This window comes from Pseudomonas japonica, from assembly GCF_013522925.1.
GTDB lineage: Bacteria > Pseudomonadota > Gammaproteobacteria > Pseudomonadales > Pseudomonadaceae > Aquipseudomonas > Aquipseudomonas japonica_A.
The window spans coordinates 57,672-115,342 of sequence record NZ_JAAMQU010000004.1 but is presented as its reverse complement, the minus strand read 5'-3'; the positions used below and the strand labels follow the sequence as shown (position 1 = coordinate 115,342).

Annotated in this window: 50 protein-coding genes and 2 pseudogenes (2 of these 52 cut by a window edge); 30 read left to right on the top strand and 22 right to left on the bottom strand. The window is 62.4% G+C overall.

All coding sequences use genetic code 11. The features are described 5' to 3' along the window. The 18 genes and pseudogenes from G7016_RS07635 to G7016_RS25525 all read left to right on the top strand — a co-directional run. On the top strand, window positions 1-295 hold the 3' end of the coding sequence (locus G7016_RS07635; RefSeq protein WP_181112407.1) for a GMC family oxidoreductase. 1,298 nt of this gene lie to the left of the window's left edge; the window shows 295 of its 1,593 coding nt (coding positions 1,299-1,593); its start codon lies beyond the left edge, outside the window; the stop codon is at window positions 293-295. Between the two features lie 222 nt (window positions 296-517). Next, window positions 518-1,558: a WD40/YVTN/BNR-like repeat-containing protein gene (locus G7016_RS07630; protein WP_181112406.1), complete on the top strand. Its 1,041-nt coding sequence runs from the start codon at window positions 518-520 to the stop codon at window positions 1,556-1,558. A gap of 12 nt (window positions 1,559-1,570) precedes the next feature. After that, complete coding sequence (locus tag G7016_RS07625) at window positions 1,571-2,446, top strand: HpcH/HpaI aldolase family protein (RefSeq protein ID WP_181112404.1); 876 nt, start codon at window positions 1,571-1,573, stop codon at window positions 2,444-2,446. Further along, window positions 2,443-3,402 carry an ABC transporter substrate-binding protein gene (locus G7016_RS07620; protein ID WP_181112402.1) on the top strand — a complete coding sequence of 320 codons (960 nt, stop codon included), beginning with the start codon at window positions 2,443-2,445 and terminating at the stop codon, window positions 3,400-3,402. Before G7016_RS07625 ends, G7016_RS07620 begins: the two co-directional genes overlap by 4 nt. A 21-nt stretch (window positions 3,403-3,423) precedes the next feature. Next, a complete protein-coding gene (locus G7016_RS07615; RefSeq protein ID WP_181112400.1) occupies window positions 3,424-4,308 on the top strand; it encodes a hypothetical protein in 885 nt (294 codons plus the stop codon). Window positions 4,309-4,339: 31 nt separating this feature from the next. Continuing rightward, a complete protein-coding gene (locus tag G7016_RS07610) occupies window positions 4,340-5,302 on the top strand; it encodes a VOC family protein (RefSeq protein WP_181112398.1) in 963 nt (320 codons plus the stop codon). Further along, window positions 5,299-6,327 carry an amidohydrolase family protein gene (locus G7016_RS07605; RefSeq protein ID WP_181112396.1) on the top strand — a complete coding sequence of 343 codons (1,029 nt, stop codon included), beginning with the start codon at window positions 5,299-5,301 and terminating at the stop codon, window positions 6,325-6,327. Before G7016_RS07610 ends, G7016_RS07605 begins: the two co-directional genes overlap by 4 nt. Before the next feature lies 1 nt (window position 6,328). Then, window positions 6,329-7,108, top strand: coding sequence for an SDR family oxidoreductase (locus G7016_RS07600; protein WP_181112394.1), 780 nt, complete (start codon window positions 6,329-6,331; stop codon window positions 7,106-7,108). A gap of 12 nt (window positions 7,109-7,120) precedes the next feature. Next, complete coding sequence (locus G7016_RS07595) at window positions 7,121-7,987, top strand: fumarylacetoacetate hydrolase family protein (RefSeq protein WP_181112392.1); 867 nt, start codon at window positions 7,121-7,123, stop codon at window positions 7,985-7,987. Further along, on the top strand, window positions 7,984-9,261 hold the full coding sequence (locus G7016_RS07590; protein WP_181112390.1) for a LysR family transcriptional regulator: 1,278 nt from the start codon (window positions 7,984-7,986) through the stop codon (window positions 9,259-9,261). Before G7016_RS07595 ends, G7016_RS07590 begins: the two co-directional genes overlap by 4 nt. Window positions 9,262-9,341: 80 nt before the next feature. Continuing rightward, window positions 9,342-10,229: pseudogene (locus G7016_RS25040) on the top strand (MFS transporter). Next, window positions 10,169-10,792 carry an MFS transporter gene (locus G7016_RS07575; RefSeq protein ID WP_181112384.1) on the top strand — a complete coding sequence of 208 codons (624 nt, stop codon included), beginning with the start codon at window positions 10,169-10,171 and terminating at the stop codon, window positions 10,790-10,792. Before G7016_RS25040 ends, G7016_RS07575 begins: the two are co-directional and overlap by 61 nt. A gap of 120 nt (window positions 10,793-10,912) precedes the next feature. After that, window positions 10,913-11,632, top strand: a complete 720-nt coding sequence (locus G7016_RS07570; RefSeq protein WP_181112382.1) for a maleate cis-trans isomerase family protein — start codon at window positions 10,913-10,915, stop codon at window positions 11,630-11,632. A gap of 35 nt (window positions 11,633-11,667) precedes the next feature. Then, entirely contained in the window at window positions 11,668-12,477 is an 810-nt protein-coding gene (locus G7016_RS07565; RefSeq protein ID WP_181112380.1) for an amidohydrolase family protein, read from the top strand. Window positions 12,478-12,588: 111 nt separating this feature from the next. Beyond that, on the top strand, window positions 12,589-13,815 hold the full coding sequence (locus tag G7016_RS07560) for an MFS transporter (RefSeq protein ID WP_181112378.1): 1,227 nt from the start codon (window positions 12,589-12,591) through the stop codon (window positions 13,813-13,815). 107 nt (window positions 13,816-13,922) lie between these two features. After that, complete coding sequence (locus G7016_RS07555) at window positions 13,923-15,314, top strand: carbohydrate porin (protein WP_181112376.1); 1,392 nt, start codon at window positions 13,923-13,925, stop codon at window positions 15,312-15,314. A gap of 284 nt (window positions 15,315-15,598) precedes the next feature. After that, window positions 15,599-16,381: pseudogene (locus tag G7016_RS25530) on the top strand (MCP four helix bundle domain-containing protein); the annotation flags it as partial. Further along, window positions 16,376-17,239, top strand: coding sequence for a methyl-accepting chemotaxis protein (locus G7016_RS25525; protein WP_375139687.1), 864 nt, complete (start codon window positions 16,376-16,378; stop codon window positions 17,237-17,239). The pseudogene G7016_RS25530 and the gene G7016_RS25525, both read left to right, overlap by 6 nt. Window positions 17,240-17,434: 195 nt before the next feature. Here the strand turns inward: G7016_RS25525 and ycaC are convergent, their stop codons facing one another. Next, window positions 17,435-18,055, bottom strand: coding sequence for an isochorismate family cysteine hydrolase YcaC (ycaC, locus tag G7016_RS07545; protein ID WP_181112372.1), 621 nt, complete (start codon window positions 18,053-18,055; stop codon window positions 17,435-17,437). A gap of 165 nt (window positions 18,056-18,220) precedes the next feature. Between ycaC and G7016_RS07540 the strand changes: the two genes are divergently transcribed. Both G7016_RS07540 and G7016_RS07535 read left to right on the top strand, forming a co-directional pair. Next, window positions 18,221-19,249: a Gfo/Idh/MocA family protein gene (locus G7016_RS07540; protein ID WP_181112370.1), complete on the top strand. Its 1,029-nt coding sequence runs from the start codon at window positions 18,221-18,223 to the stop codon at window positions 19,247-19,249. Between the two features lie 80 nt (window positions 19,250-19,329). Then, window positions 19,330-21,318, top strand: coding sequence for a hypothetical protein (locus tag G7016_RS07535; RefSeq protein WP_181112368.1), 1,989 nt, complete (start codon window positions 19,330-19,332; stop codon window positions 21,316-21,318). Between the two features lie 29 nt (window positions 21,319-21,347). Here the strand turns inward: G7016_RS07535 and G7016_RS07530 are convergent, their stop codons facing one another. Together G7016_RS07530 and G7016_RS07525 are read right to left on the bottom strand one after the other, a co-directional pair. Next, on the bottom strand, window positions 21,348-23,579 hold the full coding sequence (locus G7016_RS07530; RefSeq protein WP_181112366.1) for a TonB-dependent siderophore receptor: 2,232 nt from the start codon (window positions 23,577-23,579) through the stop codon (window positions 21,348-21,350). Between the two features lie 261 nt (window positions 23,580-23,840). Continuing rightward, window positions 23,841-24,878: an LLM class flavin-dependent oxidoreductase gene (locus tag G7016_RS07525; RefSeq protein ID WP_181112364.1), complete on the bottom strand. Its 1,038-nt coding sequence runs from the start codon at window positions 24,876-24,878 to the stop codon at window positions 23,841-23,843. A 322-nt stretch (window positions 24,879-25,200) separates the two neighbouring features. Here G7016_RS07525 and G7016_RS07520 point away from each other — a divergent pair, with 322 nt between their 5' ends. From G7016_RS07520 to G7016_RS07510, 3 genes are all read left to right on the top strand, one after another. Then, window positions 25,201-26,646 (top strand): purine-cytosine permease family protein, encoded by a 1,446-nt coding sequence (locus G7016_RS07520; protein ID WP_181112362.1) that lies wholly within the window; start codon window positions 25,201-25,203, stop codon window positions 26,644-26,646. Window positions 26,647-26,710: 64 nt separating this feature from the next. Next, on the top strand, window positions 26,711-28,258 hold the full coding sequence (locus tag G7016_RS25350) for a methyl-accepting chemotaxis protein (protein ID WP_219856230.1): 1,548 nt from the start codon (window positions 26,711-26,713) through the stop codon (window positions 28,256-28,258). A gap of 109 nt (window positions 28,259-28,367) precedes the next feature. Then, window positions 28,368-30,878 (top strand): M10 family metallopeptidase C-terminal domain-containing protein, encoded by a 2,511-nt coding sequence (locus G7016_RS07510; protein WP_181112358.1) that lies wholly within the window; start codon window positions 28,368-28,370, stop codon window positions 30,876-30,878. A gap of 53 nt (window positions 30,879-30,931) precedes the next feature. Here the strand turns inward: G7016_RS07510 and msrA are convergent, their stop codons facing one another. The 4 genes from msrA to G7016_RS07490 all read right to left on the bottom strand — a co-directional run bounded on the left by msrA (window position 30,932) and on the right by G7016_RS07490 (window position 36,306). Next, window positions 30,932-31,438 (bottom strand): peptide-methionine (S)-S-oxide reductase MsrA, encoded by a 507-nt coding sequence (msrA, locus tag G7016_RS07505; protein ID WP_181112356.1) that lies wholly within the window; start codon window positions 31,436-31,438, stop codon window positions 30,932-30,934. Window positions 31,439-31,503: 65 nt separating this feature from the next. Next, window positions 31,504-33,525 (bottom strand): hypothetical protein, encoded by a 2,022-nt coding sequence (locus G7016_RS07500; protein WP_181112354.1) that lies wholly within the window; start codon window positions 33,523-33,525, stop codon window positions 31,504-31,506. 89 nt (window positions 33,526-33,614) lie between these two features. Next, complete coding sequence (locus G7016_RS07495; RefSeq protein WP_181112352.1) at window positions 33,615-35,372, bottom strand: PAS domain-containing hybrid sensor histidine kinase/response regulator; 1,758 nt, start codon at window positions 35,370-35,372, stop codon at window positions 33,615-33,617. 322 nt (window positions 35,373-35,694) lie between these two features. Then, window positions 35,695-36,306: a hypothetical protein gene (locus G7016_RS07490; protein ID WP_181112350.1), complete on the bottom strand. Its 612-nt coding sequence runs from the start codon at window positions 36,304-36,306 to the stop codon at window positions 35,695-35,697. Between the two features lie 516 nt (window positions 36,307-36,822). Here G7016_RS07490 and G7016_RS07485 point away from each other — a divergent pair. The 5 genes from G7016_RS07485 (at window position 36,823) to G7016_RS07465 (ending at window position 41,805) form a co-directional block, all read left to right on the top strand. After that, window positions 36,823-38,223: a serralysin family metalloprotease gene (locus G7016_RS07485; protein WP_181112348.1), complete on the top strand. Its 1,401-nt coding sequence runs from the start codon at window positions 36,823-36,825 to the stop codon at window positions 38,221-38,223. 119 nt (window positions 38,224-38,342) lie between these two features. Then, window positions 38,343-39,125, top strand: coding sequence for an alpha/beta fold hydrolase (locus tag G7016_RS07480; RefSeq protein WP_181112346.1), 783 nt, complete (start codon window positions 38,343-38,345; stop codon window positions 39,123-39,125). Between the two features lie 242 nt (window positions 39,126-39,367). Continuing rightward, window positions 39,368-39,718: a carboxymuconolactone decarboxylase family protein gene (locus tag G7016_RS07475; protein ID WP_181112344.1), complete on the top strand. Its 351-nt coding sequence runs from the start codon at window positions 39,368-39,370 to the stop codon at window positions 39,716-39,718. An 85-nt stretch (window positions 39,719-39,803) separates the two neighbouring features. Then, window positions 39,804-41,375, top strand: coding sequence for a calcium-binding protein (locus tag G7016_RS07470; protein ID WP_181112342.1), 1,572 nt, complete (start codon window positions 39,804-39,806; stop codon window positions 41,373-41,375). A gap of 166 nt (window positions 41,376-41,541) precedes the next feature. After that, on the top strand, window positions 41,542-41,805 hold the full coding sequence (locus G7016_RS07465; protein WP_181112340.1) for a helix-turn-helix transcriptional regulator: 264 nt from the start codon (window positions 41,542-41,544) through the stop codon (window positions 41,803-41,805). A 131-nt stretch (window positions 41,806-41,936) separates the two neighbouring features. On the opposite strand, the gene G7016_RS07460 is transcribed toward G7016_RS07465, so the two are convergent. From G7016_RS07460 to ribBA, 5 genes are all read right to left on the bottom strand, one after another. Next, window positions 41,937-43,070 (bottom strand): ABC transporter ATP-binding protein, encoded by a 1,134-nt coding sequence (locus tag G7016_RS07460; RefSeq protein WP_181112338.1) that lies wholly within the window; start codon window positions 43,068-43,070, stop codon window positions 41,937-41,939. Continuing rightward, window positions 43,067-43,888 (bottom strand): ABC transporter permease, encoded by an 822-nt coding sequence (locus G7016_RS07455; protein WP_181112336.1) that lies wholly within the window; start codon window positions 43,886-43,888, stop codon window positions 43,067-43,069. The genes G7016_RS07460 and G7016_RS07455 overlap by 4 nt, the downstream gene beginning before the upstream one ends. Before the next feature lie 5 nt (window positions 43,889-43,893). Continuing rightward, window positions 43,894-44,814 (bottom strand): ABC transporter permease, encoded by a 921-nt coding sequence (locus G7016_RS07450; protein WP_181112334.1) that lies wholly within the window; start codon window positions 44,812-44,814, stop codon window positions 43,894-43,896. After that, window positions 44,799-45,824: an ABC transporter substrate-binding protein gene (locus G7016_RS07445; RefSeq protein ID WP_181112332.1), complete on the bottom strand. Its 1,026-nt coding sequence runs from the start codon at window positions 45,822-45,824 to the stop codon at window positions 44,799-44,801. Before G7016_RS07445 ends, G7016_RS07450 begins: the two co-directional genes overlap by 16 nt. A 213-nt stretch (window positions 45,825-46,037) precedes the next feature. Continuing rightward, the gene (ribBA, locus tag G7016_RS07440) at window positions 46,038-47,150 is read right to left on the bottom strand and encodes a bifunctional 3,4-dihydroxy-2-butanone-4-phosphate synthase/GTP cyclohydrolase II (RefSeq protein WP_181112330.1); all 1,113 of its coding nucleotides are present in this window, start codon (window positions 47,148-47,150) and stop codon (window positions 46,038-46,040) included. A gap of 72 nt (window positions 47,151-47,222) precedes the next feature. On the opposite strand from ribBA, the gene G7016_RS07435 reads away from it, so the two are divergent. Beyond that, entirely contained in the window at window positions 47,223-47,510 is a 288-nt protein-coding gene (locus G7016_RS07435; RefSeq protein ID WP_181112328.1) for a DUF1330 domain-containing protein, read from the top strand. 45 nt (window positions 47,511-47,555) lie between these two features. Here the strand turns inward: G7016_RS07435 and G7016_RS07430 are convergent, their stop codons facing one another. The 10 genes from G7016_RS07430 to G7016_RS07385 form a co-directional block, all read right to left on the bottom strand. Continuing rightward, a complete protein-coding gene (locus G7016_RS07430; protein WP_181112326.1) occupies window positions 47,556-48,119 on the bottom strand; it encodes an NUDIX hydrolase in 564 nt (187 codons plus the stop codon). Window position 48,120: 1 nt separating this feature from the next. Next, complete coding sequence (locus tag G7016_RS07425) at window positions 48,121-48,873, bottom strand: GntR family transcriptional regulator (protein WP_181112324.1); 753 nt, start codon at window positions 48,871-48,873, stop codon at window positions 48,121-48,123. Window positions 48,874-48,949: 76 nt separating this feature from the next. Then, a complete protein-coding gene (locus G7016_RS07420) occupies window positions 48,950-50,401 on the bottom strand; it encodes an NAD-dependent succinate-semialdehyde dehydrogenase (RefSeq protein WP_181112322.1) in 1,452 nt (483 codons plus the stop codon). 24 nt (window positions 50,402-50,425) lie between these two features. Beyond that, on the bottom strand, window positions 50,426-50,911 hold the full coding sequence (locus G7016_RS07415) for a flavin reductase family protein (protein ID WP_181112320.1): 486 nt from the start codon (window positions 50,909-50,911) through the stop codon (window positions 50,426-50,428). Between the two features lie 14 nt (window positions 50,912-50,925). After that, window positions 50,926-52,407: an aldehyde dehydrogenase gene (locus tag G7016_RS07410; RefSeq protein ID WP_181112318.1), complete on the bottom strand. Its 1,482-nt coding sequence runs from the start codon at window positions 52,405-52,407 to the stop codon at window positions 50,926-50,928. Then, window positions 52,404-53,237 (bottom strand): alpha/beta fold hydrolase, encoded by an 834-nt coding sequence (locus G7016_RS07405; RefSeq protein ID WP_181112316.1) that lies wholly within the window; start codon window positions 53,235-53,237, stop codon window positions 52,404-52,406. The genes G7016_RS07410 and G7016_RS07405 overlap by 4 nt, the downstream gene beginning before the upstream one ends. After that, window positions 53,237-53,827: an amino acid synthesis family protein gene (locus G7016_RS07400; protein WP_181112314.1), complete on the bottom strand. Its 591-nt coding sequence runs from the start codon at window positions 53,825-53,827 to the stop codon at window positions 53,237-53,239. The genes G7016_RS07405 and G7016_RS07400 overlap by 1 nt, the downstream gene beginning before the upstream one ends. Window positions 53,828-53,949: 122 nt before the next feature. Beyond that, window positions 53,950-54,567 carry a trimeric intracellular cation channel family protein gene (locus G7016_RS07395; protein WP_181112312.1) on the bottom strand — a complete coding sequence of 206 codons (618 nt, stop codon included), beginning with the start codon at window positions 54,565-54,567 and terminating at the stop codon, window positions 53,950-53,952. Window positions 54,568-54,678: 111 nt separating this feature from the next. Next, entirely contained in the window at window positions 54,679-55,473 is a 795-nt protein-coding gene (locus tag G7016_RS07390) for a glycosyltransferase family 2 protein (protein ID WP_181112310.1), read from the bottom strand. 463 nt (window positions 55,474-55,936) lie between these two features. Further along, complete coding sequence (locus G7016_RS07385; RefSeq protein WP_181112308.1) at window positions 55,937-56,749, bottom strand: helix-turn-helix transcriptional regulator; 813 nt, start codon at window positions 56,747-56,749, stop codon at window positions 55,937-55,939. Window positions 56,750-56,948: 199 nt separating this feature from the next. Between G7016_RS07385 and G7016_RS07380 the strand changes: the two genes are divergently transcribed. Continuing rightward, a protein-coding gene (locus G7016_RS07380) for an APC family permease (protein WP_181112306.1) crosses the window boundary here: on the top strand, window positions 56,949-57,671 show its 5' portion. The gene runs 642 nt beyond the window's last position; only the first 723 of its 1,365 coding nucleotides appear in the window; it begins with the start codon at window positions 56,949-56,951; the stop codon falls past the right edge of the window.

The following is a 57,671-nucleotide window of genomic DNA, read 5'->3' as shown; positions in this document are numbered from 1 at the left end:
GTTGCAGCATTATATCGAGGCGGAAACGAGCCCTGGCAAGGGCGTGACCAGCGATGAACAGTGGCTCGAATTTGCCCGTGACAATGGCCAGACGATCTACCACCCCATCGGCACCTGCCGAATGGGGGAAGGCCCGCTCGCCGTGGTGGACGCTGCCTTGCGCGTACAGGGCCTGGCGGGATTGCGCGTGGTGGACGCCTCGGTCATCCCGACCATGGTGTCCGGCAATATCCAAGGCGCGGTGATGGCGGTGGCCGAACGGGCGGCGGACCTGATCCTGCAAGAGGCTGTTTAGCCGGTCATTTCGTGGGCCGGCCCCGTAGCAGCGAGGCTTGCCTGCGACCGCTACCGCCGAATCCACGGCCCTGCCGGGCCTACGAACCCAACTCAGCAATAATCTATTACCCCCGCACCTTTCCAATAACCACGCCTAGTTGCTCCTGCATAGACTGGCCTACGTCAGCCGCCAGGCCCTGCCTGCGGCACGAAGAACAACAACAGTTGGCAGGAGTAGCAGATGCGAAACCTGATGTTGGTAGGCACCGCCGTCACCCGCCCGGGGGCTGTTGGTTCGCTGTACCGCCTGAAGCCTGGCGGGGAACTGGAACTGGCCGAGGGCATCCCTCTGGATGCTTGCGTACAGGCGATCACACCTCACCCCACCCGCCCCGAAGTGGTGTATCTGGCGACGCGCAAGGGCTTGTACCGCTCCAGCGATGGCGCGCAGAGCTGGGAGCGCCTGGCGGTCACCCCGGCGCCCGTACCGATCTGGAGCCTGGCCGTGAGCCCGCACAACCCGGACGTGCTGATTGCCGGCACGGCGCCGGTGGGCTTCTGGCGTAGCGAAGACGCCGGGCAAAGCTGGGCGCAGTGCACGGGTGAGTTTCCCGAACGTTTCCAGATTTCCTTTGGCGGCTCCCGCCTGATGCGGGTGGCGTTTCATCCCACCGACCCGAACCTTGCGTATGCCGCCGCCGAAATCAGTGGTTTCTACATCAGCGAAGACGGCGGGCGCCACTGGCGCAGCGAAGCGCAGGGCCTTTCGGCCCTCGCCGCCCTGGCGCACCTGAAAAACACCGAGCTGACCACCGACGACACCGAAGGCATGTTCGACGGCCATGCGGTCACAACCACGCCCGCGAAGCCGGACGCGGTGTATTACATCTGCCGCATGGGCATCTTCGAAAGCCTGGACCGCGGCAAGCACTTCCGTGACTTGGCCGTGCGCAACTTCGCGCCCTTCGACTACACCCGTGAGTGCCGGGTGATCCATGGCCAGCCGACGTCGATGTATGCCTGCTTCAGCATTTCTTCCCGCAGCCATGCGGGGGCCCTTTACCGCACCGATGACCTGGGTGAGCGCTGGTACCGCGCCGACGAGGCAGTGACCGCGCGCAGCACCATGATGGGATTCGGCACCCATGTGAGTGACCCTGCTGGTGTGATCACGGTGACCCGCGGCGGGCAGGTGTTCTACACCCTCGACGGGGGCCGGGAGTGGGTCGAAAAGCAACTGCCCGAGGACGCAGGTGATGCGTTCTGTAGCGCCATTCTCTGACGGGGACCATCCATGACTGAACGACTGAACGGCATCATCCGCGCGTTGGAGAGTGGCCGGGGCGTTGCCTTTACCTCCTTCCTTCAGGCGGAAATCGAAAACGCGGTCGCCTTTGCCCAATCGGCCAATGACGGCGTGGTTTTCGAGCTGGAGCACAACCCGTGGGACATCAAGGCGCTGCGCATGTCCATGCAGTTTTTGATGCTGCGCGAGCGGATCGCCAAGGCCGGCTCGCTGACCAATCCGATGACGCCACTGGTGCGCATTCCTCCTAGCGGCAGCGAGATGAACCTCTGGTTCGCCAAGCAGGCACTGGACCTGGGCGCTTATGGCATCGTGTGGCCCCGCATCAGCACGCCCGAAGAGGCCTACAACGCGGTCGCCGCCTGCCGCTATCCGCGGCTGCCAGCCGCGCCCTTGTATGAGCCCAAGGGTGTGCGCGGCGACGCGCCCATGCCCGCCGCCCGCTACTGGGGCGTGTCTCAGCAGGAGTACTACCGCAAGGCGGACGTATGGCCGCTGGCGCCGGAAGGCGAAGTGCTGGTAGTGCTGATGATCGAAGACGTGGCGGCGGTCAATAACCTTGAAGCCATCCTTCGCCAAGTGCCCGGCATTGGCGTGGTGCTGATCGGCGAAGGGGACCTTACCCAGGAACTGGGCTGCCCGCGCCAGTATGACAATCCCGAATTGCTGCGCCTCATGGCCCATGTACTGGAAGTAGGCAAGGCCCATAACGTACCGGTCGGCCACCCCCATGTGACCGAGGCCAACGTGGCGCAGGTGCTGGAGCAGGGATACCGCTTCCTGATGACCTACCCCAAACGCGACTTCTCGGCATTGGAAAAGGGCCGGGCGCTGACGACTTCTGGCCAGGAAGCCCGACCATGAACGAGCCGCTGAGCATTGTGCTGGGGCCTCATGGCCAGGTCGCCGATCTGCGCGACGGAAAGGTCAAGGTGTTGGGCGTTAACCTGAACTTCATCGACGTCAAACGCATGCCGGATGCCTATCGCGACATGGCCCGCAGCCAGCCGTACGACATCTGCGAAATGGCGCCCACGGCCTACCTTGTGGCCCGGGCCAGCGGGGCGCCCATCACCGCTTTGCCGCTTCCGATGACCCGCCGCTTCCGGCACGAAGGGCTGCTATGTCGGCCGGGCGTGCGCATTTTCGAGCCCCGCGACCTGGAAGGCCGCAGCGTAGGTGTACGGGCGTATGGGGTGACCGCGGCGGTTTGGACCCGAGGCATTCTGGCTGATGATTTCGGGCTGGACAGTTCCCGGGTGCAATGGATCACCGAAGAAGCCGAGAACGTACCCGGCACGCCGCTGCCCTCCAATGTGCGCCTGTTGCCAGAGGGCGAGCGCCTGAGTGCGCGGGTGGAGCGCGGCGAGCTGGACGCCGGTTTCTCCGGCCTGGCTGGGCTAGGCAACGCGCCCATCGAAGGCTGGGTGGATGTGGTCGCCGACGCCCCGGCGCGGGAGCGAGCCTGGTATGCACGTACCGGTGTGTACCCGCTGCATGGGGTGATCGTGGTGCGCGATGAGGTGTTGCGCCGACACCCGGGCCTTGCATTGGCGCTGTTCGAAGCCTTTGTGCAGGCCCGTGACAACTACCTGGCGCGTATTGCCCAAGGCAGTGCCACGCAACCCGAGGACCTTCGCTACAAGCGCCTGGGCGAGTGGCTGGGCAACCCATTGCCTTATGGCCTGGCGGAAAACGCCGCCTCGTTCGCCGCGCTTGTCCGTTACGTTCACGAGCAAGGGCTGATCACCGACCCGCCGGCGCTGGAACAGGCCTTCCCTGACCCTAGGCACGCCCCTGCCACCCCTGCCGTGGCCTGACCACTCCCTGGAGAAGCACATATGAGCGCGGCAATCCCTTTGAGCACCATGATGGGCACGTATCCCAAAACAACGGCCCTCAAGGATAAACGTTTGACCTCCGCGCAAGTGGAGTTGCAGTTCGCCCCGGTGGACGTAGCGCAGAAGGCTTTCAAGGCTGTTGTGCGTGAGCACGCCTTCGAGGTTGCGGAAGTTGCCATCATGACCTTCCTGCAAGCCTTCGATGCGGGCGCGCCTTACCTGCTGCTGCCGTTCGTAATGAATGGCGGCTTCCACCATAAAAGCATCCTTTGCCGGGAAGACAGCGACCTTCGCCCCGAACACCTGGCGGGCAAGCGCGTGGCCATGCGGGCCTGGACCCAGACAACACCCACGTGGGTACGTGGCCTGTTGACCCATGAGTACGGCGTCGCCCTGCCAGAGGTGCAATGGCTTAGTCAGGAAGGCGCTCACGTGGCTAGTTATGAAGAGCCCGCCTGGGTGACCAGAATCGAATCGGACCGCAACCTAGAGCAGCTGCTGCGAGCGGGAGAGGTGGACGCCATCATCGCCGGCGGTGGGCTGTCTGGCGAACCCGGCCTGCGGCCACTGATTGCTTCGCCGGCAGACACCGCGTTGGCCTGGCATGCCCGCACCGGGGTAGTCCCGATCAACCATGTGGTGGCGATGCGGCGCGATGCTGTGGCCGCCCATCCCGAGGCCGTGGCGGCGGTGTATGCGCTGCTGGTACGTGCACGGGAGCACGCAGCAGGCACTGAACAAGGGAAAGTCGACCTTCAGCCTCATGGTTTCGCCGCCTTGCAACCGGCACTGGAAATGGCCATTGCCCTGGCCTTCGAGCAAAAGCTGATCAGCCGTTCATACAGCGTGGCTGAACTCTATGGCAGTGTGAGCGAGCTGCTCTAGCACGCCCTGACAATAATAAAAGGAGGGGCTTATGCCCTCGATCATTTCTGGCATTTCCTTCGTGCGGCTCAGTGCCCCCGACCTGGGCCGGATGCAAGCGTTTCTGGAAGACTTTGGCTTGATGTTGGTGCACCGCGACGCCCAGCGGCTGTACATGCGGGGCGTTGGCGAAACGCCCTTTTTGCATGTAACCGAGCTGGGGGACCCAGGGGTGGTGAGCTACGGCTACCAGCTACGCGAGCCCGAGCTGTTGGAAGTGGCGGCGCGCTTGCCTGAAGCGCACGGCATCGAGCAGCTGGACGCCCCCGGGGGTGGCCAGCGGGTGCGCGTCACCGACCCCAACGGCATGGTGCTGGAGCTGATCACCGGGCAGCAACCTGTGGCGGCATTGCCGCCACGCACCATCATCCGTGGGCCCGATGGCGAAAGCCGGACGCTGGGCCCGGCCAGGGTGCGCCGGCTGGCACACACTGCCTACATGACCCCCAACCTGCCGAGCATGATCGGTTGGTACCAGCGCACCCTGGGCCTGCTGCCCACCGATGAGCTGTACGTGGGCACGCCCGACAACGTGATCGGCCAGTTCGACCGGGTGGACCTTGGCGACGAGCCGGTGGATCACCACGTCCTGTTCCTGTTGCGTGGGCCCAAGGCCGGGATGCACCACGCGTCCTTTGAAGTCGAAGGGGTGGACGACATTTTCTTCGGGCTCGATCACATGCGCGGCAACGACCATGACCATGTGCGCGGTATCGGCCGCCACGCCCTCGGTAGCCAGGTATTCAACTACTGGATGAGCCCCTTCGGGCAGATGCACGAACACTGGATTTCCCATGAACGGATGAATGCCCGAAGCAAATTCAACCACATCCAGATCGGCGAGGGCATGAGCCACGACACCGGCGAAGCGCCGCCGGAGCGCTTCACCAAACAAGCCTCGCCCATTGTGGGTGGGGTGCGATCCGCCGCCAAGGCACAGGGAGCCGCCTCATGATCATCGACTGCCACGGTCACTTCACCACGGCCCCCGCCGCGCTGCGCGAATGGCGCGAGCGCCAGCTACAAAGCCCGGGGCGGCTGGGCACGGTACCCGAGATTTCGGATGCTCAACTGCGTGACGCCCTTGAAGGCAAGCAGTTGAAAGAACAGGCCGAGCGTGGCCTGGACCTGACCTTGTTGTCGCCCATTGCCGGGCAGATGGGCCATCACCTTGGCACGCTGGAGCACAGCATCGAATGGTCCGAGGTGGCCAACGACCTCATCCACCGTGTGGTGGAGCTGTACCCGCGCAATTTCGCAGGTGTGTGCCAATTGCCGCAATCCCCGGGCCAGCCGCTCACGGCAGCGGTGGCCGAGGTGGAGCGCTGCGTGAACCAGTTGGGTTTCGTGGGCTGCAACCTTAACCCGGACCCGTCCGGTGGCTACTGGACGGACACGCCCATCACGGACCGCCACTACTACCCACTGTATGAAAAACTCGTGGAGCTGGACGTGCCGGCGATGATCCACGTCAGCAGCTCGTGCAACCCGTGTTTCCACCATGTGGGCGCGCATTACCTCAATGGTGATACCACTGCGTTCATGCAGCTGTTGCTGGCGCCGCAACTGTTCAAGGATTTCCCCACCCTGCGGCTGGTGATCCCGCACGGGGGAGGCGCTGTGCCTTATCACTGGGGCCGTTACCGGGGGCTGGCCCAGGACATGGGCTTGGCAACCCTGGACGAGGGAATCATGAACAACGTGTTCTTCGATACCTGTGTGTACCACCAGCCGGGCATCGACCTGCTGACCCAGGTGGTGCCGCACCGCAACATCCTGTTCGGTTCGGAAATGATCGGCGCCGTGAAAGGCATCGATCCGCAAACTGGCCACCACTACGACGACACCCGGCGTTACATCAGCGCTAGCCCACACCTTACCCCGGCAAATCGGCAAAACGTGCTGGCCAACAACGCCCTTACCGTTTACCCGCGCTTGCGCGAGCGGCTGGCAACGATTACGAACGCAGGAGGGCACTGAAATGGACTTGGGTATCAACGGAAAAACCGCGCTGGTGTGCGCCTCGTCCCGGGGGCTTGGGCTTGCCTGTGCCACTTCGCTGGCACGTGAGGGCTGCGTTGTTTATCTCAACGGCCGCAACCTCGATTCGCTGGAAACCGCCGCAAGCCTGATCGAGGCGCAAACCGGGCACCGCCCTGAGGTGATTGTGGCGGACCTGTGCACCGAGCAAGGGCGTGAGCGCATCATCCAGGCGTGCCCGTCGCCAGACATCCTGGTGAACAACAATGCAGGCCCCGAGCCCGGCAAGCTGGCGGATTGGTCCCGGGAAGACTGGCTGGCGGCAGTGGAAGGCAACATGCTCGCGCCCATCTTCCTGATCAAGGCCTACCTGCCCGGCATGCGCAGCCGCAAGTTTGGCCGGATCATCAACATCACCTCGGCCATGGTGAAATCACCCAGCGCGACCATGGGGCTGTCGGCTGCAGTGCGCGCCGGGCTGACCGCCTTGAGCAAGTCCGTGCAGCGCGACTGCGTCATCGACAATGTCACCCTCAACAACCTGTTGCCCGAGCGCTTCGATACCGATCGCCAACGTTACATGGCCGACCGGATGTCCAGCCGCGAAGGCATCAGCGTAGAGGAAGCCAAGGGCCGCATCGCCGCCACCATTGCCGCCAAACGGCTGGGCCGACCCCATGAGTTCGGTGATGCCTGCGCCTATTTGTGCAGCGCCCAGGCGAGCTATATCTCCGGTCAAAACCTGCAGCTCGATGGCGGTTCCTACGCCGGGCTGGTTTAAGAGGACGCATCGATGACCCGTTACTGCAGTTTTGAACGCAATGGCAAGGCTTCCTGGGGCGCAGTAAACGACGATCAGGTCGTGGACCTGGGCGCCCGCTTTGGCCACCAGTACCCGGACCTCAAGGCGGTACTCGCCGCCGGCTGGCCCGCTGAAGTGGCGGAGGCGGTCGGGCAGGGCGGTGACTACGCCTTGAGCGAAGTGACCCTGCTGGCGCCGATTACCGATCCGTTGCATATCTGGTGCCTGGCGCTGAACTATGTGGAGCACCACAACGAGGTGCAGAATGCCGGCCGGGTGCAGGAACTGCCCAAGCAACCCGCCTTGTTCGGCCGTACTCGCGATTCGCTCACCGCCCACGGGCAGCCGCTGTTACACCCTGGCGTGAGCGAGCAATTCGATTTCGAAGGCGAACTGGTGGTGGTGATCGGCAAGCCAGGCTACCGCATCAGCCAGGCCGATGCCTGGGGCCATGTGGCCGGCTACACGCTGATGAACGAAGGCAGCGTGCGGGACTGGCAGTTCCACACACGGCAAATCACCCCCGGCAAGAACTTCTATCGCAGCGGTTCGGTGGGCCCTTGGATCGTGCCGGCCAGCGAGGTGCCAGACGTCGACGCCCTGCGTATTCAAACCCGGCTCAACGGCCAGGTGATGCAGGACGACCTGGTTGCCAGCATGGTGCACAAGATACCCCGGTTCATCGAATACGCTTCCACACTGGCGCCGCTGCAACCTGGCGACTTGCTGGCCACCGGTACACCCAGCGGCGTCGGGTTTTCGCGCCAGCCGCCGGTGTTCATGCAGCCTGGTGATGTGTGCGAGATCTCGGTCGAAGGCATCGGCGTGTTGCGCAACCCGGTCGAGCGCCAGCCATGAGCGGCGAGGGCGAGCTGGCCTTGGCCAGCGCACCGACAGCGGCCACGCGGGACCTGCCCAGCCTGTGGCAGCTACGGGTGTTCGAAGCCGTGGCGCGCCATGAGAGCGTGACCCAGGCCGCAAACGAGCTCGCCCGCTCGCAGCCGGCGGTCACCGCCTGCCTGGCCGAGCTCGAGCAGATGCTCGGGGTAGCGTTGTTTGACCGCACCACCACCGGTACTTACCTGGGGGCCGCGGGCATGGCGGCCCTGGTGCGTACGCGGCGCATTCTGCAGTTGGCCGAGGCGGCGGTGGCGCAGTTGTGCAGTTCACGCACGGTAGGCCCCCTGGCCCTGGCTTGCAGTATCACCCGGGCACAGGCCCGCTGCTTGCTGGCCATGGAGGGCTGCGGGTCGTTTCGGGCTGCCGCGCGCCGGTTGGGCATTACCGAGGCATCATTGCAGCGTGCCGCTCGCACGATGGAACAGGCCATGGGCGCCGAACTGTATCGGCGCACCGCAACCGGGGTACACCCTACCGCGCTGGGCCGAACCTTTGCCCGCCAGTTCCGCACCGTTGCCCAACAGATCCAGGCACTGGTGACTACGCTCAACAACTATGAGGCGCCGAAGGAGCGGCGTGTGGTGATCGGGGTGTTGATGCTCGACCCTTCGATCCTCATCGTGAACGCCATCAATGAGTTGAGCCAGCATTACCCGGACGCTCGTGTCGTGGTGGTCAACGATACCTATGAAGCGCTGCTCAACAAGCTATTGCGCGATGAGGTGGACTTCATCCTCGGCCTGCTCAAACAACCGGACGCGGTGTTTGATTTCATCGAGCAGCCGTTGTACCGCGAATGCTACTGCGCCGTGGCTCGGCGAGATCATCCGTTGATGCGCCAGGGCGCGGTCACCGTGGACAACCTGCGTGGCTATCGCTGGATATTGCCTCCAAAAGGCTCACCCCGCCGCGAAGCGTATGAGCATCTCTTTTCCGAAGGCACGCCGCCGCCGGCCACCATCGAAACCTATTCACTGTCCACCATTCGGCTGACCCTGTCTGATACCGACATGCTCACTGTGCTCAGCTGGACCGAGGTGCTAAGCGAGCGGCGCTTCGGCCTGCTCGGCACCCTGCCGGTAGAGCTCACTTGGGACAGCCCGATCGTGGGCATCACGCAGAAACGCGAATGGAGCCCCAACGATGTACAGCGCACGTTCCTGAACGCGCTCAGGCGCAACGCCGAGGCTATCGCTCAAGCCAGCCGGCATAGCCTGGCCCCGGCTACCTGACGCACGCCTCGCTCTACCCCCTTGCATCGCACCGACAACAATAAAGCGGGGCGCAGCCACGGCTGCCCCGCGCCATGTAAATGGAGAATACGGTCATGTTGAATGTAACAAGCGGCAAAAGCCCATTTCAGGATCAGGCCCGGCTATCGCGTAACCAGTGGGCCCTGCTGGGCCTGGTAGGCGTGGGCAGCATGCTGGAATTCTGGGACGCCTACCTGATCGGCTTTATCATGGCCTTCCTGATAAAACCCTGGGGGCTCACTTACGGCGTGATGGGCGCGGTGTTGCTGGCCTCGGGGGCCGGCGCTGTACTGGGAGGGGTGGTGTGGGGCGCGGTGGCGGACCGGTTCGGGCGAAAGCCCGTGTTCATTGCGTCTCTGGTGCTGCTGGCGGCCACCAGCCTGGGGCTGGCGTTCACGCCTGAAGGGGGCTGGCAATACATGGCCGTCCTGCGCACCGTAGTCGGCTTCTGCACCGCCGGGTACTTTATCCAGATCGCCCTGGTGCAGGAGTTCATTCCACCAAAACGCCGCGGCATGCTCACCGGAATCGTGTCGGCCATTACCACGGGCGGTTTGCTGCTGGGCGCCTTCAGCGGCGCCTATCTGATTCCCGAGTTGGGCTGACGCTGGACCTTCGCCCTGGGGGCGGCGCCTGCCGTAAGCGCCTTGGTCGGCGCCTTCTATATCCCCGAATCGCCTCGCTGGCTCAGCCTGCAAGGGCGCGAAGCCGATGCCAGGGCCTCTGTCGCCTGGGCGCTCGGCCAGCCACCGGCGGCCCAGGCGGAGCTCAGCACGCCGCAGCCGCAGCCCAGCCGCTGGAAGGATATCTTCCAGTGCCCGCGCAACCTGATCACCACTACCTTGATCAATGCAGGGCTGGTAGCGGGCTATTACGGCATTGTGCTGTGGGCACCGATGTTGCTGGCCCAGTGCAGCACATCGAGCCCGCCGAGGCTTCCCGGCTGATGATCCTGTTCAGCGTATGTGGCATGGCTGCACGGTTGCTGTCGGCATACCTGGCCGACCGCGTGGGGCGGCGCAAGGTCGGCGGCTATTTTGCTTTGCTGGCGGCGCTTTCGCTGTTGGGCGCCGCCTATGCAGGAAGTGCCCAAGGCGCCTTGGCGGCGTGGTTCTGGTTGCCGCTGCTGGTTGCCTTTATCTTCGCCGACGGCAGTTTCTCGGTGTGCGCGTTGTATTCCACCGAGATCTGGCCCTCGCGCCTGCGCGGGAGCGGAGCGGGCTATGCAGGCCTCACCGGCTCTGTGGGCAAGATCATCGGCCCCATGGGCCTGGCGCTGGTGGCGGGTTCGAGCAACGCAGTGATGCCTGCGGCGACGGTAGCGGCCGTCGTGCCGGGGTTCACCTTTCTCTCATGCTGCTTGCTGGTTTGCGGCCTTACCTACCTGCTGATCGGCATCGAAGCCCGTGGGCGCTCGCTCGAATCCATGGACCAAAGCTTCGCTGAGCCCAACTCCGATCCCGCCGCGCCCGCGCTGGCCAAGAAAACCCACCTGCCCGGCCCCCGCTGAAGGCAAATCAGCAATATCCTATCGCGCAGGGCGGTTAATCCATTAGCTGCCCAAGCCTTGCCCTCTCTACAGTCAGCCTACCGCGGCGCCCCGCACGCCGCTCCCACGGGAAAAACAATAATGACGATTCGCCTGGGAATGATTGTTCCCTCCCTCAATACCATCGCCGAAGATGACCTGCGCCGCTATTGCCCAGCCGACGTGAGCTATCACATCCACCGCATTCGCTTGCGCAAGGAGGGCGGCCGGGTCACCCCTGAGGCATTGCTGCGCGCCTACCTCGAAGCAGCAGACGAGGCGACGCTGCTCATGGACCTCAACCCGTCCGCCATCGCTTTCAATTGCACAGGCGCCAGCGTTGCCAACGGTGCCACGGGCGACGAGCAACTGGCGGCGCGCATGACCGAGGGGCTTGGCATACCCACTACGAACACCATGGTGGCGATCAAGCGAGCCTTGGGTGCCGTGGACGCGAGGCGCCTGCTGCACGTGTGCCCCTTCAGCGATGTGTTTTCCAGCCTTGAGCGTGAAGCCCTCGAAGCGGCGGGCCATGAGGTGATTAGCACTGTTTCGCTGGACTTTACCGATGCGCGCAAGGCTGCGCAGATGACCCCTGACGCCATCGCCGCTTTTGTACGTGGCCATGTAACCGCTGACCTGGGCGGGATACTGCTTTCGTGCGCGAACGTGCGCGCGTTCGAAGCCGCGCAGCCCTTGGAAGCCGAGCTGGGATTGCCCGTGGTGACCAGTAACCAGGCCACCTTGTGGGCCTTGCTGCGTGACGGGGGCTGGCACGGCCAGATTCGCGGCGGCGGGCGTCTGTTCCAAAACTTCGCCTGAGCACCCTCTTTGTAAACCGCTAAAGGTAGCGAACCATGCAAATCGTCGACGCCCAGGTACATGCCTGGGCCAATGGAACCTCTACGGGACACCACCGGCGTACACCCATCACGCAGGCGGTACTGGAAGCGGAAATGGCCGCGGCCGGTGTGGACCGCGTAGTGCTGGTGCCGCCGCTGTGGGACCCGTTGGGCAACACGTATTCGCTGAGCCTGGCCAGGGCGTGCCCGCAACGGTTTTCGGTGATGGGGGTTCTCGATCCTCATATGCCGGCCCCTGAAACAACGTTGGAACGCTGGCAGGGCGAGCCAGGGCTGCGCGGTATCCGGCTGCTGTGCAATAGCCCGGAGCGCCTGGCCCCGCTGCAGGATGGCCGCTTCGACAAACTGCTGTCGCTTGCCGAATCCACCGGGCAAACGGTTGCCATCCTGGCACCCGGTGCGCTTCCGGTCATCGCCCTGATCGCCCGGCGGCATCCCGACCTTCGCCTGATCGTCGACCACTTGGGGGTGCCCCGTGGCGCCACCGGCCCTGCCGCGTTCGACCATTTGCCCACGCTGCTGGCACTGGCCGGGTATCCGAACGTCTATGTCAAGGCTGCCGGGGTAGGGGACTATGCGCTGGATCCGTATCCGTTTCGTTCGTTGGCAGAGCCCCTGCAACGTATATTCGACGCCTTCGGCACGGAGCGTGTGATCTGGGCGAGCGACCTGTCGCGCCTGCATCATCCGTATCACCAGTGTGTGAGCCATTTCTGCGACACGCTGCCGGGGTTGAGCAGCACGGAGCTCGCCAGTGTGATGGGCGGTACGATCTGCCGGTTGCTGGGCTGGAGCGGGGGCTGAGCCACAGGCGCACTTTGCGCTGTACAGGCTGTGGGCGCCAAGGCGCCGGTTCATGCACTCCACAAGAACAACAAGCCCAGGCCCAGCGCCGGGGCGAGGGAGGAAGCCACCATGTTCAAAGCAGGCAAATGGCCGTGCATCGTATTGCTGTATGTCTACGGGACGGTCGCAACTTCGCTGGTCACCCAGGCGGTGCCAGTCATCGGTGACATTGCCCGGTACTTCGAGCTGACCCATGCCTGGTCCGGTTGGGTCATCTCTATCCCTTCGCTGATTACCGCGCTCGGGGCGCTGTTCGGCGGCTGGTTGATTGACCGGATCGGCGACCGCAAGGTGATTTTTGCCGGAGCGTTGTGCGCGCTGGCCGGAAACCTTGGCGTGTTCTATGCCGAGAGTGTCAGCGTGTTGTTCGCCAGCCGGCTGGTCGAAGGCATCGGCTATCTGTCCTTGACGGTGGGCGCTGTCACGTTATTGATGCGCACCACCAGCGGCGCGCGGCGTAACTTTGCCTTGGGCTTGTGGACCTCCCACACCGCCGTAGGCATCGGCATCACCCTGAGCCTGGTCGCGCCCCTGGCGGGCCATGACGAGCATTGGCGCTGGGCCTTTGGCGGGCATGCGCTGCTGATGCTGGTGCTGGCCGCGCTGGCACCGCTGCTGCCGGCGCGCGAGCCTGGCCAGGCATTGCGCCGCCTCAGCGATATCTGGGTGGTGCTGCGCCATCCCATGCCCTACCGCATCGCGGCGGCGTCCGCAGCATCGGCCTTCATCCAGACCGGCATCATGGCCGCGCTCACCCTTTACGTCACCAAGGCCTTTGCCGTGGGTGTGCCGGTAGCGGCGGGCGTGGGCACCCTGGCCGAAGTGTTCGTGGTGGTAGGCTGCCTCGGAGTGGGCTATCTCAAGGGCCGGCGCGATTCCCGCCTGCTGGCGGTGGCCGGAGGCGTGACGCTGCTGATCGGTGGCATCTGCTTTTACCTCCCGGGCATCGCATTGAGCAGCGCGGTGGTCGCGATCTGTGCGTTTTCCCTGGGGATAGGCGTAGTGAACGGGCTGATCTGGACGTTCGTGCCCGCTGCGGCGCCCAATACCGCCGCCCTAGGTGCCACCAGCGGGCTGGTGGCCCAAGCCACTTACCTCGGCGTGCTGCTCGGGCCGCCCACGGTCTTCACCAGCTTGCTGGTGGACGGTGGGTATAGCACCTTGATGGTGATCATCGCGCTCGCCACCTTGATGCAGCTGGCGCCATTGCCGATCTGGGGGCGCAAGCGGGTCACCGGGGCCGACACCCTGGCCGTTCCCCTGCTCGACCCTCACGGGCACCGCGGCACGCCATAAGCTGGCGGGCGCGGCCAGCGCCCCCCCTTCACATTCCTAATGCTCGCCCCGCCCAAACGAGGGCACGGGCGGGCTCGCCTCTACAAAAACAACAAGGAAGCACAGGTATGAAGACACTCAAGGGCTGGCGCCATGGCCTTGCCTTGGCGTTATCGCTGAGCGCGGCGGTCACCTATGCCGCCGAGGGGCAACCCGGCGGGGCGGACGCGCTGAAGCCAGCGCCGGCAGGGTTCAAAAAACCCTTGGCCGGCTTGGGCGAAACCTTCAGCCAGGCGGGGTTCTATCCCAATCTGTTCCTGGGGCAGTGGTATATCTCCAACCCCAGCGCGGGGGTACAGCAGGGTAGCCACCAGTGGATGACGCAGATAAACGCCGGGTTCGATTTTTACCTGGAGCCATTGACTGGCCTGAAAGGCACGTCGGTGCATTTCATGGAAGGCTATGTGCCGTGGATCACCGACCAGACCGCCACCGATAACTACTTCACGCAATCGGGCAGCCTGATCAATGGCAGCAAGTCCGGGTATGTGCCTGTCACATCCCACCTTACCCGCTTTACCTTGGAGCAGGAGCTGCTGGACGGCCGGGTGTTCCTCGAAGGCGGCAAGGGGTACGTCAATGATTATGTCGCACGCCCCGACTGCCTCAATGCTTTCATGTGCATGAGCACTATCGCGATCACTCACAAACCGTCGGGCTTCAACTTTCCCAACTACTCCAACTGGTTCGGCCGGGTTGGCTACAACATCAGCCCGCAACTCAAGGTCCAGGGGCTGTGGTACAAGTCCGATACCGATGCCTCGATGACCAACGGCTGGGAGCAGTCGCGGGACACCAACTACGACGCCTACCTGCTGGATCTTCAATACGCGGCGCCTCGGGCGGACAAGCCCAAGGCTGCGGAGCTCATGGTGTACTACAACCACATCCCGCAGACCACCCAGTTGTGCCTGACCTGCGAGAAGGGCATTTCAGACTGGCAGGGCGGGGTTTTTGCCAGCACCTTGCAAACGTTCTGGCGGCCGGATGTGCGCCAGCCGAAGATGCTGCAGGGCTTCGTGTCCCTGGGCACGGCGTTCAACGACCGGCAAACCAGCAGCCCCTCGGTAGGCGGCATGGACTACGCCGTGGACATGGGCGTGATCATGCGGGCCCCATTCAAAAGCCGACCGCTGGACAGCTACTCGGTGCAACTGACCGCGGTGCAAATCACCAAGGACGAGCAAACCTGGCTTAACAACCAGGGCTATGACCACCACCGTGTCGAGTACTCCCTGGGCGCAAGCGCCATGATCAATGTGTTCGACTCGGTGTACGTGGGCCCCTATGTGGAATACCTGTTCAACACCAACCCGGTGTTTGCCGCCAACCGCGTGGTCAACCCGGGCCATGACCAGGCCTCCGACGGCCTGGGGGTAGGCTTGATCGTCACCATCCCGCTGGGCCACCTGGCAGGGCTGACGCCCAAGCGTTCCCCGTACGACGGCCATTATCCATGAGCGTGATAGTTTGGCGGCATTACCTTTCCCTGCCGGCCTACGAAATTCGACCGGACCCGTAGCAGCGAGGCTTGCCTGCGACCTTTCGCCGCTGAACCTGCGGCCCTGCCGGGCCGGTCGCCGCCAAGGCGGGCTGCTACAGGGTTCGGTCGGCCCGTGGCAAGGCCTTCGTCATGGACGACGAATGGCATAATTAGCTTGCTAAGTTTTCCCCGCCCCTGCCGATAGCTACGCAGACGGCAGCACACCGCTGCCCCGATATCAATTCTTCTCGGAATTCTAGTATGGGCTGGTTCACCAACGCGAAACTGTCGAGCAAGCTGCTCGGCTCATTCATTATTTGTGCGTGCATTACGTTGGTGATCGGCGTGCTGGGCTGCTTGACCATGAACGAACTGTCCGATCGCCTGGATGACGTGTTCTCCAATAACCTGGCCTCGGTCACCAATGCGTACGAAGCGAAGGCCAAGAACGTGGCTCAGCACCGCGATGGCTACAAGCTCATAGCGTTGGCGCAAAACAATGCTCCTCAACAAGAGCTTGCCGCCACCCTGGAATCGATGAAGGCCAACCGTGCCGCAGGCGAAAAAGCCTTTGCAGCCTACCGCGCCGCGCCTATGGCCGACGACGAGCGAGCGGCCGCTGATCAGATGGCGCGAGACCTGCCGATCTATCAGGCAAGCCTTGATAAGGTAGCCGCCGCCGTCGCCGCCCGGGATTTCGACACGGCCCACAAGCTGCTGGCCACGGAAGTGATCGATGGGTACCGTCGCGTCATGGCCTCCCAGGACCTGATCATCGAATCTAACCGGCGCCAGGCTGACGAAGCAGCTCAGGCAGCCGCGCAGAGCTCGCACTCCGCGGCCATGATGCTGTACGGCGGCATGCTGGTCGCCTTCATTGCCGCTATCGCGCTTGGCTTGCTGATCACCCGCGTGATCACCCGCCCGATCGCTGTTGCCGTGGACAGTGCCCAGCGTATTGCCAAGGGCGATCTGACCACTGCCATCGTGAGCACCAGCACCGACGAAACCGGTCAGTTGCTGACGGCGCTGTCTGGCATGCAGGGCAATCTCAAATCCACCATCATGGAAATCGCCAACGCCTCGGACCAGCTAGCTTCCGCCGCTGAAGAGTTGAATGCAGTGACCGAAGAAAGCTCCAACGGCCTCACTCGCCAGAACGACGAGATCCAGCAGGCGGCTACTGCCGTGACCGAGATGACTTCGGCGGTAGAAGAAGTAGCCCGCAATGCGGTGTCCACTTCCGAAGCGTCGCGCGCCACATCCGACGAAGCCCATACTGGCCGTAGCCAGGTGCAGAAAGCCGTGGGCGCCATCGAAGGCATGGCGCGTGAATTGAACACCTCCTCGGAAACCGTGCAAACGCTGGCCGGGCAAGTGCGTGACATCGGCAAGGTGGTCGACGTGATCCGAGCCATCGCCGAACAGACCAACCTGCTGGCGCTGAACGCTGCCATCGAGGCCGCCCGTGCTGGCGAACAAGGCCGTGGTTTTGCCGTTGTGGCGGATGAAGTCCGTGCCCTGGCGCACCGTACTCAGGTGTCCACCGGGGAAATCGAGAGCATGATCAGCACGGTTCAGAACACCACCAACCAGGCGGTGTCGGCCATGGGCAACAGCCAGAAGCTGGCGGCCAACACTCAGGAACTGGCCCAGGCCGCCGACGCTGCCCTCGACCGCATCACGGTCGCGGTCGGCGGCATCAACGAGCGTAACCTGGTGATCGCCAGCGCTGCGGAAGAACAGGCTCACGTCGCGCGCGAAGTGGACCGTAACCTGATCAATATTCAGGACCTGTCGACCCAGACCGCCGCCGCTGCCAACCAGACCAGCGCTTCGAGCCAGGACCTGTCCAGGCTCGCCAGCTCGTTCAATGTGATGGTGGGGCGGTTCAAGCTGTAACCCTTGCCACGCTCATTGGCCCACTCGAAAAACCCGCTCCGGCGGGTTTTTTCGTTTGAGCACACACTCCAGGCGCGGCGGGCGAGGTAGGGTTGGCCATGTGTAGCATGGGCGAGCAACCAGGCGGGCAAAAAAAAGCCCGCCGAAGCGGGCTTCGAAGCGGGCGAAAGTCAGGGAGCAATGCGGTGCGTAGGCTTACCGGGCGGTGAGCGCCGAGTAGCTGTTCATCAGGTTGCGGTAGTTGGGGATGCGCTGGGACAGTAGGTTGCCCAGGCCTTCAATGTCGTTGCGCCAGTCGCGGTGCAGTTCGCAGGCCACCGAGAACCAGTTCACCAGTTGCGCACCGGCGGCGCTCATGCGGTTCCAGGCGGCTTGTTGCACGGTCTTGTCGAAGGTGCCGGAGGCGTCGGTCACCACGAACACGTCAAACCCCTCCGCCAGCGCCGAGAGCGTTGGGAACGCCACACAAACGTCAGTCACTACGCCGGCGATGATCAGTTGCTTGCGGCCAGTGGCCTTGATTGCCTTGACGAAGTCTTCGTTGTCCCAGGCGTTGATCTGGCCAGGGCGGGCAATGTAGGGGGCGTCGGGGAAGATTTCCTTCAGCTCCGGCACCAGCGGGCCGTTCGGGCCTTGCTCGAAGCTGGTGGTGAGAATGGTCGGCAGGCCGAAGAACTTGCCACAGTCGGCCAAGGCCAGCACGTTGTTCTTGAATTCGTTAGGGGTGAAGTCTTGCACCAGCGAGATCAGCCCGGTCTGGTGGTCGATCAGCAGCAGTACGGCGTCGTTCTTGTCCAGGCGCTTGTAAGTAGTCATGGCATCAATCCTTTTGAGTAGTGAGTAGTAGGGGAGCAGTTCCACAACCGCCGGTTTGAGTGGCTGCGGTATGGGGGCCACTTTACGGAGAGGTGGTTGGGAGGACAATTAGCCGAAAATGGACTTAACTGATTCCTTATTGGAAACAATGACTGGAGCTAATACATGACCGTTCGAATTGCCCTTATCGGCGCCGGTGTGATGGGGCGGCAGCACGCTACCTACCTTGAACGCAATCCCGATACCGAACTGGTTGCCATCAGCGACCCGTTCAACACGAGCCTTGCCGAAGAGCTTGGCGTGCCCACCTTCGCTGACCATCGAGCAATGCTTGAGCACGTGGCGGTAGACGGCGTGATCATCGCCAACCCCAACGACCTGCATGTGAGCACCGCCCTGGACTGCCTGCGGGCGGGCCGTCCGGTGCTGCTGGAAAAACCGGTGGGCACCCATGTCGAAGAAGTGCGAGCACTGGTGGCGGCCGAAGCTGAATCCGGCGTGCCCGTGCTGGTAGGGCATCACCGTCGCCATAACCCGATCACCGCCAAAGCCAAGGCCATCATCGACAGCGGCAGGCTCGGCCGCATTACCACCTTCACAGGGCTGTGGCAGTCGCAGAAGGACGACGCCTATTTCGACGTGGAGTGGCACCGCCGCCAGGGTGCGGGGATTCTGTTGATCAACCTGGTGCACGACCTGGACCTGATGCGCTACCTGTGCGGCGAAATCTCCATGGTACAAGCCATTACCAGCACCGCCGCCCGTGGCCACGAAGTGGAAGACACCGCAGCCCTGTTGCTGCAATTCAGCAATGGTGCGTTAGGCACTCTCACCGGCTCGGATGCCTGCGCAGCGCCCTGGAGTTGGGAGCAAAGCAGTGGCGAAAACCCCGCTTTCGCGCAGCAGCCTGAGCAACCCTGCTACCTGATCGCGGGCACCCTGGGTGCGTTGTCCATACCCCAGCTACAGCTATGGACCTACGGCGAGCAGAAGGGCTGGCATCACCCGCTTCAGCAATCCGCTGAGGCCAAGGCAGAGGGCACCGCGTTGGGCAACCAGCTGGCGCATTTCGTACAGGTGATTCGAGGTGAAGCCAGGCCGGTGATCGACGCCGCCGATGCCATGCGCACCTTGGCGCTGGTGGAGGCCGCCCGCACAGCGGCCAGCGAGGGCAGGCGGGTGAACCTTCCCTGATGAAACCCAGGCCTGATGGCAGGCCCGAACTACACTCAAGCATCCTGCGAACCGCCTTCGGTTCGACCCTGGAGCCTGTCATGCCTGCCACCGAACCGTTACGCACCGGTAAAACCCTGATCGACTTTTCAGGCAATGACGACTTCAGCTACAGCGCTGAATTCACGGGGCTTCGAAGTACGTGGATAGCAGGCCTCACATCCAACGGCCTTAGCGATGACTACGTAGTGGCGTTGCTCGGTGTTACCGGTCAGCTGCAGCTTGACTACGACGATGATGGGGTAGGGCGTGTTCCCCAGGCTGACCGCTTCGATGAAAACAGCGGGCTGGCGGGCGAGCCGTACGCGGATATCCTCACCAGCCAGTTGAGCACGGACGGAGGCGCTTACACCCTCAGTGTCCTCGCTGCCAGAAGCTCGATCAGTGTCCCGGCTGTTGAGTTCGCTGCCGTGCTCCTGCCAGTGGCCGCCGCAGCGCCAACCTACAGCAACGTGCAACGGGAAGCGGATGCTACCGTGCTGGCCAGCGCACGCAGCGACGCCACCCTGAGCGTGGCCCATTTCACCAGTAGCGGGGTGCTCGACCCGGCCTTTGGCGATGCGGGCATTGCTACCCTGACCCTGCCGCAAGGCCTGGCCTTCGACAGCGCCACGCCGCTTGCGCTACAGGCGGACGGCCAAATGGTGGTTGCCGGTTACAGCGAAGCCGGTGCGGGTGGGGATTTCTGCGTGGTGCGTTTCAAGTCCGACGGCACACTGGATACCGGCTTTGGGAACGACGGCACCGCCACCTACCCAGTCGGGCCGGGCGATGATTTTGCCCGTGCCGTCGCCGTGCAGGCGGACGGCAAGGTCGTGATCGCGGGCACCAGTGAAACCAGTAGCGGCGACTATGACTTGAGCGTGATCCGCCTCAACGCCGACGGCAGCCTGGACACGAGCTTCGGCGACGGGGGCAAAGTGACCGTTGATTTTGAAGGCGGGCGTGACGCCGCCCAAACAGTGGAGGTGCGGGAAAACGGCACCATTCTAGTGACCGGCAGCGCCCAGAATGCCGAAGGCAATGCCGACATCGCCGCCGTGCAGTTCACCGCCGACGGCTCGCTTGATACCGGGTTCGGTGACCCTGCCGACGGCCTGCACCATATCACCGGGCATAACGGGGATAACCTGCTGGCGGGCACTGCACGCGACGAACTGCTTTCAGGCCAGGGTGGCGAGGACCTGTTAAACGGCGGGGCTGGGCGTGACCGGCTCAAGGGCGGCGAGGGCCAGGACGTATTCGGTTTCAGCGAGCGCGGCGACAGTTACCGCACCGCCAGCGAAGGTTTCAGCGACGGCATCGTGGACTTCGATCCCACCCAGGACATGATCGACCTTACGGCGCTGGGCTTCACGGGGCTAGGTAACGGCCATGACAACACCCTGGCGGTGAGTGTGAACGCCAGCGGCACGCGTACTTACCTCAAAAGCTTCGACGCGGATGCCAATGGCCACCGTTTTGAAGTGGCACTGCAGGGCGACCTCAGCGGGCAGTTGAATGAAACCAATATCGGTTTCGTGTCCGCCATTCTGGAAGGCGACGACGGCAGGCAGAGAATCGAGGCCACTCACCTCGCTTCGGAGGTGTTCGGTTATGGCGGCAGCGATACGCTGATTGGCGGCTTTGGAGACGATACGCTGGACGGCGGCGAGGGGCGCGACGTATTCAACGGCCGAGCGGGAGCGGATACGTTCCGCTACACCGCGCTGACAGACAGCTATCGCGACGCGACCCAGAGTTACAGCGACCGTATCCTTCTGTTTGAGGTGTACGGCGACCGTATTGACGTGGCTGCGCTTGGCTTCACCGGGTTGGGCGATGGTCACAACGGCACCCTGGCGATCACTGTGAGCGAGGCAGGCACGGACACCTACCTCAGCAGTTCTGACGCCAATGCCGACGGCCAACGGTTTCAGATCACCCTGGCCGGCGATCAGAGCCAGCTACTGAAGGCGGAGAACTTTGTGTTCGCGCCTGCGCCGGCCAATGACGTTGAATTGCTGGGCGTGGCCGAGACTGCCGCCTAAGGTGAGGCGGCAAGCCAGGCCACCTTTGGTCAGAACTCTGCCGTCACCGAAGCAAAGTACGCGCGGCCCGGTTCGTTGTAGGTCGCCGCGCCGGCATTACCGGAGTTGTCTTCGCGGAACAGGCGTTTGTCGAACAGATTGTTAATCCCCGCCGTGACGCTCCAGGTTTTGCTCAAGCGATAGTTGGCAGTAGTGCCGAACAAGGTGTAGGCGCCGCGTTTCTCCAGTGCAGCGCCGGCCGCGTTGGCCCCGGTACCGGTCAAGCTGCGCGGCTCCTGCTCGCCGTAGTGGGTCATGTTGAGGGACAGGTCAAGGTTCTCAGTGGCCGCCCAATCCAGCATCGAGTTGATGGTGTATTCGGGGATCACCGACAGCGGCTCGTTGGTGACCTTGTTGTGGTTCTCGATCATGTAAGTGACGTTGGTGGTCCAGCTCAGCACGTCGCCGGCATTGCCCAGCAGGGGCACGGTAAGGTTGCCTTCCCAGCCCGCGACCACTGCCTTGGGTGCGTTTTCCCATTGGAAGACGCGGCCGCGAATGCTGGTTTGCGCGATCTCATCCATGCCGGCGACGATCTTGTTCTTGTAGTCATTATGGAAATACGTCAGCCCCGCGGCCCAACCGTTGTCGGCAAAGGCCAGGCCTATTTCCTTGTTCACGCTGGTTTCGGCGTCGAGGTGGTCATTGCCCAGCACGTAGCACCCACTGCCCAGGTTGGGCGCGGTAATGGGGCAACCCGTGCCCCGGGTGTAATACAGGTAGTTGGGGTTGCTCTGGTACAGGTTGGGGGCTTTGAACGCGCGGGCGATACCGGCTTTGAGGGTGACGGTATCGGTGAGCTTGTAGGCGCTGTTCAGGCTGGGGCTCCAGTTGCCGCCAAAGTCGCTCTGGCGATCGAAGCGCACCCCAGGGGTGAGTGTCCAGCGTGAGCTCAGCTCGATGTTGTCTTCCATAAAAAGCGCATAGTTGTGCGCGTCGCTTTCGCCGGATCGGTTGGCCGAGATGCCCGGGATCGCGCCACCGTTCAGCGCCTGGGAGTTGGAGTAGGGGTCATCCAGCGTGTCGCGGGTGGCCTCGGTGCCCATGGTGACTACCTGGGTGAAGCCCCATTCCACGGGAATGTTCAACTCGCCGGCAAAGCGGTAATGGTTCAGCTCGGACGTAGAGCGGCTGCTCGCATTGCCGATGCTGCCTTCCGGGCCGCCGGCCAGCCCTTCGTTGAGGCGCCTGTTGCGGGTGTTTTCGAAGGATGCCACCACTTGGGAGGTGCCGAAATCCCAGTCCCCACGGTGGGTGACCGAACCGGTTTGGCGATACATCACGTTGGTTTCCGCGCCGCTGTTGGCCAGCTCCGTCAGTAGCGCACTGCCGCTGCTGTTTACCGCACGGTCACCGGCGTAGATGTTGCCCTGACGGCTGTAGCCGGCTTCCAGCTCAAGGGTTTGTCGTGGGTCCAGATCCCAACGCAGCAGGCCGTCGATGTCTTTGTTGCGCACGCCTTCACGCCCGGCTGGCGGCGTGGCGGTGGCGCTGGCCGCATAGTTCTGGTTAAGGGCAAGGTCGTCGGCGTCGGTCTTGTTGAAGTTGCCGTACACGCGGTAGGAAAACTGGTCCGCCAAGGGGCCTGCCGCATTGAAGCCAATGCGTTTGGTGGTGCCCTCATCATTGTGCTCAGGTTGGTTGAAGTAGGTGGTCACCGAACCGGTGTGCTTGGCCGTGGGCGCCTTGGTGATGATGTTGACCACGCCACCCGCCGCGCCAGAGCCATAGCGGGTCGCCGCCGGGCCGCGCAATACTTCGATGCGCTCGATCGCTTCCACCGGTACCCAGTTGCTGTCGCCACGGGTATTGCGCTCGCCGCTGCGGCCCATGCGCACCGAGTTGCGCGAGGTAACGGGCTTGCCATCGATCAGGATCAGCGTGTTTTCCGGGCCCATGCCGCGCAGGTCGATCTGCCGATTATTACCGTACTGGCCGCTGGCGCTGTTGCCGGTGAGGTTCACGCCAGGCATGCGTCGCACAAGGTCCGAAATGTCATTGACCGGTGGCCGCTTCTTGATGTCCTCGCTGGTAATGATCGAAACACCGGGGGCTTGGCGCAGTTCCTGTTCGGCTGTGACCAACGTGGCTTCGAGTTCTACAGGGGCGGGGGCGCTGAGCACCGTGCCGTCACGCTTTTCAGTGTCTTCGGCGGCCTGCAGCGGGGCCGTCATGGCCAGCAGCGTGAGGGACAAGTGGCGGGGTTTGAAGGCAGGGTACATCGGCATCGCTCCATGTGATGAGGTGGAACACAGGAGCGGCCGAGGCGACAGGATTGCACACGGCCACTACCGTGGCGCGGGCCAATGTCAATTGTTCGCAAATGATAGTAAATGTTATTTACAAAATATACACTTGCGTACAGTTCTGAAATAACGCGCAACCATTCCCTCTGAAAAGCCTGTCCTAGAGGGGTTGAAAAATTCTTGGCGTTAGTGGCAGGTCCGAACTCCGCCGGACCCACCGTTGATCAAGAACCTCATTTACCGAAACGCTGGTATTACCTGCTCGATAAACAACGCCAGGGATTTTTTCTTCTCGGCATGGGGCAGGCTGTTGTCGCACCAGAAGCTGAACTCATCCACGCCCAGTTCCTGGTAATAGCGAATACGCTCGATCACCTCGCTTGGCGTGCCGATCATGGTGTTCTTGCGGATGTTCTCCAGCTGGAATTCCGGGCGCTCGGCGAACTTGGATTCCGGGCTGGGCTGGAGGAAGCCATTGACTGGCGCTTCCTTGTTGCCAAACCAGGCATCGAAGGTGCGATAGAAGCGCGAGATAGCCTTGGCGCCCACCTGCCAGCCTTCGGGATCGTCCTCGGCATGCACATGGGTGTGGCGCAGCACCATCAGCTGCGGCCTGGGAACGTCAGGGTTGTTGGCCAAGGCGGCCTCGAACTTGTTCTTCAGGTCTACCACTTCTTCATCGCCCTTCATCAGCGGCGTGACCATTACGTTGCAGCCGTGCTTGACCGCGAAGTTGTGGGAATCCGGGTCCCGCGCGGCGATCCAGATGGGTGGGGTGTTGATCGGCTTGGGCACGCTGGTGGACACCGGGAATTTCCAGATCTCACCGTCATGGGCGTAGTCGCCTTCCCACAGCTTGCGCACCACCGGGACCATCTCACGCAGGGCATTGCCGCCACTGGATGCAGGCATGCCGCCGGCCATGCGGTCGAATTCCACCTGATAGGCGCCGCGGGCCAGGCCCACTTCCATGCGTCCGTTGCTGATCACATCGAGCAGGGCGCATTCACCGGCCACCCGAAGCGGGTGCCAGAAGGGGGCGATGATGGTGCCGGCCCCCAGGCGGATGGTCGTGGTACGTGCGGCCAGATAGGCCAGCAGCGGCATCGGGCTAGGGGAGATGGTGTATTCCATCGCATGGTGCTCCCCGATCCACACGGTGCTGAACCCTCCGGCCTCAGCCATCAGGGTGAGTTCGGTCAGGTCTTCGAACAGTTGACGATGGCTGACCTGCTCATCCCAGCGTTCCATGTGTACGAACAGCGAAAATTTCATCTCGGCCTACCTGTGCTTGTTGTGGGTGCCCGCTGTGGTGACAAGGGCGAGCACCGGATGGATTCGAACCGTCACATATTGGTATACCATAATACGCCAGCTCGCAAGGGATTTTGAGTCGACAGGTGGCGCTCGGCCAGGGGTTACGGTGCCTGCACCCTGTATTCAGGTCCGCTTCATATGCTCAACTTGCAACGCAGGTCGGGATGAGGGTTGAGATTTCTGGAATACCATAATACGGTGTGTCTCGTCGGAGGCCGCCTGCGGTTCTCCCGGTTTGGCTTCATACAACTACAACAACAGACAAACACGAGACCCCCGCATGTCTGAACAGACCCGCTCTGCCTTGATCGAAAACCACACGGTCGATCAGGTGCCGCTCAGTGCTCGCCACGGCAGCGTGCGCGACCTCTTCACCCTCTGGTTCAGCACCAATATTGCCCCGCTGCCTATCGTGACCGGCGCCATGGTGGTTCAGGTATTCCACCTGAACCTGCTCTGGGGGTTGGTGGCCATCGTGCTGGGCAACGCCCTCGGCGGCGTCGTGATCGCATTGGCGTCAGCCCAGGGGCCAAGGCTGGGCATTCCCCAAATGGTGCAGAGCCGTGGCCAGTTCGGCCGCTATGGCGCGCTGTTGATCGTGTGTGTCACGGCGCTGATCTACGTGGGGTTCTTCATTTCCAATATCGTGTTGGCCGGCAAGTCCATCCACAGCCTGGCGCCAGCGGTGCCGCTCGAAGGCGGCATTCTTCTCGGGGCTTTGGCCGCGACTGTGATCGGCGTGCTCGGCTACCGCTTCATTCACGGCTTGAACCGCCTGGGTACCTGGGTGATGGGGCTGGCGCTGCTGGCCGGTTTCGCCATGGTGCTGACCCAACCGCTGCCGGCCGACTTCCTCAGCCGCGGTGCCTTCAACCTCAGCGGGTTCATTGCCACGCTGTCCCTTGGGGTGATCTGGCAGATCAGTTTTTCCCCTTACACCAGCGACTACTCGCGTTACCTGCCGCCATCAGTGGGGGTATGGAAGCCCTTTATCGCCACCTACCTTGGCGCGACCCTGGGCACGATCCTGTCATTCAGCTTCGGCGCTGTAGTGGTGCTGGCAAGCGCCCCCGGCACCGAAGCCATGCAGGCGGTGGAGCAAGCCACCGGTGCCCTTGGCCCGGTGCTGATGGTGCTGTTCCTGCTTAATATCATCAGCCACAACGCCCTCAACCTCTACGGCGCGGTACTGTCGATCATCACCTCGATCCAGACCTTCGCCGCCGGCTGGACGCCCACGGTGAACGTAAAGGTGCTGCTATCGGCTGTGGTGCTTGCGGCCTGTTGCTTCACGGCGCTAGGTGCGTCGGCGGATTTCATCAGCCGCTTCATTGGTTTGATCCTCGCACTGCTGTTGATTCTGGTGCCGTGGGCGTCCATCAACCTGATCGACTTCTACTTGATCAAGTACGGCTTGTACGACGTACCGTCACTGTTCCGCGCCGATGGCGGCCTGTATGGGCGCTTTGACGGCCACGCCATCGGTGCTTACGCCGTCGGGATCATGGCCCAGCTGCCGTTTGCCAACACGGCGCTGTTCGTGGGGCCCTATGCCAACCTGGTGCCCGGGGCGGATTTGTCCTGGGTTGTCGGGATAGCGGTGACCTGCCCGCTGTACTTCTGGCTGGCGTACGACCAGGCGGCGGTGAAGGCGCGGCGCAAGGCGATGCAAGGGCAGCGTGCCGGCGGTGCATCTGGCGCAGATAGGGTGTGGCCGCAGGGCTAGGCCGTTCAGCGGAAACAATCGCCTGGGTTAAATTAGCGAGGGGCTGCGCCGATATCGAAAGGCAATGGACAAGGAGCCAATCCGTCCGCATTTCTTTCTATATAGGCATTTTATGAGCCGGTCCCTGACCCACCTTGAGCAGCACTACCGTAAAGCGGACACCATCATGTTGGCCGTTGTCTGGCTGATGTTCGCCGCGTCGCTGGGGCTGGGCATGGCCACCGGCACCTGGGGCCAAGCCTTGGCGGTGGGCGGCTCCAGCGCCCTTTTGTTAACGGTTTTGCGCCAGCTTATGCCCGGTTCAAGGGTGTTGCGGTGCGCCATGGGCGTTGGCTTCATGGTGCTCGCGGCCTTGCATATCAACCAGAGCGAAGGGATGACCGAACTGCATTTCGGCATCTTCGTTCTGCTGGCCTTTCTGGTGTTTTACAGGGACTGGCTTCCGATCGTAGTGGCCGCGGGCACCATCGCCGCACACCACCTTCTGTTTTTCTTCCTTCAACAGCACCTCGCTGCCGTTCATGTAACGCCTCATCACCACTTGAGCATCGTGTTGCTGCATGCCGCCTACGTCGTGGTGGAGAGCAGCATTTTGGTTTACATGGCTGTACGCAGCCAGGCCGAAGCACGTGAAGGCGATGCATTGCTGGACATCGTCAGCCATTTGGATACCAACCACGGGAAGATGGCCCTGAGTTATCGCAGCCAGACCTGCGGGCCGGTGATTTCCCGCTTTCACGCCTTCCTCGACCAGCTGGAGCGGATGGTCAGTGAGCTTATTGACGAAGCCGAAACGCTCGGCAAAATGAGCGGTAGCCTGAGCTCGGTCACAACAGTGATTCGCAGCGGGGCTGGTCGTCAGATGGAGGTTGCCGAGCGAATGAATGGCGCCATAGGTACCCTGACGGGCTCGATCTCAGAGGTGGCAAGCTGCGCCAACCAGGCGTCGGTGGTGGCGTTGGCGATCAATGACCGCTCCCGGGAAAGTACCGCGGCGGTGGAAGCCATTCGTGAGGAAGTGGACACGCTTGCTCGCAATATTGATGTAGCGGACCGGGACATGCAGGTGCTCACCGAGGCGTCGAATGAAATCGGCCAAGTGCTGGAGGTTATCCGCGGAATCGCCGAGCAAACCAATCTTCTGGCACTCAATGCCGCTATCGAGGCCGCCCGAGCCGGTGATCAAGGCAGAGGGTTTGCAGTGGTCGCGGATGAGGTGCGCAACCTCGCCCAGCGCACAGCCCGCTCTACCTCCGATGTGAACGCGCTGATCGAGCGCTTGCAGCAAAGCACGGCCCAGGCCACAGCGGCCATGGGGCACAGCCGCCAAAGTGTAGGGCGCTGCGTGGCCGGGAGCCAGCAAGCGGCAGGGCTGCTTCGCCAGGTCGCTGGGGAAATCGCGCAGATCAGTGCCATGAACCTGCAGATCGCTGCCAGCACGGAGATTCAATCCTCCAACAGCAGCGACGTGAGCGAGCACCTTGAGCAGTTGCAAGAGGTTGCCAAAGGCAACGTTCAAGAAGCCGGCGTACTGGAAGGCAGTTCTGGCTTGCTTGGCCAGGCCACTCAGCGGCTGGTAAGCCTGAGCGCGCATTTTGAAGCCAGGCCGTAGCCCACGGCGCCCCAGGTACGCCTGCACCCCCACCTGCTAGCCTTAACCCACCGCGCCGTTCTACTTGCCGTACCCACCCATTGCGAACGTTCGCGGTTGGGAGGTAGCCATGGCTACGCTATTTGATGTGAAGGACTTCGGCGCCACAGGCGACGGGGTAACGGACGACACTTTGGCGGTACAGGCGGCGATCGACGCTGCCGCTGCGGCGGGGGGCGGGCGAGTGATCCTGCCGGCGGGCACGTACCGCATCAGCCCTGGCAGCGATCACACTGGCTTGCTGCTCAAAGACAATGTGGCGCTGGATGGCGCGGGCATGGGCTTGACTGTGATCAAGCTGGACGACAGCAACGACCTGGTGACCGGGCTGCTGCGTGGTGCGGGGGACAACCTGGAAATCAACCGCCTTACCCTCGATGGGAATGGGCGAGGCGATGCGGGCGTGTCCGATTGCTGGAGTACCAATGGCACCACCAACCTGCTGCTGGACGCCGTAGAGGCGGTGGGCGGCTCCGGTTACGGAATTGACCTGCGCAGCGCACAGGGAGAGGTGACTGTGCGCAATTGCGTGGCGCGCCAGAACGGCGTGGACGGGATTGCGGCCGACACCGCCGCGGTGGTTCTGCTCCAGGACAACGCTTCATACCTGAACCTCGGCGCGGGCTACAGCCTTGGCGGCAATGTGCGGCTGGAGGACAGCGAAGCCTCGCGCAACGGCGGTGATGGCATTCGCCTGGTCGAGCAGCCATTGAGCGACCAGCAGGCGATCGTGGACGGTGGCATTACGCTCGCCAATGGCGGCAATGGCGTGTTGATCAATGCCGTGGATGGCTTTCAGGTCAGGGGGCTCGAGGTCAACAACAACGCCGGTTATGGCATTCATAGCGCCGGCGGGCGCGAAGGGGAGATTGCCTACAACACGCTGCATGGCAACTCGCTGGCCGGCGCAACCGCGGAGATCTGGCTCGACGCCGCGCCGCAACGTTTCGCAAGGGACGTGACGGTGCGCGGCAACCTTGTAACCGGGGAACACCCCGGTCAGCGGGGGATCGTCGAAGCGCCCAACGCCGGTGACTACAACCGCGTGATCGACAACGTGATCAGCCAGATGGTCGATAACGTGACCGTACAGGGCGCCCATAGCGTTTCCCTGGGCAACCGGGAGTACGCGTTTACCTTTGGCACGGGCGGCGCCGACGCGCTCACCGGCACCCTGGCGCGAGACGTGGTGTTCGGCAATGACGGAGATGACCGGCTCAACGGTGACAATAATGACGACGTGCTGATCGGGGGCCGTGGTGGTGACCGTCTGGTAGGCGGTACCGGCAACGATGTGTTTCGGTACCTGGCCACCAGCGACAGCTACCGTAACGAGGCCGGGAGCCAGACAGACCTGATCACTGACTTCGCCTACGGGCAGGACCGCTTTGACCTCACCGCGCTAGGGTACAAGGGCGTGGGCGACGGGCATTTCGGCACCTTGAAGGTGACCTACGATTCTGCCCGGGACGTGACCTATTTCACCAGCCTGGACCCCGACAGCCAGGGCAACCAGTTCGAGTTGGCGCTGGAAGGGGACAGCCGCAGCCTCACCGACGCGAGCTTCCAGCAGGCCATCAATGGCCGCCAGGGCTCGGACAGCCTGCACGGAACCCTTGCCGCTGAGACGCTGTACGGCAGAGAGAAAAACGACGTGCTCTTCGGCAATGATGGCGATGACCTGTTGGTAGGGGGCGCGGACGGCGACCAATTGACGGGCGGGGAGGGCGCGGACCTCTTCGTGTATACCCAATTGAGCGACAGCCTGCGTGACGCCACCGTCAGCAATGATCCGCGGCGCGATACGCTCACCGATTTCGACGGCTCGGAGGGGGACATGATCGACGTGTCCGCGCTGGGCTTTTTCGAGCTGGGAGATGGCTTGGGCGGCACCTTGAAACTGATCGTGAACGCCGCGGGTACCCGCACCATTCTAAAGTCCTTGATCGAAGACCGTAACGGCGACCATTTCGAGCTGCAGTTGCTCGGTGATTACAGCGAAGGGCTGGCTGGTGCGAACATCATCTGGGCGCACCCGCAAGGCACCCAGGTGTATCGCACCTTGCCTACCGAGGCAGACAACTATCGGGGGCTGGCCGGTTCGGACTACCTCAAGGGGCTGTCGGGCAACGATACGTTGCGAGGCGCTGGCGGCAACGACCGGCTTGATGGCGGGACCGGCAACGACCTGCTTGTGGGCGGCATGGGCGCAGACCGGTTGACTGGCGGCTCGGGCATGGACTTTTACCGCTACACCAGCGTTAGTGAAAGCGCCCGCTCCGAGCAAGGTAATACGGTGGATACCCTCACCGATTTTTCGGTATACCGGGACAGGATCGACCTCAGGCTGTTGGATTTCACTGGCTTGGGCGACGGCCACGACGGCACGCTGAAGGTTAGCTACAACGAACGGCTGGACCGCACTTACCTGAGCGACCTGGACGGCGACGCCCAGGGGCAGCGGTTTCAGGTAAGGATGGTGGGGAACCTGCTGGACGCATTCGATGGGGATAACCTACTGATCACGCCCCAGCCTGAGCCGTTAGGGCTGTTGGGCGGGGACGCGGGGATAAGCCTCTAGGGGCCGGCGTGACGACCAGGCCCCCGACCAGAAGCGCCCCCGCCTAAGGCACCTTAGCCTCGCTTTGGCAGCTTCCAGTTCGGCCGAATGAAGTGGCAGGTGTAGCCGTTGGGTATCCTTTCCAGGTAATCCTGGTGCTCGGGCTCCGCTTCCCAGAACGGCCCCGCCGCTTCGATTTCAGTCACCACACGGCCAGGCCACAACTTGGAGGCGTCCACGTCCGCGACGGTATCTTCAGCGATGTCGCGCTGCTCTTCGCTCAGGTAATAGATCGCCGAGCGGTAACTGGGGCCCAGGTCGTTGCCTTGGCGGTTGGGCGTGCTCGGGTCGTGAATCTGGAAGAAAAACTCGAGGATCTGCCGGTAACTGATCACCGCCGGGTCGAAGGTTATCTCGATGGCTTCGGCGTGGTTACCATGATTGCGGTAGGTGGCGTTCGCAACATCGCCGCCGGTATAGCCCACCCGGGTGTGCAACACGCCGGGGTAGCGGCGCAACAGGTCCTGCATGCCCCAGAAGCAGCCGCCGGCGAGGATGGCGGTTTCGGTTTGGCTGGTCATGGTGTGTATTTCCCTGGGAGAAGATCAGTACATCCCGTTATGGGGGCGCAATGGGGGATTCCAAGTTATCCAACCGTATGATGATCCGCTGCCACGCCTAGCAGCACGGGTTCGGCGGCATCACCCGGTTGGGCGAACACGAACTGGTCATTGCTCAAGGTGGCGCCCAGGTCGCCGGCCAGAGTCAGCTGAAACCGTTCGCCTTGGGCGTTGGCATCATAGTTTTTCAGGTACGTATCGTCGCCGTTGGCACTGACTACCACGGCCAGGGTGCCGTTGTGCCCGTCGCCTAGGCCAGTGAACCCCAAGGCCGACACGTCGATCCGATCGTCGTACACGTTAAAGTCCAGGATTCGATCGCTGAAACTCATGGTGTTGTTGCGATAGCTGTCCTCGATAGCGGAGAAGCGAAAAGTGTCCGCCCCGGCATAACCAGATAAACGATCGCTACCGCCGCCGCCAATGAGTGTGTCATTGCCCAGGTTGCCGAAGATATTGTCGTTGCCCGCTCCCCCCAGCATCTCGGACGTAGCGGCGGTGGTACCGAAATAGTCTGGCCCGTCGGTACCCTGGCTCACTTCAGGGCTGAACAGCACATTGTTGTCGTTGAGCTGGCTGGCCAGGTCGCCATCGAGCACGATCTCGAAACGGTGGCCCTGGGCGTCGGGCTCGAAGCTTTTGAGGTAGGTGCGGCTGGCATCAGCGTTTTCCCTGATTGCCAGGGTATGGCCGTAGCCATCGCCCAGCCCCGTAAAGGTGAGAGCGGCCAGGTCCAGGCGATCCTCGTTGGGGTCAAAGTCGACGATGCGGTCGCTGAAGGCTTCTGTGGCGGTGCGGTAGCTGTCATCGACGGCGGAAAGCCTGAACACATCGATCTGGGTGCCGCCTCGCAATTGGTCGCGCCCCGCGCCACCGTCAAGCAGGTCATTGCCAGTGCCGCCGGAAATGACTTCGTCGGCCGCGGTGCCTACTATCAAGTCGTCGCTCCCGCTGCCGACGAGGCGGTGCACGCCGTCGACGAAATCGCCGAAGTGGGTATTCAGGCTGCCATCTGCGTTGAGTTGCAGGGCAGCGAAGTCCGAATCCCCCTGGCTGTTCACAGCCCCGCCCGTGAGCAGGATCTTATCGTTAGCGACCACCGTTACCGTCTGCGCGCTGTCCGCCTCGCCGTTGAAATCGAAGGTGGCTTTCCCTCCGTCAGCGAAGGTGCTGTCCAGGCTACCGTCCGCGTTCAAGCGCACCACGCCAAAATCCTGGTCGCCCGCACCCGTAGCGCTTGAGCCGGTTACCAGTACCTTGCCATCCGCTTGTATGGCCATGCCGTGGGCGAAGTCATCGCCGCCGGCAACGTCCACGGTGGCGGTACCGTGATCGGCGAAACTCGTATCTACAGTGCCGTCCACGTTATAGCGGGTAATCGAAAAATCAGTGTCAGTTCCGTTCGTGTCATAGCCTGCGATCAGCAGTTTGCCATCGCTTTGCAAGGCGAGCGGCGTATGGCCGTCGTACTGCGTTCCTGGTTGTAAGGCGTAGGTGGCGATGCCATCGACTCCGAACTGGTCGTCGACCACACCATTGCCGAACACATGAGTTACGTAGAGGGCCGTGTCAGTGCGGGCGCTCGCCAGGGTGGTGCCATAAAACCTCGGTATCTCGGGCGCAAGCTGGAGGCTGCTGTCGATCGGTACAGCGCCATCGGACGGAAGGGGAATGCTTGCAAGCAACCAAGGCCGTTCGTTGGGGTGGCTCCCCGGGGAGTACACGTCGAGCTGATAGGCATTGTCACGATATGAAATTTGGCTGGTTTGAATGTTTGCGTAGGCGGGCATCGTGAAATCGGTGCCGTCGCCCGGGGTGTTGGTCGTCGGCAGCCGCGCTATACCGTCCTGGTTGTAGGCGAAGTCCAAGAGGCCCGATGCGCTTAGCTGTACAACGGTGTAGCCAGCGGGTTCGCCGTTCGAAGACAGCCCCACCATTCGAATCTGCCCATTGTGCAGCACGGCCACGCTGTGACTGGAATCATCCAGGCCAGGCACATCGATCGTGGTTTTGCCGGTTTGCGACGGAGTAGCGGCAGCAGTGGACATGGCGATTCCCTCCAGCGGTTAACGGGCGGTTTGCACCACTGCGGGCATGTTGGCTCGGGCAACCGTTCTTGAGCAGGTGGCCTGAAAGGTTAGCTCATGCTGGCGTCAGTGCAGGGCGACGGTGCGGGGTCACTCAACAGCCCATCGACACGGCTCGTGAGCGCATCGATCTGGAAGGGCTTGGTCATCAAGTGCATGCCGGGTTCGAGCATGCTTTCCCAGCTCAGCGCGTCCTGCACGTAGCCTGTGATAAACAGCACGGTAAGGCCTGGACGAAGGCCCCTTGCCGCGTCGGCGACCTGTCGGCCGTTGAGGCCGCCCGGCAGGCCAACGTCGGTGACCAGCAAATCAATCCTGCTGCTGGATTGGAGCAGCTGCAAGCCGCTCGGCCCATTTTCGGCTTCGTGAACGTTGTAACCCTGATCCTTCAGTGCATCGCGGATCAGCATCCGAATCGTGGCGTCGTCATCGATTACAAGCACTGTTTGGTCTTTATCGCCCCTTGTCCGTGGCAAGGGTGAACGGGATATTTCGGCGGGGATGCTGGTTGTACTGGACCTGGGAAGCAAAAGAGTGATTGTGGTACCCACGCCGACAAAAGACTCGATATGGACGTTGCCGCCTGTTTGGCGGACGAACCCGTGAATCATTGAAAGCCCAAGCCCGGTACCTTCGCCCATGGGCTTGGTGGTGAAGAAGGGTTCGAATGCGTGGGCAATCACATCAGTACTCATACCGCTACCATTGTCGCTGACGCTCAAAAACAGGTATTCCCCGGCAGGCAGGTCTCGATCGGTGGCAGCACCTGCATCCAGCACATACGCCCCAGTGCGGATGATCAGATCGCCTCCCGCGGCCATCGCATCGCGAGCGTTGATACATAAATTGAGCAGGGCATTTTCCAACTGATTGGCGTCAACCAGGCTCAACCAGTCAGTGGGTTCGCCATGTATTTCAACATGCACCGAAGGGCCGACGGTACTTCGAATGAGCTCCAGCATGCCTGTGGCCAGAAGGGTGATGTCCGTAGGGGTAGGCGCCAACGTCTGCCGACGTGAAAAGGCCAACAAGCGGTGCGTTAAAGCGGCGGCGCGGCGGGCAGCACCGTGGGCGGCGTCGAGGTAGCGCTCAGTCTCTTCCACGCGGCCCTGGCTGATCCGCAACCTCAGCATACCCAGGCTGCCGATAACACCCGTCAGCATGTTATTGAAGTCGTGGGCAAGCCCGCCGGTGAGTTGCCCCACCGCTTCCATTTTCTGGCTTTGCCTCAGCTGTTGTTCCAATAGCCGCTGGGCAGTCATCTCGATACCAACGCCCGTACGCCGGACCGGCTCGCCGGCGCTGCTGAAGTAGGTGTGGCCGCGTGAGAGCACCCAGCGTATTGCACCGCCCGGATGAACGATGCGGTACTCAAGTTCAAGGTCACCGCTGTCCACCAGCCCGCCAGCCATGGTTGTTCGCAATGCCAGAAGGTCGTCGGTGTGAACATTGGCAAGAAAGTCGTGGCGCTTGATGCCCGCCGCCGCCTGCACCGGGTCGATCCCGTACAACTCGCTGATACCCGCGTCGCAGTAGAAACAGTCGTTGGAAACTTCATACGTCCACACGCCAACGCCGCTCACCGCAGAAAGGGCCAAGCGAGCGAAATCCATAGAGTCGTGCAGCGCCGTTTCCGCCTCTGCCTCGGCCAACACGTCACGCTCCGTGGCATTGGAACCCTGCATGAGCCTCAAGGCAGCGTGCCGGGCATCAGTGAGCGTGGCGTAATGGCCGTCACGTACCTGAGCCTCGAGCAATGCGGTGAGCGCAAGATCAAGTGGCAGGTCTTGGGGGATCCGGTAGGACATGCGCGGGTCTTCAATGGGAGGGGAGGCAAGGTGCTAGTATCTCATACCCGGCTGATGGGCCCGTATCTATGTCAACTGCTGGGGTGTTGGCTGGCTTTAATCGGCTGTTGGCGAGCGAAGGCAGGAGCCGAAGATGGGGAAAGGGCTGCGGGGCGTAAACGCCTATGCTAGGAAGTTCCAGCCACCCTGGCGGGAGTGATGGACAACCTGCATGCGTGTATTTTGCACCTCCCGTGGCAGCTGTCAGACGGGGGCTGACATAGTACTTATGCAAGGTGTGGGGTTTTCTACGCGAGGAAGGGACTGGGGTCTAAGTGATCTGTCAGATTCTATCGTCCAACGTGGCAATAATCTTTTCGGAGTCAGCAATAATCGAATCAATGCTCATCACTCCGGGGTTGCCTTCGATTCTCTTGAGCACTCTGAAAGGGGTCTTCAAAGCAATCTTAATCATAAGGGTGTTCTCATCTACAACAACCTTCTCAATATCTTCGACCACATAACTTTCAAACGTCATGCCTCCTAGTACTACCTCAACGTTGCGATCAACAACGGTTTTCCTGAGAGGTGAACTCAGATAACTGACGAGATTCCTATGCATCTGCTGCTGAAGCCATGCTTCTTTTATAGATTCGCCGATCGTATGCTGGAGAAACCAGAGCGCCACGGAGCTGAGTGCGACAGTTACGATCAAACTGCCTCGTTCTATTTTCTCGACGTAATAGGCTTCGTTGTGATGAAGGGGGCCTTTGAGCCTGTCCCGTAAAGACTGCTTTTCTGGTCCTGACGCCTGACTGTTATTGATTATATACATCACCTCTTGGTACTGAATCTCCTTTGCAATGGTCGATATTTTTTTGAGAAGTGATCTCAGGGTTCGATCGGAAATGATGTCGAGGTCAGGATGGTAAAAACTCAGCTGTATATTTTTCATGAGTTATTAACTGATGTTGTGGGGCTGGAGTCCAGGCTTCTAACCAGCTAGCCTAACGTTCGAGAATTTTTTCGCTGGTATCGAGAACTATACGCTCTGAGTGACGCAGCGGCTCTGAACCGCGCAGCCTCTTTTAAGGTAGTACATTTCTACTGGTGGTCAACCCTGGGGACCACCCGCTGAGGCAATTTGTTGGGGTGGCCTTTCGAAGCCGATTCGACGTGTTTTAAATACATTTAAAATTCACGATATGGAGTTGACTCAGCTTAACCAAGACCACTCAGCTCTGGATGATCCTTCTGGCCGAAAGCCGCCCCTGACCAAAGGCCGCCTTGAGCCAGTAGGGGGCACTGGGCAGGCAGGGCTCGGCCGCCGATCGCCGCAACTGCGCCATTGGGCAGATCCGCCAGCGCAGCGCCATAACCTGTGCCAACGTCAACTGACCGGCCAGGACCGCCGCAGGCCAGGGCCCTTTTCCAAACACCCGCGCTATACCTACCGACAGGGGCCTCCCCAATGTCTGATGCCGAACGCGCCGCAACCGCTGTGGACCTGACCAAACCCAGCAAGGCTTATCAACGCCTGGACGACTATTCGCACCTCTATGAGCGAGGTATAACCCATTGGGACGACGATTATCCGTCCTACACCGTGGACGAGGCGGCTGCTGAGATCACCCGATATGGCTACAGCATCGCCGATACGAACGATAACGGTACGGTGGCGCTGACGTACAGTTTTACTCAGGAACAGCCCGACAACTATGACACCAGCCTGGGGGACTTCAGCGCCTTCTCAGAGCGTCAGGAAGCGCAAGCTCGCCTCGCCATGCGTTCATGGGCAGACGTTACAAACCTGACCTTCAAGGAAGCGCCCAACGGGGGCGAAGCCCACCTCTCGCTTGCCAACTACTCGGCGTCCAACGGTGCGACCGCCTTTGCCTATTACCCTACCGGCGATGAGCATGATGGCGAATCCTGGTATCACGTGAGCGCGAGCGACCAGGACAATGCCCAGGCCGCGCTCAACAGTTATGGGCGGCAAGTACTGGTGCACGAACTTGGCCACAACCTGGGCCTTGCTCACCCGGTCAATTACGACCCCGAACTCGGTTTCGCCGAGGAGTACGAGGAGGACTCCACCGGCTACACCGTAATGAGCTACTGGTCTGAAGCCGAGACGGGGCAGAACTTCAAAGGTGCCTACGCCTCAGCGCCGCTATTGGATGACATTGCCTCGGTGCAGTTGCTGTACGGCGCCAACCTGGATACCCGCAGCGGCGGCACGGTGTATGGTTTTCATTCCAACAGCAACCGGGAAGAAATGATCGCAACCTCGGCGGCCAGCAAGGTCGTTTTTTCGGTGTGGGACGGCGGTGGCGTAGATACGCTGGATTTTTCCGGTTACCACACCAACCAACGGATCGACCTTCATCCCACCGGTTTCTCCGACGTGGGCGGGCTGATGGGTAACGTGTCCATCGCGCAGGGTGTGAACATCGAGAAAGCCTTCAGCGGCTCGGGCAACGACTACCTGATCGGCAACGGAAGCGCGAACGAGCTCAAGGGCAATGCCGGTAATGACCTTCTGGCGGGAGAGCAGGGGGCGGACAAGCTCTGGGGTGGCGCTGGCGCTGATACCTTTGTGTACTTCACCGAGGCAGACTCCACCAAGGCCGCCCCCGACCGGCTGATGGATTTTGTGAGCGGCCAGGACCGTATCGACCTTTCCGGGCTGCCTGTGGACGGCAGCGATACCATTCATTTTGCATCGACCCTGGACGGCACCGCCGGGGCGGCGGTACTGCGCGAAGCGGGCTATGGCAGCAGCCTTGCCATTGATTTCGATGGCGACCAGGCCGCGGACTTCTTCTTGAAGATCCTTGGCGACGCCCAGGTTGGTGACATGCTGGTGTAGCCGTTGGCGGATGAGTCGGCGAAACCGTAGCACAGCCGTGCAATCCCGGCGGCGCTCGGCCCGTTAGGCTGGGGTGAAGCTTCGTGCGAATGGTCGCGCGGCTTCAAAGGGACATAACAATGAACAGGCTACTGACCGCGCTGGCCGTTGCGACGGCTATGGTTGCTTCGCCCCTGTGCATGGCCGCCGCCCCAGCTGCCAAACCCACCATCGTGCTGGTGCATGGCGCCTTCGCCGGCTCCAGCAGCTGGAATGGCGTGATCAAGGTGCTGGAAAAGGACGGCTATACCGTCGTTGCCGCCGCCAACCCCTTGCGCAGCCTCAAAGGCGACGCCGAATCGGTCACCAACCTGCTCAAAGGCATCGACAGCCCAGTGGTGCTCGTGGGCCACTCCTACGGCGGCCCGGTTATCAGCGAAGCCGCCTATGGGCAGGCTAATGTGAAAGCGCTGGTATACGTTGCCGCCTTTGCACCGGAGGTAGGTGAAAGCGCGGTGGCGCTCAGCGGGAAATTCCCAGGCGCAACCCTCGGCCCCGCGCTGGCCAAACCCGTTGAACTGGCGGGCGGAGGCAAAGACCTGTACATCCAGCAAAGCAAGTTCCACAGCCAGTTCGCTGCCGATGTGCCCGAAGCAGATGCCCGCCTGATGGCCGCCACGCAGCGGCCCGTCACCGAGGAGGCGCTCAACGAAGCCGCCACCGAACCCGCCTGGAAAACCCTCCCGTCGTGGTGGATCTACGGTGACAAAGACAAGAATATCCCGCCCCAGGCCATGCAGTTCATGGCCGAGCGGGCGCATTCCAAACAGACGGTAGTCGTCAAAGGCGCCTCGCACGTGGTAATGGTCTCCAACCCTGACGCGGTCGCCAAGCTGATCGAAGCGGCGGCTAAGGCGAGCTGAGGCAGCCGGCGTATCGGGCTACAGGTTTGGATCAATCCCAAACCTTGGCCCGTTGCAGGCTAATCACGCCAAGCGGCTCACCTTCAATGCAAATGTGTCCTATACCTCTTGGGACGAACGATCGTGAGCGTTTGGTCAAACAGTGAAAGGGCGCCCGCCCAGCGGACGCTTCAACAGCAGTAGGTATCTCGCCAGTAGCCCCACGTCGTCGCCATGAGCACTCATACAACCCTGAGGAGGGTTTGATCATGATGGACTGGAAACAGTACAAGGCGCAGTTGATGACGGGCATTGGCGAGCTGAAGCAGCTCTCTCCGGACTCGGTCAACGGCTATATGACGGCCAGCGGCGCGGGCGGCAAGACCAATCACCTCGACGCCAAGACCCGTCAACTCATCTCCCTGGCGGTGGCCGTAACCACTCGCTGTGACGGCTGCATTGCCGTGCACTCGGCCGAAGCGGTGAAGGAGGGTGCCACGCGGGAAGAGATTGCCGAAGCCCTGGGTGTGGCCATCGCCATGAACACCGGCGCCGCGTTGGTATATTCGGTGCGTGCGCTGGATGCGGTGGGGCAGGCGTTGCAAGAAGGCTAGGGGTTTTCTCTGCGCTTCACGGTGAGGCGCGTGCCGCACATAGCACCTACACTCAAGCACCCCAGGCCTGCACAGGTGTTGAACCATGACCGGCACCTATTCCAGAACTGCCCCCGGTAGCGCGGTGATCGACGTTGCCGGCGACGAAGAGCTCAACCAGAGTGTGGCCGTGCAGGCCGACGGCAAGCTCCTGATTGCAGGCTTCAGTTCCCACGAAGGTGATTCAGAAACCACTTACGATTACTCGGTGGTTCGCCTTAACGCCAACGGTACCCTTGATACGACCTTTGGCGATTATGGCCGGGCGCTGATCGATGCCCAGGTGTCGTTCGAAAATGAAAAATACAGCCTGGCCGTTCAGGCCGACGGCTCGATACTGGTCAGCAGCCCCTACTTCGGCGGCAAGGGCAACTATGACGTTATCCGCCTGAGTTCGCTTGGCGTTCCAGACGCCGAGTTCAACGCTAACGCCCAAGCCAGCATCCCCGACAACATTGGGCGCAGCTATGGTGCGGTGAGCGCGGCGGAGAATGGCACCGTACTGGTGACCACGGTGGATCCCGACAACCTCAATATGGTGCGGCTGAACGCGGACGGTACGCCTGACGAGAGCTTTGGTGACCATGGCTACCTGACGTTTGCCAGCCCGGTCGAGTGGGGCTCCGACGCTGTACAGGCTCAGGTGCTTGCCAATGGCCAGCTGCTGGTTGCTGGCAATCTGCTCCAGAACGAGTTCCCGTATGCGGTCATGCGGGTGAATACCGACGGCTCGCTGGACACCCGCTTCGGCCATGACGGCATGGTCAGCTTTGATTCCAGCCTGCTGAGCTACGGTGACGGCGGCATCACCGTGCAAGCCGACGGCAAGGTCGTTTTGTCCGGGAATTCGTATGAATACGATACGGCAAACATCGTGCGGCTCAATGCCGACGGCGGCTACGACACCAGCTTCGGTACAAGTGGCGTGGTATCCGTCCCCGTGCTGGGCGAGTTCGGCTCCGCACACTCAGCCACGGTGCTGGCCGACGGCAAGATCATCGTGGGTGGAGACACGGATTCAAACTACAGCGTAATCCGCTTGAACTCGGATGGCAGCCTCGATACCACCTTCGCCAGCCCGGGCGGCAAAAACCACCTTGACGGCTCGCCTGGCGATGATGACCTCGCTGGCCTCGACACCGCCGAAACCATTCAAGGCTTGGCAGGGGAAGACGTGCTGCAGGGCAACCACGGCCGTGACCTGCTCAGCGGGGGCGATGATGGCGACGTGTTCCGCTTCTTATCGGTGGGCGACAGCTACCGCACCGCGACCAAGGCTGCCAGTGACCGTGTACTGGATTTCAACCCGGGCGAAGACCTGATCGACCTCACAGCACTGGGCTTCACAGGTATCGGCAACGGCCATGAAGGCACGGTGGCGATCAAGGTGAACGCCGTCGGCACCTACACCTACCTCAAGAACTACGACGCCGACGGCAACGGGCACCGCTTCGAGGTTGCCATGGCGGGCGACATCGCCCACGACCTGAGCGATCGCAACTTTGCCTTCGCCGCCTCCGCTGCCGCGGCGAGCATTACGCCCGATGCGCACGCTGCCTCTATGCCTGAGGTGACCGTGGTCGGGGTCGAAGCCCTCGAACATGCCGTAGCCGGATAACCTCCGGCACGCTTGCCTACTCCTTCTTCAAATGCGAAACCGCCCACGCTGGTCCGTCGGTTGCCCATTGACATTTAACCGGTAAGTATCACGTCGCGTTGAAAGGTTGTAGCTCACGGGCTACAATTTGGGTGCGGTAACGGGATTTTGATGCTTGGGGGCTACAATGACTACTCTGTATGACGTGGCCGTAATGCTTAAAGAGGCTCGTGCAACGGCGCATTTGAGCCAGGATGCCCTGGCCAGCCGAGCAGGGGTATCACGCACTACGGTAGCTCGCATGGAAACCTTGGCCAAGGGGGATATGAGCGTTTCTGTACTTGTCCGCCTGCTGGAAGCCGCTGGCTACGACCTGAAGCTGGTAAAGACAGGCCATGAGCGAACGGTTGAAGACATTCTGGCGGAACAGCGCTCTGGGGCTTTGGAATGATTTTGGATGTGCAGGTCAGCGGCAGAACCGTCGCCAAGCTCTATCGAGAGCGCGATGAATACGTCCTGAAATACCTTCCTGGCACGGGCGTGAAGCGCTGAACAATGATCCCGGCCCAGCGCTAGATCCCCTCACCCCTTCTTCAAATCCGCAGCCGCCCATTCCGTATACACACAAGCATCACCCGCCGCCCAGCGCACGCGAACGGCTTCGCCCGGGGTGAGCGCCATGCCGCTGGCGGACAGTGCCTTCACCGTAAGGGCGGTGCCGCCGGCGGTGACGGCCGAGCAGGTCTGGCTTTCGCCCAGGAACAGCACCTCGCTTACTGTAGCGGCCACTTCATTCCAGCCCGGGGGCAGGGGCGTGGCGGCGGCTGCGGCCTGGCTGAGGGCGAGGGCTTTCTCGGGGCGGACCATCAGCAATAGCGGTTGCTGGCTGCTGGTTTGAGCCTGTGGCCGAATGCTCACAGCCTGGCCTTCGAACACCGCGCCCGCGTTGCCCGTGGCTGTTGCCTGGAGGAAGTTGGAGTTGCCCAGGAACGAGGCCACGAACGCATTGGGCGGGTTCTGGTACAGCTCTACGCCGCTGCCCAGGCCCACCACCTTGCCATGGCTGAAAATTGCGATGCGCTGGGACAGCCGCATGGCTTCTTCCTGGTCGTGGGTCACGTACACGATGGTGATGCCCAGGCGCCGGTGCAAGTGGCGCAGTTCGTCTTGCAGGTCTTCGCGCAGCTTTTTGTCCAGCGCGCCCAGCGGTTCGTCCATCAGCAGGATGCGTGGCTCGTATACCAGCGCGCGGGCAATGGCCACGCGTTGCTGCTGCCCGCCAGACAATTGCGCCGGGCGGCGATGGGCGAAGGCTTCGAGCTGCACCAGCTTGAGCATGGCGTTCACACGCTTGTCGCGCTCGGCGGCGGGCAGCTTGCGGATGGCCAAAGGGAAGGCAATGTTGTCGCGCACTGACATGTGCGGGAACAACGAATAGCGCTGGAACACCATGCCGATATCCCGCTTGTGCGGCGGCACGTTCACCAGCGAGCGGCCGGCCACTTCGATCTCACCCGAGCTGGGCGTTTCGAAGCCCGCGAGCATGGACAACGTGGTGCTTTTGCCAGAACCGCTGGACCCCAGGAAGGTCAGGAACTCGCCGTCCTGGATCTCCAGCGACAGGTTGTCCACGGCGGTAAAATCGCCATAGTGCTTGTTCAACTGGCGCAGGCTGACCAGCGTGGTGTGCGGCGTTGGCTTGAGGATGGCGTTCATTGCAGCTCCAGAGCGCGGGCGTCGTTGCGGCGGCGCAGGCCGGTGGCGATAAGCATGACCAGTACCGACAGGGCGATCAGCAAGGTCGAAGCGACGGCGATCACCGGGGTCAGGTCCTGGCGAAGGGTGGTCCACATTTTTACAGGCAACGTTTGCAGGGTAGGGCTGGCCATCATCACGCTGAGCACCACCTCATCCCAGGACACCAGGAACGCGAACAGCCCCCCGGAGACCAACCCCGGCCGAATGCCGGGGAACGTTACCCGCAGGATCGCCTGTATCCGCGAGGCGCCGCAGATCACCGCGGCGTCCTCGATGGAACGGTCGAACAGTTTGAGCGAGTTGATGATGGAGATGATGGTGAACGGCAGCGCCACGATCACATGGCTCACCACAAAGGAGAACAGCGTGCCGGTGAGCCCCAGCTTGAGAAACAGCGCGTACACGGCCACGGCGATGATCACCAGCGGCACGATCATCGGCAAGGTGAACAGCGCATACAGCAGCTCACGCCCCACGAAGCGGCCACGCACCAGGGCAAAGGCCGTCGGCACCCCCAGCGCGACCGCGAATACGGTGGTCAGCAAGGCCACCTTGAGGCTCGACCAGGCCGCAGCCATCCACTCGGCGTTGGCGAAGAACTGCGCATACCATTTCACCGTCCAGCCCGGTGGCGGAAACACCAGCCATTGGGACGAGCCGAACGACAACAACACGATGAACACCACCGGCAACAGCAGAAACAGCGCAATCACCCCGGTGGACAGATAAAGGCCCCAGCGCAGGCGCGGGCCCATGGCGTTGGCAGTGAGCAACATGTGCATTACCTCCCGTTGGCAGCGCCCACCGGAGACTCCGGCTGCAGCTTGAGATAGACGTAAAACAGCACCAGCGTGATCAGCACCAGCAAGGCCGCGGCAGCGCTGGCCAGGCCCCAGTTGAGGAAGGACTGCACCTGTTGCACGATGAACTCCGGCAGCATCATGTTCTGCGCGCCACCCAGCAGGGCAGGGGTCACGTAGTACCCCAGCGACATCACGAACACCATGAGGGCGCCCGAGAACAACCCGGGGCGGCACAGTGGCAGGAACACTCGCACGAAGTTGGTCCAGGGGGTGGCGCCACAGATCGCGCCGGCCTGTATCACCATGGGGTCGATGGCCTGCATGGTGGCCTGCAGCGGCAGCACGATGAACGGGATCATGATGTAGGTCATGCCGATCACCACGCCGGTGAGGTTGTGCACCATCTCCAAGGGCTGGTCGATGATGCCCAGAGCCATCAGCGCCTTGTTGATGACACCGGAGGCCTGCAGCAGCACCAGCCAGGCATAGGTACGTGCCAGCAGGCTGGTCCACATCGACAGCAGCACCACGTTCAACAGCCAGCGGCCCCAACCGCGCGGTACCAGGGTGATTACCCAGGCGAGCGGGAAGCCCAGCAGCAAGCTGAACACGGTCACCAGCCCGGCCACGGAGAAGGTGTTGAGCAACACCCTCGCGTAAGCGGAGTTGGCGAACAGTTGTTCGTAATTGCCCAGCCCCGGGGTGGGCTCCAGCACCCCGCGCAGCAGCAGGCCAATCAACGGCGCGAAAAAGAACAGCCCGAGGAAAACCAGTGCCGGCAGCAGGTTCCCACTGCCGCGCCAGGGCCGTTCACCGTTGCCGGCTACAGGCCGTGCAGGGGTTGCGGCGCCAGGGAGCGGCAACGGGGCAGCGGTGTGCAGCTTCACTTGACCAGCCATTCGTTCCACCGTGTGGCAATAGCCGGGCCGTTCTTGGCCCAGTATGCGTAGTCGAGGGTGATCTGGTCCTTGGCGTAGGCGGTGGGCAGGTTAGGCGCCAGGGCCGAATCCAGGCGAGGGATGCTGTCGTTGTTCACAGGCGCATAGGCGGTGAGGTTGGAGAAATCCGCCTGGCCCTTGGCACTGCTGGCCGCCGCGAGGAAGCGCATGGCGGCGGCCTTGTTTTTCGAGCCTTTGGGAATGACCAGGAAGTCGGCCATTACCAGGTTCTGCTTCCAGCTCACCCCCACCGGTGCGCCATCCTGCTGGAGGGCGTAGATCCGCCCGTTCCAGAACTGCCCGAGCGTGGCTTCACCCGAGGCCAGCAGCTGCTGGGACTGGGCGCCGCCGCCCCACCACACGATGTTGGGCTTGATGGTATCCAGCTTCTTGAAGGCGCGGTCCAGGTCCAGTGGGTACAACTTGTCCGCTGCTACGCCGTCAGCCAGCAAAGCCAGTTCCAGTACACCCGGGCTTGGCCACTTGTACAGGGCGCGCTTGCCGGGGTATTTGGCCGTGTCGAACAGGGCCGCCCAGGATTGCGGCGGCGTGCTGCCTACCTTGCCTTCGTTGTAGCCCAGTACGAAAGAAAAGTAGAACGAGCCCACGCCGTTATCGGACACGAATCGCGGGTCCAGCGTGTCGCGCTTGATCACCGAGAAATCCAGCGGCTCCAGCAGCCCTTCTGCGGCGGCACGGAGCGCGAAGTCAGCTTCCACATCCACGACGTCCCATTGCACGTTGCCGCTTTCAACCATGGCCTTGAGTTTGCCGTAGTCGGTCGGCCCGTCCATCACCACGTTCACACCGCTGGCCTTGCTGAACGGGGAAGCCCAGGCATCGCGCTGGGCGTCCTGGGTGGAACCGCCCCAGCTGACGAAACTCATGGTTTCGTCCGCGTTGCAGGCGCCGCCGCCAATTGTCAGCAACCCGGCAACGCATGCCGCGACCGCCTGTTTTCTAAACACCATGATTACGCCCTCGCTTTCTTGTGGTTATGCGGGCTGTATGGCACCCGCGTTTGTTCGGGAGCAGTGGTTCAGTGAACGTGAAGCGTGGCCGAATCAGGGATCTGCGTAATTGTGGATACAGCTGCGCGGATCAGTTTTGGCCTTGGAATATCATATTATGGTATTCCAAGAATTGCGCAAGAGCTTCCCGTCGTTACAGGGGCTTTACGGCTGTCAGGCGGGCTCGAAAGGTAGGTTTTCCACCACTTCAAGGTCATAGCCGGCCAAGCCGTTGTACTTGATGGGCGGGCCCAGGTGGCGAATCTTGCCTACGCCCAGGTCCTGCAAAATCTGGGCGCCGGTGCCGGTTTCCGAATAGGTACGCGTGGCGCCCGGGGCAAAGCGCTTGGGCGCCTGGGTCAGCTGTGGTACCCGTTCGAGCAGCGCCTGGGAGGATTCGTGGTGGGCGAGGATCACCACCACCCCATGGCCCGCTTCGGTCACCTTTTGCAGCGCCGCCCAGAGGGTCCAGTTGGCCGGGCCCGTGTATTCGGCGCCCACCAGGTCACGCAGCGGGTCAATCGCATGCACGCGCACCAGCGTGGGTTGGTTGCGCATCGGTTGGCCCATCACCATGGCCATGTGCACGCCGCCGGTAATGCGATCTTCGTAGGTGAGCAGGCGGAAGGTGCCGTGCACGGTGGGCAGTTCACGTTCGCCGATGCGCCTTACCGTGTGCTCAGTGCTCAGGCGGTAATGGATCAGGTCGGCGATGGTGCCGATACGAATGCCATGCCGCTGCGCAAAGGCTTCCAGGTCGGGCCGGCGGGCCATGCTGCCGTCATCGTTCATCACTTCCACGATCACCGACGCCGGCGTGAAGCCCGCCAGGCGCGCCAGGTCGCAGCCCGCTTCGGTATGGCCGGCGCGGGTGAGCACGCCGCCGTCGCGTGCTCGCACCGGGAAGATATGCCCCGGCTGCACGATGTCTTCGGCGCGGGACTCCGGGTGTACTGCAACGGCGACCGTGCGAGCGCGGTCTGCGGCGGAGATGCCGGTGGACACACCCGTGGCCGCTTCGATGGCCACGGTGAACGCGGTGCTGAAACCGCTGCCGTTAGTAGGCACCATCTGTTCAAGCCCAAGGCGCTGACAGTGCTCGTCGGTCAAGGTAAGGCAAATAAGCCCTCGCGCCTCGCGGGCCATGAAGTTGATTGCCGCCGCATTGCAGCAATCCGCCGCCAGCAGCAGGTCGCCTTCGTTCTCGCGGTCTTCGTCATCGACCATCAACACCATCTTGCCTTGACGGTAGTCTTCCAGGATTGCTTCTATGCTGTCGAACGGCATGGCACTCTCGATACGCGCAGTGATATAAGTTGGTATACCATATTACACATTAACCGAGATGAGGAGCACCGCATGAAAGGCTATTGGATCGCCCACGTGGACGTGACCGACCCGGAGCAATACACCCAATACACGAGCCGCGCGCCAGAGGCATTCGCGCGTTACGGCGGCCGTTTCCTGGCCCGCGGCGGGCGCTGTGAAGCCATGGAGAACGGCCCGGCGGCGCCCCGCAACGTGGTGATCGAGTTCGATTCCTACGAACAGGCGGTGGCTTGCTACAACTCGCCGGAGTACCAGGCGGCCGCGGCGCATCGGGAAGGGGCGGGAGTCGCCAGGATCGTTATTGTGGAGGGCGTGTAAGCGGCGGGTGATGGTTGAGAGGGCGGAGCCCGGGAACACCAGGATTCACCGCACGAAATGAACCTGCCCGTCTTCGTCATTGCCCATGTACAGCCCATACACCCCGGCCGCGCGTTCGTGGATGTAACGCTCGAGGATCTGCCGGATGGCCGGGTAGTAGATGTTGTCCCAGGGAATGTCATCCGGCAGGAACAGGCGCCGGTCCAGGGATTCGCTGCCCCAGGTGTCTTCCATGCTCACCAGCGCCGCGCGGAACACGATGTACACCTCGCTGATGCGCGGCACGCTGAAGATGGAGTAGGGCGCGACGATGCGGGCCTGTACCCCGGTTTCCTCCCACACTTCCCGCAGCGCGGCCTGCTCCGTGGTTTCGCCGGCTTCCATGAAGCCTGCCGGGAGGGTCCAGGTCCCAGGCCGCGGCGCGATCGCGCGCTGGCTCAGCAGGTAGCGGCCTTCGTGTTCCACAATGCAGCCGGCGATGATCTTCGGGTTTACGTAGTGAACGAAGCCGCAGGTGGCACATAACAGCCGTGAGTGCGTGTCCCCGGGTGGGCAGCCGTGTTGCAGGTCGGCCCCGCCGCATTGCGAGCAATAGCGGGGCGCGGGCATGTCAGCGGCCTACCGCAGGCTGAGGTACAGCCAAGGGTTCGATCATGTCAGGCAGCTTGGTGTCGCTTTCCTGCTTGCGCCGCAGATAGTCGAGCGCAACCCGTGCAGCGGCGTGGACATGATCCACAGACGCTTCGAAGGCGGCCTTCGGGTCGCCGCTTTTGATCGCTTCCACCATTTTTTCCATTTCATGGTTACTGGCGCCGCGTCGGTTTTCCTGGGACACCGAGGTCGCGCGCAAGTAGCTGATGCGGGCCTGGAGCTGGCGCAGTTGGGTGGCCGCTACCTGGTTGCCACAGCCCTCCATCAGCACCTCATAAAAGCCCTGAACGGAGTCCAGAACCTGCGGCAGGTCACCTTCCTCCAGCGCCTGGCGGTTCACGGCAAGGGCTTTTTCCAGTGCGCGGATGTTCTTGGCCTTGGCGCGCAGGGTGAACAGCTGCACGATCAGGCCCTCCAGCGCGGCGCGCAGCTCGTAAATGTTGCAGGCGTCCTCCAGCGTGATGATCGCCACGCGAGGGCCCTTGGCGTCGGCAAACTCCACCAGGCCTTCGGATTCCAGGTGGCGCAGCGCTTCGCGCACAGACGTGCGGCTCACGCCCAGGCGATCGCACAGGTCCCGCTCCACGAGGCGGTCGCCCGGCAGAAGCTGGAAATTCATGATGGCGCTGCGAAGTTTGTCGAGCACGATCTCGCGCAGTGTCACGGGATTGCGATTGACCTTGAAGCTGTCGTCGAGTGGCGTGCGTTTCATAAGTGCTCTTGAACTCAGGTAAAGCGGAGAGTGCGTATCTTTTCATTGGCACGCCGGAACCTCAAGGCTAGGCAGGCTATTCCCCGGCCGCAAGCCCACCCATCAGCGTATAGCGCACCTCCAGGTAGTCCTCCAGGCCGTAGCGCGAGCCTTCGCGCCCCAGCCCCGACGCCTTGATCCCGCCGAAAGGCGCTACTTCCGTGGAAATCAAACCTTCATTGATGCCCACCATGCCGTATTCCAGGGCTTCGCTCATACGAAACGCACGGCCCAGGTCTCGGGTATAGCAATAGGCAGCAAGGCCCGAGTCGGTGTCGTTGGCCAAGGCGATCGCTTCTTGCTCGTCAGTGAAGCGAAACACCGCGGCCAACGGGCCGAAGGTTTCTTCGCGGGCTACCCGCATGGCCGGGGTGACCTCACTGAGCAGGGTGGGCTGGAAAAACCCGTGGCCCAGCGCGTGGCGTTCCCCGCCGCACAGCAGGCGTGCCCCGTGTTCCAGCGCATCGGCGATGTGCTGCTCGGTTTTCACCACCGCCGCCTGGTTGATCAGCGGCCCTTGGGTAACCCCAGGCTGCGTACCTTCGCCTACTACCAGCTCGCCCATGCGTTCGGCCAGCCGCGCCACAAACTGGTCGTGAATCCCAGCCTGCACCAGGAAGCGGTTCACGCACACGCAGGTTTGCCCGGCGTTGCGGAACTTCGCCAGCAGGGCGCCTTCCACGGCGGCTTCCAGGTTGGCGTCGTCGAACACGATAAAGGGCGCATTGCCGCCCAGCTCCAGCGACAGTTTTTTCAACGTGGGCGCGCACTGCGCCATCAAGTGTTTGCCCACAGCGGTGGAGCCGGTGAACGACAGCTTTCTCACTACCGGGCTGGCCGTCAATTCGGCGCCAATGGCGATGGCGTCACCGGTGATTACATTGAGTACTCCGGCAGGCAGGCCGGCTTCCTCGGCCAGCGCAACAAGTGCCAGCGCGGTGAAGGGCGTGTCCGGGGCCGGCTTGAGAATGCACGTGCAACCCGCGGCTAACGCCGGCGCCAGCTTGCGGGTCACCATGGCCGCAGGGAAATTCCACGGGGTAATGGCCGCGACCACGCCCACCGGCGCCTTGGTGACGAGGATGCGCGCGCCATCCTTGTGGCTGGGGATAATGTCGCCATACACCCGCCGCGCTTCTTCGGCGAACCACTCCACAAAGCTGGCGGCGTAGAGGATCTCACCCCGCGCCTCAGCCAACGGCTTGCCTTGCTCGGCCACAAGAATGGCCGCCAGTGCCTCGGTGTGTTCCAGCACCAGGGCGTGCCAGCGCTTGAGGAAGGCGGCGCGGTCCCCAGCCTTCAGGGCGCGCCAGGCGGGCAGGGCGCTTTCGGCGGCGCTGATCGCTTCCCGCGCCTCGGCCGCGCCGAATTCCGGCACGTGGCCCACCACCGCGCCGGTCGCCGGGTTATGTACCGCTTGGGTGCGCCCAGCCAGGGCGTCACGCCAACGGCCGGCAATGAATGCTTGCTCGCGAAAAAGGCTGATCATGCACAGCTACCTCAAGTGAGAGTTTCAGCAGAACACCGGCAGGGCGCCCAGCTTGCCGCGGTGGTAAATCATCGGCGTAACCGGGTCGGTGGGCAGGATCAGGTTCTGTACCTCGCCCACAATGATCGCGTGGTCGCCACCTTCGTATTCCCGCCACAGCGTGCACTCGATGATCGCCGTGGCGCCCTCGAGGATCGGGTTGCCCAGGGCGCTGAGGGTCCAAGGCAATTCACGGGCCTTCTCCTTGCTTTTGCTGGCAAAGGCGAACGCCTGCGCCTGTTGCTCTCCAGATAGCAGGTGGATCGCGAAATGCTTGCGTTCGAGCAGCGCCGGGTAGGTGTTGGAGCTGTAGTTAGGGCAGAACAGCACCAGGGCCGGGTCCAGCGAGAGCGCACTGAAGGCGCTGGCGGTAATGCCGACCAGGTCACCTTCGGTGTCCAGGGTGGTCACCACCGTCACGCCAGACGGAAAGGAGGCCATCACCTCTTTGTATACTTGGGCTTCGATCATTGCCGCCTTACCTCTTAACGCATCACGAATGGGTCTGGCATGGGTGCCTGAGACAGGTTGATCCACACCGTTTTTTGTTCTGTGTACGCCAGCACCGAGTCGATGCCGCTTTCCCGGCCGTAGCCACTGTTCTTGAACCCGCCGATCGGCGCCATGGCCGATACCGCGCGGTAGGTGTTCACCCAGATGATCCCGGAGCGCACATCACGGGCCAGCCGGTGAGCGCGGCCCAGGTCACGGGTCCAGATGCCGGCGGCCAGGCCGTATTCCGAATCGTTTGCCAGTTCCAGCGCCTCGGCTTCGGTGTTGAAGCGGATCACCGAGGCCACCGGGCCGAAGACTTCTTCCTGCATGATCTTCATCGAATGCCGGTCGCACTCGAACAGCGTGGGCTCGTAGTACCAGCCCTGGCTATCAACCGTGGGGCGCTTGCCGCCCATGCGCAGTACGGCGCCTTCGGCCACGGCTTCGCTCACCAGCCGCTCCACTACACCCAGCTGTTGCTCGGTGGCCATGGGGCCCATCTCCGTAGCCTCTTCGCGAGGGGCACCGATCTTGATGCGGCGGGCACGCTCGATCAGGCGCTCCACGAACGTGTCGTAGATTTCGGCCTGCACCAGCAGGCGCGACCCGGCCACGCAGCTTTGCCCGGAGGCCGCATAAATCCCGGCGATCACGCCGTTGAGGGCGCTGTCCAGGTCGGCATCGGCGAAGATGATGTTGGGCGATTTGCCGCCCAACTCCAGCGACAGCTTGGCGAAGTTTTCGGCGGTGCCGCGCACCACGTGGCGGGCGGTGGCCGCGCCGCCAGTGAACGCCACCTTGCGCACCAGCGGGTGACGCACCAACGCCGCGCCGGTGCTGGGGCCATAACCGGTGACCACGTTGACCACCCCTGGTGGTATGCCGGCTTCCAATGCCAGCCTGGCCAGCTCGATCAGCGTTGCCGAGGCATGTTCGGAGGGTTTGAGCACGATGGTGTTGCCCGCCGCGAGGGCTGGCGCCAGCTTGATGGCCGTGAGGTACAGTGGGCTGTTCCAGGGGATGATCCCGGCCACTACGCCCAGGGGCTCGTGCACGGTGTAGGCGAAGAGGTCGGGCTTGTCGAGGGGGAGGGTGCCGCCTTCGAGCTTGTCGGCCAGGCCCGCCGTGTAGTGGAAAAATTCCGGAAGATAGCCCACCTGGCCGCGGGTTTCGCGGATCAGCTTGCCGTTGTCGCGGCTTTCCAGCTGGGCGAGTTGCTCTTTGTTCTCGGCGATCAGGTCACCCAGGCGGCGCAACAGCTTGCCCCGCGCCGTGGCGGTAAGGCCACGCCAGGCCGGGCTGTCGAATGCCGCCTGCGCGGCCTTCACGGCCACATCCACATCGGCTTCGTCGGCGTCGGGCAGCTCGGCCCAGGCCTGCCCGGTGGAGGGGTCCAGGCTCTGGAAGGTGCGGCCTGAACGGGCATCCTGCCAGGTGCCGGCGATGCACATCTGAAAACGAACCAGGCTCATGCGACATTCCCCTCAGCCTGCACTGGCAGGCATTTGACGTTGGCCAGGAAACCGACCAGCAGCTGATTGACCAGCCGCGGCGATTCCACCGGCATCATGTGGCGTTGTTCAGCCAGGATGGCAACCTGGGCACCCGGGATGCGCGCGGCCAGTTGGCGCGCCATCTCCGGCGTGGAACCGGCATCCAGCTCGCCGGTGGCCACCAGCACAGGCACGTTCAGCCCCGGCAGGTCGTCGGCCCGGTACATGTCCTGGGTGGCGAACAAGCTGTAAGTGGTCAGGTAGCCGTGCGGGTCGTTGCTGGCCAGGGTGCGGCGGATGTTGTCCACCTGTGCATGGCTGGCAGCGAGGTACTCGCGGCTGAACCACCGTGCCAGCGCCGCTTCGGCATTGGCGTTGGGCCCGAATTCCGCCGCCTGGCGGGTACGTTCCACCACGCCGGCGCGTTGCTCCGGCGTGCGGGCGAACACGCTGTTGAGGATCACCAGCGAGGCCAGTCGCTCGCGGTAGTGCATGGCAAACGCCCGCGCCACCAGCCCCCCCATGGAAAACCCCACCACATGCACCCGCGCCAGGCCCAGATGTTCGACCAGCTCGAGCAGTTGCCCGGCGTACCCTTCCAGCCCTGTATCGGCATGGGGCATGGCGCTTTCGCCGTGGCCCAGCATGTCATACGTAATTACCTGGTACTGCTCCGCCAGGCTCACCACCTGGCCACCCCACATGTCCTTGTTCAGGCCCACGCCGTGGATGAGCACCACGGGTTCGCCTTCGCCGGTCACCTGGTAAGCAGTGCCCGCCGCGGTCCATTCAGTGGCCCGGGCGTTCATCACTGCTGCGCCTTTTCCGCGGCCAGCTCTTCGAGATCCATGTAGCGGTTGCCGATGCGCGGGTGCAGGCGGCCGCCGTCTGCCGCGCCCAGTACCACTACGATCTCGTCGGCGCGTGGCGCGTCCTCGATTTTCATTTCCAGGGTGATGTAGTGCGAGCGCAGGCCTTCATCGTCCTTGTGCATCATCGGGATCTGGATGGACGTACCCGGGCCGCCACGCTTGTTGGTGAAGCTCAGGTAACTCTTGGCTTGTACCGCTTCGCGGTAATGGTTGCCGAAGCGCAGGGTGTGAATCACCGCCGAGGCATGCTCGATCTCGCCGTCGGCACCCACCACCGCCGCCTTGCCGTAGGCCTCGATGCGGCCTGCGCCGCCAATGGCGCTGGTGAGTTGCTCCACCATCAAAGCGCCCAGTTCCGAGCAGTTGGCCTTGATCAGCGGTTTGAGGTCTTCAACGAACGGGCCCACCCAGGGGTTTTTGATGACCACGGCCAGCCCCACCATGGTGACGGGCTTTTCGCTGGCCTTGCCGCCTTCGATGAAGGTTTGCTCGGTGTACGTGACGATCTTGCGGATTTCAAAGCCCACGGCGGTTCCCCTTGTTCTGGATAACGGTACGAGGTTGGTCTCTCGTATTACGGTATACCAGATACTAACCGAAACTCCGGCGTGTGCAAGGCTTTTCCCGCAAGGCCGCTAGCGGCCCCTCTTCACGCGGGCTTTTTGAGGCCTGGGAGGTTCCATCCGTAGCGTAGCGATAGCATCCGCACCAGTGTGCAGAGGGCGATGGCAAGCCAAGGGGCCAATTGCGGGCCGATCCATCCCAGCTCGCCCATTACCTGTATGGCGGCACCGAGCAGGGCGGCAAGGGCATAGATTTCTTTGGTCAATACCACCGGCACGCGGCTCAGCATCACGTCGCGAATGGCGCCACCGCCCACGGCTGACATCACCCCCAGCAGGATCGCCAGTTGGGTATCCGGGATGTAGGTATAGGCCTTGTGCGCGCCGAACGCGGCGAAGAACCCCAGCCCCACCGCATCGAAAAACAGCGTGGGCTGGGTGAGTTTGAGCAGCACCTGTTGGAAGCAACCGGCGAGGGTCACCGCCAGGGCCACCGCTACGGCATATTCGATATTGACCAGGCCGGCGGGCGGCACTGCGCCAATGCACAGGTCACGTACCACGCCGCCGCCGCAGGCGGTCACGAACGCAATGACGAACACACCGAAGAGGTCCAGCTGGCGATTGATGGCGGCCAGGGCGCCGCTGAGGGCGAAGACGAACGTCCCCATCAGGTCGATGTAGGAGAAAACGTGGAAACCCATGGGCATACCTTTGCAAACGGCTATAGGGGGCAGGGCGACTATGCCTGAGCTCGGAACGCCTTGCTCAAGGTTATGTCGGCCTTTGGGCCCCCGCCGTTTGCAAGCCCTGGTTCAAGCCCCGACGCGCGTCAGGGCCTGCTTGTACATCCGCGTGCGGCGATGGTTCGCGCCGTAGCCGTTGGCAGCTGCGACGGTACCTGCCTGGATGTGGTCCAGGTATTTGAACAGGCGCCCGGGCGGCACTTTGGCGATGCCATACCCGAGTGTTTCCATGCGATCTTGCAGGGTATAACCGGGCACGCGGTCATCCATGCAGAAGTGCAGGCCATGCTGTTTCATAGCCTTGCTGTTCCACAGGGTACAAAAGCTCTTCAAGTGCTGTTCTTTCCAGGGTTTCGGCACACGCCCTGGCACACCCAGGCGGCCCAACAGGCGCCGGTAATAGTGCTTGCAGAACCGCGAACCGTGCCGCCATACCGTACGCGGCAATCCTCGGTTCAGTTGCTCTACACAACCCACTGCCGCCACATTGGAACGGCCGTTACACTTATCGAGGAGCCACTGGAACACCCTGCGGTCATGGATGAACGTGTCGGTGTGCATCAGCAGCAGGTAATCGCTCCGCGTTTGCTCAAGCACCAGGTCCAGCGCCCGGCCATGGGCGATATGCCCGGCTTCGCCGGCCGGTTGGGAGCGTTCGATCAGGTTTATCCAGCTCAGGCTGCGCAGGTAGGTGGTGCTGGCATCCTGTGAGTCATTGTCCACCACCCATACAGGAATGTTCGCGTCGCCGATCTGCTGCTTGAGCAACTCCAGGCATGCCCGCGTCATCTCATACGTCTTGTAGTTCACCAGCGCGATACTGAAGGTAGGTGCGCGGGCGGGCTGTCGATCTGCTGTACTCATCGGAAGGCTCAAATACAAAGGGCAAACACGGGGCGAAGCGCAGCGCGGCCTGGTCGATTGCCGGAAGACTATGAAAGGTTGGAACGCGCGTTCCGCTTTTGTCCGAGTTGTTTCAATTGGCACGCGAATGTATCAATGCGCTTAAAGTTGCTCGCAGGGAGCTGTATTACTTGGGGAGGCGATAATAAAGAGGTGGTGTGAAAAATATGTCATGTGGATGTCGCGGTATTATCGACAAACACATGGCGTTACAGAATAAGAGTTTTTCTTAAATATGGTCCTGGGTTTTACATCTCCCTGGCAAGTTCTTCTAACGGATGTCCTTCTACATCGCTCGCTATCGCTTCCTTCACGATGATACTGGGCCCGCCTCTGTAGCAGCGTGGCTTGCCCGCGACAAAACCATCGCCGAAACAGCGGCCCTGTCGTGCCGGTCGCCGCCAAGGCGCGCTGCTACTGTGGCTTATCGCTCTCGAGCGTCACCCACCTCCAACGACTGTATAAACAACGAAAACAGCTCAGGCTGCGCCGAGATGTCGAGCTTGGCGTACAGGTGCCGACGGTGGACCTTCACCGTTTCCGGGGAAATGCCCAGCCGTTCGGCCATGGCCTTGGAGGAGTAGCCGCGCAATATCAGCCGTGCCACTTCCAGCTCCCGTTCCGATAACACTCGCGCCCCGAAGCGGTCGAGGGCGTCACCGACGAAGGTGCGGCTGTCCTCCTTCGCGGTGACCGTTGCAGCCGACCCCGGCCGGGCCTGGGCCCAGTGTTGCTTGAGCAGTGCCAGCACCCAGGGGGCGCAGAGGGTAAGCATGCCCAGGTACTGCGCGCCGAAGCGCTCGTGCATGCCCAGTGACAGTGAGAGGGTGCCTTCGCCTGGCAGCTGCAGCAGGTATTGCACCTCGTCCTCCAGCACATGGTGGTGGAAATAGTTGAGGTAATAGTCCGTCTGGTGAAAGTGATCCGGGGCTACTTCCTCCAGGCGATAGAACCCGCTGGCGATGCCCTCACGGGAGGCCTGGTAGAACGGGTCGAGAAGGTACAGGCCGTCCAGGTATTGCAGGCTGGACGCGGGGCCAGGCGTAGGGGCGGCGTCGTATTCTTCAAGGGCGACCGGGGCGCCAGCCTCGGGGTAAAACACGCCCAGGGCATTATCGAACGGTACCCAATGCCGAAGCAGCAGCACCAGCTGGCGCCAGAACCGCGGCCCGCCGGCGTGTTCGATGGCCCGCGCCAGGGCCGTGTGCATGGCGGATTGTTCGAACAGGCTGTTCACGGGCTTACCTCGAGCGCTTGGGGTGCCCAGTACGGCCTTTACGGCTGAAGGTTGTCAATGGGGGTACCCCCATAGGGGAATTGTGTCCTCAAGTTTCACTGCCTAGAGTGCGTTGCATCTAGTGCTCCAGCCGAGAGCGCCCTCTCTTCAAGCCTTCGTTTACTGCCTCAACTTCGAACAACAACCCGAGGTTAACGATATGACGGCTCCTGTTCCGCAAGCGTCCGCGCTCAAGCCCAGCTTGAGTGTCGCCGACGTGGTGGCGATCACGGTTTCTTCTGTAACGCCCGCCAGCTCCGTGTTCGTGATCGCACCGTTCGCTATCCAGCAGGCAGGTACCGGCGTGATCTGGGCCTTTGCCCTGGGCGGCGTATTGGCGCTGATGTTCGCGTATTGCTATGCCGAACTGGGGCGGGCCCACAGAACTGCTGGCGGTGAGTACGTGTTCGCCAAGCGGGTATTCGGCGGCATGGCCGGGTATGCCACCTTCCTGACAGTGCTTGCGATGTTGCTGTTCATCCCGCCGGTGCTGGCAACCGGCGCGGCGACCTACCTTAACGCCGCACTGGGTACGCACTTCGACAGCCAGGCTGTGGCGCTGGTGATCGTGGTGCTCAGTTACGCGATTGGCATCCTCAACATCAAGCTCAACGCCTGGGTAACCGGCCTTTGTCTGTTCCTCGAGGTGGCCGCGCTGATGGTGATCGTGGTGCTGGGTTTCGGCCATGCCCAGCAGCCGGTCAGTACGCTACTGCATCCGCAGGTGGTGAACGCCGGGGTACTGAGCGCCGCGCCCTTTGCGTTGGTAATCGGCGCCATCGGCACTGCGCTGTTCTCCTATAACGGTTTCGGTGGCGCTGTGCTGCTGGCCGAAGACATGCACGACGGCGGCCATGGCGTACCCCGGGCAGTGTTGTGGTCG

Excerpts from the sequence above, each read along its gene's own strand:
- G7016_RS07435 (WP_181112328.1), top strand. The coding sequence starts at position 47,223 with ATGAAAGGCTATTGGATCGCCCACGTGGACGTGACCGACCCGGAGCAA.
- G7016_RS07460 (WP_181112338.1), bottom strand. The coding sequence starts at position 43,070 with ATGAACGCCATCCTCAAGCCAACGCCGCACACCACGCTGGTCAGCCTG.
- G7016_RS07540 (WP_181112370.1), top strand. The coding sequence starts at position 18,221 with ATGACCGTTCGAATTGCCCTTATCGGCGCCGGTGTGATGGGGCGGCAG.
- G7016_RS07630 (WP_181112406.1), top strand. The coding sequence starts at position 518 with ATGCGAAACCTGATGTTGGTAGGCACCGCCGTCACCCGCCCGGGGGCT.
- G7016_RS07470 (WP_181112342.1), top strand. The coding sequence starts at position 39,804 with ATGACCGGCACCTATTCCAGAACTGCCCCCGGTAGCGCGGTGATCGAC.
- G7016_RS07420 (WP_181112322.1), bottom strand. The coding sequence starts at position 50,401 with ATGATCAGCCTTTTTCGCGAGCAAGCATTCATTGCCGGCCGTTGGCGT.
- G7016_RS07565 (WP_181112380.1), top strand. The coding sequence starts at position 11,668 with ATGCAAATCGTCGACGCCCAGGTACATGCCTGGGCCAATGGAACCTCT.
- msrA (WP_181112356.1), bottom strand. The coding sequence starts at position 31,438 with ATGACCAGCCAAACCGAAACCGCCATCCTCGCCGGCGGCTGCTTCTGG.
- G7016_RS07620 (WP_181112402.1), top strand. The coding sequence starts at position 2,443 with ATGAACGAGCCGCTGAGCATTGTGCTGGGGCCTCATGGCCAGGTCGCC.
- G7016_RS07390 (WP_181112310.1), bottom strand. The coding sequence starts at position 55,473 with ATGAGTACAGCAGATCGACAGCCCGCCCGCGCACCTACCTTCAGTATC.
- G7016_RS07555 (WP_181112376.1), top strand. The coding sequence starts at position 13,923 with ATGAAGACACTCAAGGGCTGGCGCCATGGCCTTGCCTTGGCGTTATCG.
- ribBA (WP_181112330.1), bottom strand. The coding sequence starts at position 47,150 with ATGCCGTTCGACAGCATAGAAGCAATCCTGGAAGACTACCGTCAAGGC.
- G7016_RS07445 (WP_181112332.1), bottom strand. The coding sequence starts at position 45,824 with ATGGTGTTTAGAAAACAGGCGGTCGCGGCATGCGTTGCCGGGTTGCTG.
- ycaC (WP_181112372.1), bottom strand. The coding sequence starts at position 18,055 with ATGACTACTTACAAGCGCCTGGACAAGAACGACGCCGTACTGCTGCTG.
- G7016_RS07450 (WP_181112334.1), bottom strand. The coding sequence starts at position 44,814 with ATGGCTGGTCAAGTGAAGCTGCACACCGCTGCCCCGTTGCCGCTCCCT.
- G7016_RS07500 (WP_181112354.1), bottom strand. The coding sequence starts at position 33,525 with ATGTCCACTGCTGCCGCTACTCCGTCGCAAACCGGCAAAACCACGATC.
- G7016_RS07530 (WP_181112366.1), bottom strand. The coding sequence starts at position 23,579 with ATGTACCCTGCCTTCAAACCCCGCCACTTGTCCCTCACGCTGCTGGCC.
- G7016_RS07605 (WP_181112396.1), top strand. The coding sequence starts at position 5,299 with ATGATCATCGACTGCCACGGTCACTTCACCACGGCCCCCGCCGCGCTG.
- G7016_RS07495 (WP_181112352.1), bottom strand. The coding sequence starts at position 35,372 with ATGTCCTACCGGATCCCCCAAGACCTGCCACTTGATCTTGCGCTCACC.
- G7016_RS07560 (WP_181112378.1), top strand. The coding sequence starts at position 12,589 with ATGTTCAAAGCAGGCAAATGGCCGTGCATCGTATTGCTGTATGTCTAC.
- G7016_RS07465 (WP_181112340.1), top strand. The coding sequence starts at position 41,542 with ATGACTACTCTGTATGACGTGGCCGTAATGCTTAAAGAGGCTCGTGCA.
- G7016_RS25525 (WP_375139687.1), top strand. The coding sequence starts at position 16,376 with ATGCAGGGCAATCTCAAATCCACCATCATGGAAATCGCCAACGCCTCG.
- G7016_RS07590 (WP_181112390.1), top strand. The coding sequence starts at position 7,984 with ATGAGCGGCGAGGGCGAGCTGGCCTTGGCCAGCGCACCGACAGCGGCC.
- G7016_RS07510 (WP_181112358.1), top strand. The coding sequence starts at position 28,368 with ATGGCTACGCTATTTGATGTGAAGGACTTCGGCGCCACAGGCGACGGG.
- G7016_RS07410 (WP_181112318.1), bottom strand. The coding sequence starts at position 52,407 with ATGAGCCTGGTTCGTTTTCAGATGTGCATCGCCGGCACCTGGCAGGAT.
- G7016_RS07570 (WP_181112382.1), top strand. The coding sequence starts at position 10,913 with ATGACGATTCGCCTGGGAATGATTGTTCCCTCCCTCAATACCATCGCC.
- G7016_RS07625 (WP_181112404.1), top strand. The coding sequence starts at position 1,571 with ATGACTGAACGACTGAACGGCATCATCCGCGCGTTGGAGAGTGGCCGG.
- G7016_RS07395 (WP_181112312.1), bottom strand. The coding sequence starts at position 54,567 with ATGGGTTTCCACGTTTTCTCCTACATCGACCTGATGGGGACGTTCGTC.
- G7016_RS07485 (WP_181112348.1), top strand. The coding sequence starts at position 36,823 with ATGTCTGATGCCGAACGCGCCGCAACCGCTGTGGACCTGACCAAACCC.
- G7016_RS07600 (WP_181112394.1), top strand. The coding sequence starts at position 6,329 with ATGGACTTGGGTATCAACGGAAAAACCGCGCTGGTGTGCGCCTCGTCC.
- G7016_RS07525 (WP_181112364.1), bottom strand. The coding sequence starts at position 24,878 with ATGAAATTTTCGCTGTTCGTACACATGGAACGCTGGGATGAGCAGGTC.
- G7016_RS07535 (WP_181112368.1), top strand. The coding sequence starts at position 19,330 with ATGCCTGCCACCGAACCGTTACGCACCGGTAAAACCCTGATCGACTTT.
- G7016_RS07615 (WP_181112400.1), top strand. The coding sequence starts at position 3,424 with ATGAGCGCGGCAATCCCTTTGAGCACCATGATGGGCACGTATCCCAAA.
- G7016_RS07425 (WP_181112324.1), bottom strand. The coding sequence starts at position 48,873 with ATGAAACGCACGCCACTCGACGACAGCTTCAAGGTCAATCGCAATCCC.
- G7016_RS07490 (WP_181112350.1), bottom strand. The coding sequence starts at position 36,306 with ATGAAAAATATACAGCTGAGTTTTTACCATCCTGACCTCGACATCATT.
- G7016_RS07595 (WP_181112392.1), top strand. The coding sequence starts at position 7,121 with ATGACCCGTTACTGCAGTTTTGAACGCAATGGCAAGGCTTCCTGGGGC.
- G7016_RS25350 (WP_219856230.1), top strand. The coding sequence starts at position 26,711 with ATGGACAAGGAGCCAATCCGTCCGCATTTCTTTCTATATAGGCATTTT.
- G7016_RS07520 (WP_181112362.1), top strand. The coding sequence starts at position 25,201 with ATGTCTGAACAGACCCGCTCTGCCTTGATCGAAAACCACACGGTCGAT.
- G7016_RS07610 (WP_181112398.1), top strand. The coding sequence starts at position 4,340 with ATGCCCTCGATCATTTCTGGCATTTCCTTCGTGCGGCTCAGTGCCCCC.
- G7016_RS07480 (WP_181112346.1), top strand. The coding sequence starts at position 38,343 with ATGAACAGGCTACTGACCGCGCTGGCCGTTGCGACGGCTATGGTTGCT.
- G7016_RS07405 (WP_181112316.1), bottom strand. The coding sequence starts at position 53,237 with ATGAACGCCCGGGCCACTGAATGGACCGCGGCGGGCACTGCTTACCAG.
- G7016_RS07455 (WP_181112336.1), bottom strand. The coding sequence starts at position 43,888 with ATGTTGCTCACTGCCAACGCCATGGGCCCGCGCCTGCGCTGGGGCCTT.
- G7016_RS07415 (WP_181112320.1), bottom strand. The coding sequence starts at position 50,911 with ATGATCGAAGCCCAAGTATACAAAGAGGTGATGGCCTCCTTTCCGTCT.
- G7016_RS07430 (WP_181112326.1), bottom strand. The coding sequence starts at position 48,119 with ATGCCCGCGCCCCGCTATTGCTCGCAATGCGGCGGGGCCGACCTGCAA.